47 protein-coding genes and 1 tRNA gene (1 of these 48 only partly in view) are annotated in these 53,670 nt (G+C 39.6%); 23 read left to right on the forward strand and 25 right to left on the reverse strand.

Features of this window, described 5'->3' with window-relative positions; genetic code table 11:
* The 3 genes in view from OQ289_RS21850 to OQ289_RS21860 are tightly spaced (at most 22 nt apart) and all read left to right on the forward strand, a layout consistent with a single transcriptional unit that may run on beyond the window.
* Window positions 1-707, forward strand: the 3' portion of a protein-coding gene (locus OQ289_RS21850) for an efflux RND transporter periplasmic adaptor subunit (RefSeq protein ID WP_270088808.1). It extends 376 nt beyond the left edge of the window; 707 of the gene's 1,083 nt are visible here — the last part of the coding sequence; the start codon falls outside the window, past its left edge; it ends in the stop codon at window positions 705-707.
* Window positions 708-729: 22 nt separating this feature from the next.
* Complete coding sequence (locus OQ289_RS21855) at window positions 730-3,921, forward strand: efflux RND transporter permease subunit (RefSeq protein ID WP_270088809.1); 3,192 nt, start codon at window positions 730-732, stop codon at window positions 3,919-3,921.
* On the forward strand, window positions 3,893-5,350 hold the full coding sequence (locus tag OQ289_RS21860; protein WP_270088810.1) for a TolC family protein: 1,458 nt from the start codon (window positions 3,893-3,895) through the stop codon (window positions 5,348-5,350). The genes OQ289_RS21855 and OQ289_RS21860 overlap by 29 nt, the downstream gene beginning before the upstream one ends.
* Window positions 5,351-5,506: 156 nt before the next feature.
* On the opposite strand, the gene OQ289_RS21865 is transcribed toward OQ289_RS21860, so the two are convergent.
* Genes OQ289_RS21865 through OQ289_RS21875 form a run of 3 tightly spaced genes read right to left on the reverse strand, consistent with a single transcriptional unit; the run spans window position 5,507 to window position 8,089 of the window.
* Complete coding sequence (locus OQ289_RS21865) at window positions 5,507-6,217, reverse strand: phosphatidate cytidylyltransferase (RefSeq protein ID WP_270088811.1); 711 nt, start codon at window positions 6,215-6,217, stop codon at window positions 5,507-5,509.
* A 2-nt stretch (window positions 6,218-6,219) separates the two neighbouring features.
* Window positions 6,220-6,801, reverse strand: coding sequence for a CDP-alcohol phosphatidyltransferase family protein (locus OQ289_RS21870; protein WP_270088812.1), 582 nt, complete (start codon window positions 6,799-6,801; stop codon window positions 6,220-6,222).
* A gap of 7 nt (window positions 6,802-6,808) precedes the next feature.
* A complete protein-coding gene (locus OQ289_RS21875; RefSeq protein WP_270088813.1) occupies window positions 6,809-8,089 on the reverse strand; it encodes a hydroxymethylglutaryl-CoA reductase in 1,281 nt (426 codons plus the stop codon).
* A gap of 83 nt (window positions 8,090-8,172) precedes the next feature.
* Here OQ289_RS21875 and OQ289_RS21880 point away from each other — a divergent pair, with 83 nt between their 5' ends.
* Entirely contained in the window at window positions 8,173-9,150 is a 978-nt protein-coding gene (locus OQ289_RS21880) for a hypothetical protein (RefSeq protein ID WP_270088814.1), read from the forward strand.
* A 181-nt stretch (window positions 9,151-9,331) separates the two neighbouring features.
* Here the strand turns inward: OQ289_RS21880 and OQ289_RS21885 are convergent.
* Window positions 9,332-9,403, reverse strand: a tRNA-Arg gene (locus OQ289_RS21885).
* A 209-nt stretch (window positions 9,404-9,612) separates the two neighbouring features.
* On the opposite strand from OQ289_RS21885, the gene OQ289_RS21890 reads away from it, so the two are divergent.
* The 6 genes from OQ289_RS21890 to OQ289_RS21915 all read left to right on the forward strand — a co-directional run bounded on the left by OQ289_RS21890 (window position 9,613) and on the right by OQ289_RS21915 (window position 15,778).
* Complete coding sequence (locus tag OQ289_RS21890) at window positions 9,613-10,248, forward strand: peroxiredoxin (protein ID WP_033563879.1); 636 nt, start codon at window positions 9,613-9,615, stop codon at window positions 10,246-10,248.
* A gap of 91 nt (window positions 10,249-10,339) precedes the next feature.
* Window positions 10,340-10,654, forward strand: coding sequence for a thioredoxin family protein (locus tag OQ289_RS21895; RefSeq protein WP_033563878.1), 315 nt, complete (start codon window positions 10,340-10,342; stop codon window positions 10,652-10,654).
* Window positions 10,635-10,892, forward strand: coding sequence for a DUF6952 family protein (locus OQ289_RS21900; RefSeq protein ID WP_033563877.1), 258 nt, complete (start codon window positions 10,635-10,637; stop codon window positions 10,890-10,892). Before OQ289_RS21895 ends, OQ289_RS21900 begins: the two co-directional genes overlap by 20 nt.
* 418 nt (window positions 10,893-11,310) lie before the next feature.
* Window positions 11,311-13,752: a PIG-L family deacetylase gene (locus tag OQ289_RS21905; protein ID WP_270088815.1), complete on the forward strand. Its 2,442-nt coding sequence runs from the start codon at window positions 11,311-11,313 to the stop codon at window positions 13,750-13,752.
* A 4-nt stretch (window positions 13,753-13,756) separates the two neighbouring features.
* Window positions 13,757-13,960: a hypothetical protein gene (locus OQ289_RS21910; RefSeq protein ID WP_033563875.1), complete on the forward strand. Its 204-nt coding sequence runs from the start codon at window positions 13,757-13,759 to the stop codon at window positions 13,958-13,960.
* Window positions 13,961-14,065: 105 nt separating this feature from the next.
* A complete protein-coding gene (locus OQ289_RS21915; protein ID WP_270088816.1) occupies window positions 14,066-15,778 on the forward strand; it encodes a sodium:solute symporter in 1,713 nt (570 codons plus the stop codon).
* Here the strand turns inward: OQ289_RS21915 and OQ289_RS21920 are convergent.
* The 8 genes from OQ289_RS21920 to OQ289_RS21955 all read right to left on the reverse strand — a co-directional run bounded on the left by OQ289_RS21920 (window position 15,775) and on the right by OQ289_RS21955 (window position 21,893).
* Entirely contained in the window at window positions 15,775-16,614 is an 840-nt protein-coding gene (locus tag OQ289_RS21920) for an N-acetylmuramoyl-L-alanine amidase (protein ID WP_443020445.1), read from the reverse strand. The two genes, OQ289_RS21915 and OQ289_RS21920, sit on opposite strands and share 4 nt — an antisense overlap.
* Window positions 16,615-16,664: 50 nt before the next feature.
* Window positions 16,665-17,717 (reverse strand): DUF3078 domain-containing protein, encoded by a 1,053-nt coding sequence (locus OQ289_RS21925; protein ID WP_270088818.1) that lies wholly within the window; start codon window positions 17,715-17,717, stop codon window positions 16,665-16,667.
* Window positions 17,718-17,739: 22 nt separating this feature from the next.
* Complete coding sequence (locus tag OQ289_RS21930) at window positions 17,740-18,504, reverse strand: hypothetical protein (RefSeq protein WP_270088819.1); 765 nt, start codon at window positions 18,502-18,504, stop codon at window positions 17,740-17,742.
* Between the two features lie 64 nt (window positions 18,505-18,568).
* Window positions 18,569-19,405 (reverse strand): glucosaminidase domain-containing protein, encoded by an 837-nt coding sequence (locus OQ289_RS21935; RefSeq protein ID WP_270088820.1) that lies wholly within the window; start codon window positions 19,403-19,405, stop codon window positions 18,569-18,571.
* Window positions 19,406-19,450: 45 nt separating this feature from the next.
* Window positions 19,451-20,023 (reverse strand): glucosaminidase domain-containing protein, encoded by a 573-nt coding sequence (locus OQ289_RS21940; protein WP_270088821.1) that lies wholly within the window; start codon window positions 20,021-20,023, stop codon window positions 19,451-19,453.
* 22 nt (window positions 20,024-20,045) lie between these two features.
* Window positions 20,046-20,681 carry an O-methyltransferase gene (locus OQ289_RS21945; protein ID WP_033563868.1) on the reverse strand — a complete coding sequence of 212 codons (636 nt, stop codon included), beginning with the start codon at window positions 20,679-20,681 and terminating at the stop codon, window positions 20,046-20,048.
* A 147-nt stretch (window positions 20,682-20,828) separates the two neighbouring features.
* A complete protein-coding gene (gene folE / locus OQ289_RS21950) occupies window positions 20,829-21,461 on the reverse strand; it encodes a GTP cyclohydrolase I FolE (RefSeq protein WP_270088822.1) in 633 nt (210 codons plus the stop codon).
* Window positions 21,462-21,479: 18 nt separating this feature from the next.
* A complete protein-coding gene (locus OQ289_RS21955; RefSeq protein ID WP_270088823.1) occupies window positions 21,480-21,893 on the reverse strand; it encodes a 6-pyruvoyl trahydropterin synthase family protein in 414 nt (137 codons plus the stop codon).
* 85 nt (window positions 21,894-21,978) lie between these two features.
* On the opposite strand from OQ289_RS21955, the gene mqnB reads away from it, so the two are divergent.
* The 3 genes from mqnB to OQ289_RS21970 all read left to right on the forward strand — a co-directional run bounded on the left by mqnB (window position 21,979) and on the right by OQ289_RS21970 (window position 24,559).
* Window positions 21,979-22,599: a futalosine hydrolase gene (gene mqnB / locus OQ289_RS21960; RefSeq protein ID WP_270088824.1), complete on the forward strand. Its 621-nt coding sequence runs from the start codon at window positions 21,979-21,981 to the stop codon at window positions 22,597-22,599.
* A gap of 142 nt (window positions 22,600-22,741) precedes the next feature.
* Window positions 22,742-23,728, forward strand: coding sequence for a pyruvate dehydrogenase complex E1 component subunit beta (locus OQ289_RS21965; RefSeq protein ID WP_033563864.1), 987 nt, complete (start codon window positions 22,742-22,744; stop codon window positions 23,726-23,728).
* A 75-nt stretch (window positions 23,729-23,803) separates the two neighbouring features.
* Complete coding sequence (locus OQ289_RS21970) at window positions 23,804-24,559, forward strand: DUF6263 family protein (protein ID WP_270088825.1); 756 nt, start codon at window positions 23,804-23,806, stop codon at window positions 24,557-24,559.
* Between the two features lie 82 nt (window positions 24,560-24,641).
* On the opposite strand, the gene gcvH is transcribed toward OQ289_RS21970, so the two are convergent.
* Window positions 24,642-25,022, reverse strand: coding sequence for a glycine cleavage system protein GcvH (gene gcvH, locus OQ289_RS21975; protein ID WP_033563862.1), 381 nt, complete (start codon window positions 25,020-25,022; stop codon window positions 24,642-24,644).
* 251 nt (window positions 25,023-25,273) lie between these two features.
* On the opposite strand from gcvH, the gene OQ289_RS21980 reads away from it, so the two are divergent.
* Window positions 25,274-26,470 (forward strand): anhydro-N-acetylmuramic acid kinase, encoded by a 1,197-nt coding sequence (locus OQ289_RS21980; RefSeq protein WP_270088826.1) that lies wholly within the window; start codon window positions 25,274-25,276, stop codon window positions 26,468-26,470.
* Here OQ289_RS21980 and OQ289_RS21985 read toward each other — a convergent pair.
* The 4 genes from OQ289_RS21985 to OQ289_RS22000 are packed head-to-tail and all read right to left on the reverse strand — an operon-like array spanning window position 26,467 to window position 29,056.
* On the reverse strand, window positions 26,467-27,135 hold the full coding sequence (locus OQ289_RS21985; protein WP_270088827.1) for a DUF2461 domain-containing protein: 669 nt from the start codon (window positions 27,133-27,135) through the stop codon (window positions 26,467-26,469). The genes OQ289_RS21980 and OQ289_RS21985 overlap by 4 nt on opposite strands.
* Before the next feature lie 10 nt (window positions 27,136-27,145).
* Window positions 27,146-27,946, reverse strand: coding sequence for a phosphatidate cytidylyltransferase (locus tag OQ289_RS21990; protein WP_270088828.1), 801 nt, complete (start codon window positions 27,944-27,946; stop codon window positions 27,146-27,148).
* Window positions 27,946-28,161, reverse strand: coding sequence for a putative signal transducing protein (locus OQ289_RS21995; RefSeq protein WP_033563858.1), 216 nt, complete (start codon window positions 28,159-28,161; stop codon window positions 27,946-27,948). The genes OQ289_RS21990 and OQ289_RS21995 overlap by 1 nt, the downstream gene beginning before the upstream one ends.
* Window positions 28,136-29,056: a CPBP family glutamic-type intramembrane protease gene (locus OQ289_RS22000; RefSeq protein WP_270088829.1), complete on the reverse strand. Its 921-nt coding sequence runs from the start codon at window positions 29,054-29,056 to the stop codon at window positions 28,136-28,138. The genes OQ289_RS21995 and OQ289_RS22000 overlap by 26 nt, the downstream gene beginning before the upstream one ends.
* Before the next feature lie 129 nt (window positions 29,057-29,185).
* On the opposite strand from OQ289_RS22000, the gene OQ289_RS22005 reads away from it, so the two are divergent.
* The gene (locus tag OQ289_RS22005; RefSeq protein WP_270088830.1) at window positions 29,186-31,690 is read left to right on the forward strand and encodes a phosphocholine-specific phospholipase C; all 2,505 of its coding nucleotides are present in this window, start codon (window positions 29,186-29,188) and stop codon (window positions 31,688-31,690) included.
* A gap of 62 nt (window positions 31,691-31,752) precedes the next feature.
* Here the strand turns inward: OQ289_RS22005 and OQ289_RS22010 are convergent, their stop codons facing one another.
* From OQ289_RS22010 to OQ289_RS22030, 5 genes are all read right to left on the reverse strand, one after another.
* Window positions 31,753-35,007, reverse strand: a complete 3,255-nt coding sequence (locus tag OQ289_RS22010; RefSeq protein WP_270088831.1) for a S41 family peptidase — start codon at window positions 35,005-35,007, stop codon at window positions 31,753-31,755.
* Between the two features lie 128 nt (window positions 35,008-35,135).
* Window positions 35,136-35,885 (reverse strand): zinc ribbon domain-containing protein, encoded by a 750-nt coding sequence (locus OQ289_RS22015; RefSeq protein ID WP_270088832.1) that lies wholly within the window; start codon window positions 35,883-35,885, stop codon window positions 35,136-35,138.
* Complete coding sequence (locus OQ289_RS22020; protein WP_270088833.1) at window positions 35,885-36,982, reverse strand: Nif3-like dinuclear metal center hexameric protein; 1,098 nt, start codon at window positions 36,980-36,982, stop codon at window positions 35,885-35,887. The genes OQ289_RS22015 and OQ289_RS22020 overlap by 1 nt, the downstream gene beginning before the upstream one ends.
* Before the next feature lie 48 nt (window positions 36,983-37,030).
* Window positions 37,031-37,501: a hypothetical protein gene (locus OQ289_RS22025; protein WP_033563853.1), complete on the reverse strand. Its 471-nt coding sequence runs from the start codon at window positions 37,499-37,501 to the stop codon at window positions 37,031-37,033.
* A 256-nt stretch (window positions 37,502-37,757) separates the two neighbouring features.
* The gene (locus OQ289_RS22030) at window positions 37,758-38,468 is read right to left on the reverse strand and encodes an SAM-dependent methyltransferase (RefSeq protein WP_270088834.1); all 711 of its coding nucleotides are present in this window, start codon (window positions 38,466-38,468) and stop codon (window positions 37,758-37,760) included.
* Window positions 38,469-38,917: 449 nt separating this feature from the next.
* Here OQ289_RS22030 and apaG point away from each other — a divergent pair, with 449 nt between their 5' ends.
* From apaG to OQ289_RS22055, 5 genes are all read left to right on the forward strand, one after another.
* A complete protein-coding gene (gene apaG / locus OQ289_RS22035; protein ID WP_033563851.1) occupies window positions 38,918-39,304 on the forward strand; it encodes a Co2+/Mg2+ efflux protein ApaG in 387 nt (128 codons plus the stop codon).
* 98 nt (window positions 39,305-39,402) lie between these two features.
* Complete coding sequence (locus tag OQ289_RS22040) at window positions 39,403-40,068, forward strand: nucleoside-diphosphate sugar epimerase (protein ID WP_270088835.1); 666 nt, start codon at window positions 39,403-39,405, stop codon at window positions 40,066-40,068.
* Window positions 40,065-41,927, forward strand: coding sequence for an ABC-F family ATP-binding cassette domain-containing protein (locus OQ289_RS22045; protein WP_270088836.1), 1,863 nt, complete (start codon window positions 40,065-40,067; stop codon window positions 41,925-41,927). The genes OQ289_RS22040 and OQ289_RS22045 overlap by 4 nt, the downstream gene beginning before the upstream one ends.
* 78 nt (window positions 41,928-42,005) lie before the next feature.
* Window positions 42,006-43,865 (forward strand): tRNA uridine-5-carboxymethylaminomethyl(34) synthesis enzyme MnmG, encoded by a 1,860-nt coding sequence (mnmG, locus tag OQ289_RS22050; protein ID WP_270088837.1) that lies wholly within the window; start codon window positions 42,006-42,008, stop codon window positions 43,863-43,865.
* 199 nt (window positions 43,866-44,064) lie between these two features.
* The gene (locus OQ289_RS22055; protein ID WP_270088838.1) at window positions 44,065-45,618 is read left to right on the forward strand and encodes an Ig-like domain-containing protein; all 1,554 of its coding nucleotides are present in this window, start codon (window positions 44,065-44,067) and stop codon (window positions 45,616-45,618) included.
* Here OQ289_RS22055 and OQ289_RS22060 read toward each other — a convergent pair.
* A complete protein-coding gene (locus OQ289_RS22060; protein WP_270088839.1) occupies window positions 45,615-46,130 on the reverse strand; it encodes a gamma carbonic anhydrase family protein in 516 nt (171 codons plus the stop codon). The genes OQ289_RS22055 and OQ289_RS22060 overlap by 4 nt on opposite strands.
* A gap of 7 nt (window positions 46,131-46,137) precedes the next feature.
* The gene (nadB, locus tag OQ289_RS22065) at window positions 46,138-47,730 is read right to left on the reverse strand and encodes an L-aspartate oxidase (protein ID WP_270088840.1); all 1,593 of its coding nucleotides are present in this window, start codon (window positions 47,728-47,730) and stop codon (window positions 46,138-46,140) included.
* A gap of 492 nt (window positions 47,731-48,222) precedes the next feature.
* On the opposite strand from nadB, the gene nadA reads away from it, so the two are divergent.
* Both nadA and thiL read left to right on the forward strand, forming a co-directional pair.
* Window positions 48,223-49,221 carry a quinolinate synthase NadA gene (nadA, locus tag OQ289_RS22070; RefSeq protein ID WP_270088841.1) on the forward strand — a complete coding sequence of 333 codons (999 nt, stop codon included), beginning with the start codon at window positions 48,223-48,225 and terminating at the stop codon, window positions 49,219-49,221.
* Between the two features lie 64 nt (window positions 49,222-49,285).
* The gene (gene thiL, locus OQ289_RS22075; RefSeq protein ID WP_270088842.1) at window positions 49,286-50,326 is read left to right on the forward strand and encodes a thiamine-phosphate kinase; all 1,041 of its coding nucleotides are present in this window, start codon (window positions 49,286-49,288) and stop codon (window positions 50,324-50,326) included.
* An 85-nt stretch (window positions 50,327-50,411) separates the two neighbouring features.
* Here thiL and OQ289_RS22080 read toward each other — a convergent pair whose 3' ends face one another.
* The gene (locus OQ289_RS22080; protein WP_270088843.1) at window positions 50,412-51,200 is read right to left on the reverse strand and encodes a segregation and condensation protein A; all 789 of its coding nucleotides are present in this window, start codon (window positions 51,198-51,200) and stop codon (window positions 50,412-50,414) included.
* A gap of 149 nt (window positions 51,201-51,349) precedes the next feature.
* Here OQ289_RS22080 and dxs point away from each other — a divergent pair, with 149 nt between their 5' ends.
* Window positions 51,350-53,281 (forward strand): 1-deoxy-D-xylulose-5-phosphate synthase, encoded by a 1,932-nt coding sequence (dxs, locus tag OQ289_RS22085; RefSeq protein WP_270088844.1) that lies wholly within the window; start codon window positions 51,350-51,352, stop codon window positions 53,279-53,281.
* Window positions 53,282-53,670 lie beyond the last annotated feature (389 nt).

The raw sequence follows: 53,670 nt of genomic DNA on the forward strand, positions 1-53,670 counted from the left end.
ATGAGCAGGCTCTGGCACAAGCAAGGCTAGATCATGCCAACGCCGAGAAAGCTCTAGCTAAGCTACACCTTTCTTTCACCGAGATAAGAGCACCTTTTAACGGCACCATAGACCGCATACCCAAAAAATTAGGAAGCCTGATAGACGAAGGGGAGCTCCTGACCAATTTGTCTGACAATCGACAAGTATTTGCCTATTTCAATGTTTCAGAACCCGAATATCTAGACTATCAAACCAATACTAAAAATAGAGGAAGCAATACTGTCAATCTATTATTAGCGAACAATCAGCTCCTTCCCAATAAAGGTCTTATCGAGACAATAGAAAGCGAGTTCGATAGCGAGACAGGCAATATTGCCTTTCGTGCAAAGTTTCCCAATCCAGATAAATTACTACGAAACGGAGAAACAGGTAAAGTACTTATGACATTGCCCCTCACAAATGCTTTGGTCATTCCTCAGAAAGCAACTTATGAAACCCAAGATCAAAAATATGTGTTCATCATCGATAAAGAAGGTGTGGCAAGGTCCAAAAACATCCAAGTTGCCTATGAACTTCCAGACCTATATGTCATAAGTGCAGGTCTCTCTCAGGGGGATAAGATCCTCTTAGAAGGTGTTCAAAAGGTAAAGGACGATCAAAAAATTCAAACCAAGTTTGAAGATCCTGCAAAAGTTCTTCTATCCCTCAAATTAAACGCAGAGTAAGGCACCTAAAAAAGGAAAAATTATGTTTAAGAAATTCATTCGTCGACCGGTCCTCTCTATTGTAATCTCATTGATTATCATATTTGTAGGGCTTTTATCACTGGCCAAACTGCCAGTAACACAATTTCCCTCCATTTCACCCCCCAAAGTAAACATTACGGCTGCTTATCCAGGGGCAAACAACGAGTTATTGATTAAATCTGTGGTCATACCATTAGAAAGAGGCCTAAATGGGATTCCTGGGATGAAATACATGACCTCCGACGCTGGAAATGATGGAGAGGCATCCATTCAGATTGTATTTGACTTGGGGACAGATCCCAACGTCGCTGCAGTAAATGTTCAAAACCGAGTCTCATCTGTTGTCAACAAATTACCTCCGCTAGTGGTTCGCGAAGGCGTTAAAATCACACGAGAAGAACCCAACATGCTCATGTATATCAACTTATACAGCGACGACCCAAAAGCCGATCAAAAATTCCTCTTTAACTATGCCGACATCAACGTCATGTCCGAATTGAGACGGGTTAGTGGTGTTGGTTTTGCTGAAATATTAGGCACTCGTGAATATGCCATGCGCATCTGGTTGAAGCCAGATAGGCTAACTGCTTATAATATTTCTGCTGATGAAATCATGGAAGCTTTAAGTCAGCAAAGTTTAGAAGCTTCACCCGGTAAAACAGGAGAAAGCTCTGGTAAACGATCCCAATCTTTTGAATATATCTTGAAATATCCCGGCCGTTTTAACAATGAAAAAGACTATGGAAATATCATTCTCAAAGCCAAGTCAGGTGGTGAGTTTGTCAGATTAAAAGATGTTGCTGATATTGAATTTGGTTCGTCAATGTATGATATATACTCCACACTAAATGGGAAACCATCCGCAGCAATTACCGTAAAACAGTCTTATGGTTCAAATGCCAGTGAAGTAATCAAAAATGTGAAAACATTGATGGCCGATCTTCAGAAGAACAATCTACCTAAGGGGATGCACTACGACATCAGTTATGATGTTTCTCGTTTTTTGGACGCTTCCATAGAAAAAGTTGTCCACACCCTATTCGAAGCCTTTATATTAGTTGCCATTGTTGTATTTATGTTTCTCGGTGACTGGCGCTCCACAATTATCCCTGCCTTAGCCGTTCCCGTCTCACTAGTTGGCACATTTGCGATTATGTCAGCCTTTGGCATTACCCTCAACATGATTTCCCTTTTTGCCCTCGTAATGGCAATTGGAGTAGTCGTTGATGATGCAATCGTCGTCATCGAGGCTGTGCATGCCAAAATGGAAGAGAAAAATCTATCCCCTCTAAAGGCCACAGAAGAAGCTATGCATGAGATTAGTGGTGCCATTATCGCCATTACGTTGGTCATGGCCTCTGTATTTATCCCCGTCGCCTTTATGTCGGGCCCCGTTGGAGTCTTCTACCGACAATTTTCTATAACCATGGCCTCAGCTATAATCCTATCTGGTGTAGCCGCATTAACCTTGACACCCGCACTCTGTGCCCTGATTCTGAAAAACAATCATGGAAAACCCAGAAAGAAAAGTCTCATTACCCTCCTTTTAGATAAATTCAATAATTTATTTACAAAGGGAGCACGACGGTACGAGGCTCTTTTAAATAAAACCGTTACCAAAAAAGCTATTACTTTACCCTTACTACTAGCATTTTGCGTCTGTACATTTTTGCTAAGCAACACCCTTCCTTCGGGATTTATTCCTGGAGAAGACCAAGGCATGATTTACGCCATTATCCAGACTCCGCCTGGCTCTACTTTGGAAAGGACCAATCAAATCGCGAAAGAACTTTTAAGAGAATCGGAGGACATCGAAGGTGTACAGTCCGTTTCCTCATTGGCAGGTTATGAAATTCTGACAGAAGGAACCGGTTCCAATTCTGGGACCTGCCTCATTAATCTCAAAAGTTGGGAAGAACGCAAAGAGTCTGCTGCACAGATTATTGAAGAGTTGGAAGAAAAAGCAAAAAATATACCGGGAGCCAATATTGAGTTTTTTCAACCACCCTCCATTCCCGGTTACGGTGCCGCAGGTGGTTTTGAACTTCGCTTGCTAGACAAAGCCGGAAGTGGAGACTATCAGAAAATGGAGCACGTAAGCACTGATTTTGTAAGAGAGCTAAAAAAACGTCCTGAATTGGGATCCGCTTTCACCTTTTATTCTGCAAGTTTCCCACAATATATGTTGAGGATTGACAATGATCTTGCCGAACAAAAAGGAATCACCATAGAAAAAGCAATGGACAATCTTTCGACACTAATCGGCTCTAATTACGAGACCAGCTTTATTCGTTTCGACAGGCCATACAAAGTTATTGTTCAGGCCAGCCCACAATACCGAGCCCTTCCCACAGATCTATTGAAGTTATATGTTAAGAACGATAAAGATCAGATGGTACCATATGCCGCCTTTATGCGATTAGAAAAGGTATATGGCCTGTCCGAGATCACTCGCCACAATATGTATAACTCCGCCGAGGTCAGTGGATCCCCAGCCCCAGCATACAGTAGTGGACAGGCTATTAAAGCCATCCAAGAAGTCGCAGACAAAAAGTTACCCCGGGGGTTTGGTATCGATTGGGCTGGAATCTCGAAAGACGAAGTAAGCCGAGGCAATGAAGCTATTTATATATTTCTGATTTGCTTAGGATTTGTATACTTGATTCTCTCTGCACAATATGAAAGTTTCATTCTTCCACTCCCCGTTATCCTTTCCTTACCTACAGGTATATTTGGAGCATTTCTCTGTCTCAAGTTACTCGGACTAGAAAACAATATTTATGCGCAAGTTGCGATGGTTATGTTGATTGGACTACTGGGTAAAAATGCGGTATTAATAGTAGAATTCGCTGTACAGAAAAAAGCAGAAGAAGGTATTTCCGTCCTAAAAGCCGCTATTGAAGGTGCCACTATTCGCTTCCGTCCGATCTTGATGACATCGTTTGCATTCATTGCCGGATTGATTCCTTTGGTACTAGCCACCGGTCCTGGCGCGCTGGGCAACCGGACTATCGGAACTGCCGCCGCCGGAGGCATGTTTATCGGAACGATTTTCGGGTTGATGATTATTCCAGGACTATATTACATTTTCGGAACCCTTGCTGAAAAGTCCAGATTGGCAAAATATGAAGAAGAAAATCCATTAACAGAAAAAACTGAACCCTATGAACACGATGGAAAATTTGAAGACTAAGCGCTTAATTCCAGCAATTGCGCTATCGATTGCCTTAGTGGGATGCAGTGCTCCCAAAGCCACTGTCATAAGAGACCAGATAAAAGAAAATATCCCTCAAAATTTTCAACCTTCCACACCCCAAGACACCAGCCACAATAGTGGCGCAACCCCTTGGAGGCAATTTTTCACCGACCCCAATTTGGTAAGTCTTATCGAGACGGCCATAACAAACAATCAAGAATTGTTAATTACACTTCAGCAGATAGAAATTGCCAAAAGCAATGTCGGCTATAAAAAAGGAAAACTAAGTCCTTTCGTTGCAGCCAAACTTGGTACTAGCTTAACTAAAGCAGGTCGATATACCAGTGAAGGCGCAGGTGATGCCACGACCGAGATTGAGCCAGGAAAAGAAATACCCGACCCCCTTGGGAATTTTGAGGGTGGCTTAATGGCCAATTGGGAAATTGATATTTGGAAAAAACTCCGAACAGAAAAGGCAGCAGCGGTAGCACACTACCTTTCAACAGTTGAAGGCAAAAACTTTGTTCTTTCCAATTTAATTGAAGAAGTCGCTAACAATTATTATGAATTATTAGCCTTAGACAATCAGTTGGATATCCTACGGCAATATATCGGTCTACAACAAAAAGCGCTGGACATTTCTCGAATTCAAAAACAGGCAGCCGCGACAACAGAGTTAGCCGTGAAAAAATTTGAGGCCGAACTCGCCAAATCCAAAGCAACCGAATATACTATTCACCAGCAGATCACCGAAAAAGAAAACCAAATCAATACGCTCCTTGGGCGCTATCCCCAAGAAATCGTAAGAACAAAGGATAGCTTTATGTCCACCATACCACCCCCTGTATATACCGGAATTCCATCACAGCTTCTCGCCAACAGACCCGATATCAAACAGGCGGAATGGGAACTAAAATCTGCAAAACTCGATGTAGAAGCTGCTCGGAAGGAATTCTATCCTTCACTCGAAATCTCAGCGACACTCGGGTTAGAGGCCTTTAAGCCATCTTATTTAGTAAAAATGCCTGAATCTATAGCTGCCGGTCTAGTGGGTGAGTTGGCCGGTCCATTGATTAATAAAAGTGCAATAAAAGCCAACTTTCAATCGGCGGATGCCCGGCAGATACAGGCTTTATATGAATATGACAAGACAATCTTGAATGCCTATCTCGATATTGCCAACCTCATGTCAAAAGTCAAAAACATCGCACAATATTATCAGTTGAAATCAGAAGAAACACTAGCTTTAGATCAATCCATTGACATCGCCAATCAATTATTTTCAAACGCTAGGGCGGACTATCTCGAAGTTTTGCTTAACCAAAGAGATGCTTTAGACGCGAAACTGGAATTAATAGAGGCAAAGCAAAAGCAATTAAGCACCGTCGTTGATATCTATAAAGGCTTAGGAGGAGGCTGGAAGTAACAGCTTGCAATCCCTTCGAAATCGTCACGGTATTTCTGAAACTAAGCTCCGAAATATCGTGATGATTTTCTAGATTATTTCCAGTGTCACCCCCGTCCCTGACAACCTATTTCAACTAGAGCACTTATTTATAAATTTCCTCTTATTCACCTTCCTTTAGGAATAAAGCAACCCAAATACTATCCCTGCAAAAATAAAGCTGTCATAGCGATCCAATATTCCACCGTGTTCAGGAATAAGCTTACTATAATCTTTTATCAAACACATCCGCTTATACCAAGAAGCCAATATATCCCCAACAAAAGCACTCGCGCAAATCACCAATGGCGATACCCAAATCGCGTTTCCAGAAATCTCCAACCACCGTGTCATATATATACCGGTAGCGCTTCCCATCACGGTTCCTCCGATTACACCCGCGATTGTCTTATTCGGACTGATATTTGGTAGAATTTTCCGCTTACCGAAAAGCTGCCCGGTCAATTGTGCAAACCCATCAAAGGTAAAGACAATCATATACACATATAGTATAAATACCGACGACATCTTAACGGAAAATCCATAGAAGAAAAAGGATAAAACGAGGAAAAAAATGATAGAAACCCCCAGAAATACTCCCCCTCGCTTTGAAGACCGCCAACCTTTACAAATTTCATACGTCCCTATAAACAATAAACCTATCGCTAGATTCTGCATATAACCCTTATATATACACCAAATTGTTCCTGCCACAATTATGAGATAGAAAAGATACTTTATCCAGCGCCCTTTAGCTTTATCAATATCTTCATTCATATTCAAAATAGCCAAAGCAATTGCTCCTACCGCGAAAAATGTAATTACGATATACAATGACGACCAGAGCATACTTACTTAGTTCTACTACGTAAGACAAAGAAAATGCTCCTTAGATTGGAGTTAAGACTCGGCAATAAAATAACCAACATTAATTCCTCTATATACGCAAAACAGCTGATAACGAGCATAAAATAGAAATAACCCTCGTGAAACTCGAATACAAAAAAGGTAAAAATAAAGATGCCCTGCACATAACCCGTTACCTTATAGGACCACAAATGAAAACTTGGAAACCGTCCAAAACGAATCACGGATAATAGTTGTGGAAGCATCCACATGACCATCAATATCGCAAACTCAGCACGATACTCCATCACGAATGCCCGCTCCAGCATAACCATTCCCATAAATGCCATTACATAGGTTCCGATGTCTGCCAGTGAATCCAACTTCGCTCCCAATTCCGTTTCTAGATGAAACACTCTAGCAATCAGACCATCCAATATATCGGTTATCAAATTAATCGACAACAATATAATAAACAGCGAATTATTCCCAACCACGATTGCTTGTACGATAAAAGGTACCGCCAAGAGACGGTATGCTGATAGTACATTCGGTACGTTCCACAATTTTTCTTTCTTTGATTCCATCGTTAAACTATTTTTTTCTGCCGAATTTCTGATGTGCCTGCGCAAATTGACCAGTAGATAATGCCGCCGCAATAGAAAGCTCTCCTGCCAACACGAGAGCTGCGCATATTTCAGCAAATTTTCGCGCTTTACCAGCTCCATAGCACGCTATCATTTCTAAACATTCACGTTGAGTGGGAAGGTCCGTTCCACCACCTACAGTACCCACTATCAAATTTGGCAAAGTAACACTTGCATATAAGGAACCGTCCGTATTGCTCTCCATACGCGTGATACCCGTCGCTGCTTCCGCCACACAAGCGACATCCTGACCTGTGGCCAAAAATAAAGCTGTAAGTCCATTCGCATAATGCCCATGAGCCCCAATAGCTCCACTTTGGATAATCCCCATTGTAGACGAACGCCAGTACTCAGCCATGAGCTCAGGGGTCGCTTTCAGCACATCTTGAACGATTTCTTTGGACAATACGATTTCAGCAGTAACTTTCTTTCCACGAACGTTGCCAAACGACATTGCTGTAGCCTTTTTGTCGCCAGAGTGATTCCCTTCTATAAACCAAAACTTAGGTTTTGTAGGACAGCACTCAACGATATATTGACAAATAGCATCCGTGCATATAGTGACCATGTTCTGCCCCGCAGCATCTCCTGTATGATATTCGAAGATAACAAGGAGATGATTGCCTTCGATCTGTATCTTGGTATCCACCAACTTGGCGAATCGGCTTGTTCGCCCCACAATCTCATCAAACTTCTCAGACTGGGGAAGTAGCCAAGAGACAAATAAACCTAAGTCAGCAATACTCTCAAATTTGAAAATTGGACTCCGCTGTACACCTTCTGTCAGACAGACGGAGGTCACACCACCAGCAGTGAAGCAGGCTCGAGCCCCCCGATGATAGGAAGCCACCAATGCTCCCTCGCTTGTAGCCAACGGAACATAGAAATCTCCGCTTCCAAATGAACCTATTACCCTCAACGGTCCAATCACACCAGTTGGAACGCGACACATACCAATATAGTTTTCTATATTTCCATGAAGATCATCCAACGTATAGAAACCTTTATTATTAACTAAATAAGGGAATTGCTTCCCGGTTTTATTTTCTAAAAAGGACGTGCGCGCTTGAATACTTTCGGTATTTAAACTTCCAGAGATCGGTATTAGATTCTGCTCATCTAACATAGCCGGTTTACGATCATGTATATTCATGACAATCTGTTCCAATTTTAATGCAATATTCAGGGTATGCAAGGCTGTGCTTGCCCTTGTAATAGACGAGGCCATTTTGTATGGTTTTTGTTTAAACAAATCTATTGCGATTCTTGCATGATCATTTGCAACAAACAATAATGTTATTTTATATTTTTGTGAAAATCACAAACTCAGCCATGCATCAGGAAAAACTAATCAGTCTCATTCAAAAGGTTATTGGCAAGCATCAATCACTCATTGGGGAAGTCTCCAATGCACTGGACATCAGCTATGATGCAGCCCATCGAAGGGTTTCAATGAAAAGTAAATTTTCCATAGAAGAAGCTGTCCAACTAGCGGACCACTTCGGCTTTTCTATGGATAGTGCTTTTCAAAGGAAAGAACACATCATTGTCAAAAGAACCAAGGAAATCCAAACATTTAATGACCTAACCGACTACTTGGAAAGCTCTTTAAAATCTCTTTCTGAATACCCTCCTAACACGGATACCTCCCTGTACTACTCCGCCAAGGACATCCCTCTCTTTTATACTATAAATACCGAATTCCTCTCAACTTTCAAACGCTACGTTTGGCTAAACTTACTCCACCCAGAAGGTTTGGATACAAGCTTTGAGAAGTATCTGACCCATACTCCAATTGTCAGTCTCGGACAAAAACTCGAAAATTTTTATACATCTACCAGGACACATGAGATATGGAACGACACGACGATAAACAGCACCTTACAGCAAATCATGTATTTTTACCACGCAGGTCTACTAACTGCCGAAAACGGGAAAATGCTTTGTGAAAGTTTAAAGGAACTAGTGTTTTCATTAGAAAAAAAGTGTACTCCCCAGAATGAGCAGTACAGGTTGTATTACCACGATTTACTCATCTTAAATAATAATGTGCTCATACAAGATGCTCATCGCAAATCCTTATTTGTCCCGTACACCATGCTGGGATACTTCATTACCACTGACACCGACACATGTAAGCACGTCGCCAATTTCTTTCAACATCAACTAAAAAACTCCAAACTCTTAAATACGGCTGGCACCCGCGATAAAAAAATGTTTTTCAATAGAGCATATCAAAAAATAGATATGTACAAAAATCAGATTATCTCGCTCTACGATATCGGATAGTCAATGTCGACCGAGCCGTGAGGCCTGATGTCGTACAATCGATAGGGGGATAAATTAAATTGCAATAAAATAGGGCTTTCATGATTCCTTTGGATTACCAACAGACATGACCGTTCTTGATGTCCATTGAATACGGATATTTTCAGAAAAAAAGCGACATCAAATTGGATATCGCTTTTAGTAGCCCCGAGCAGAATCGAACTGCTATCTAATGTTTAGGAAACATCTATTCTATCCGTTGAACTACGGGGCCATTATATCGGAAGCAAATGTAATGTTTAGATTCATCTTGTACAAGCCCAATTTAGAAATATACCCAACTCTTGCTATAGTAAAAATCTATATCAACACCTGAGGATGTATAGATTTCAACAATAGCTTATTGACATTTGCAATACTATTGTCTTGTTATAAATCGTATCTTTGTAACACAGAAAAAAAGTAAAATATATAATAAGAACTATGAGCTTTACAGGTAAAAATTTTCCAAGTATTGCAGTTGATGCAATCGATTCATTAGGCGACAACTTAAGCATTAACATTTTTGAAAAAGCAACTCAAGAAGGTAAGAAAGTGTTATTATTTTGGTATCCAAAAGACTTTACTTTTGTATGCCCAACAGAGCTTCATGCTTTTCAAGAAGCATTACCTGAGTTTGAAAAACGTAACACCATCCTTATTGGAGCTTCTTGCGATTCAAATGAAGTTCACTTTGCTTGGTTGAATACAGCAAAAGACAATGGCGGTATTGAAGGTGTTACATATCCCATCTTAGCGGATACCAACCGTAATCTTTCGAGCATCTTGGGTATCTTAGATGTTAAAGAAGTAGAGCATCCTGAGTACGGAACCCTTGCTGAAGGTTCTGCCGTAACATTTCGTGCAACGTATCTTATCGATGAAACAGGTAAGGTATTCCACGAGTCCGTAAACGATATGCCTTTAGGCCGTAACGTTAAAGAATACATTCGTTTGATTGACGCATATGCACACGTACAGCAGCACGGCGAAGTATGTCCGGCAAACTGGGAAGAAGGTAAAGAAGCTATGAACGCGACACGTACTGGTGTAGCAGAATACTTGTCCAACCTTAATTAATCCCATCTCGCTTACCTAAAGCGTGTACAATACTAAAGTGGGGGAGTATCCGTATTCCCCTTACTTTTCAAACACTTAAAAACACAAAATCATGTTACAAGAATTAGAAAACGATACCCTACAAGAAATTGTGGACAATAACGATATTGTCATGGTACAATATTCCGCGTCATGGTGTGGTAACTGCCGTATCATGAAGCCAAAATTCAAAAAACTAGCTGGCGAGAATGAATCAGTTGCATTTGTAATCGTCGATGCAGAAAAAAACCCAGCTTCCAGGAAATTAGCAGATGTTAGTAATTTACCGACTTTCGCCGCCTTCAAAAATGGCAAATTGGTAAATCAAGTACAAACAAACAAATTTGATGGATTAATAGATTTATTCAATGAAACTACCAGTAATTAAACACCTGACAGAGTTTATCGAGCAGAATGATGCCGATTACGTGTTAGAGACAATTGAGACCCTCGAATCCCTTACCGAAATACCTTCCCTAAAAGATGAAGAACTGGACGTCATTGGTGAGTTAATCTCCAATATGTATGGCGCGATAGAAGTAGACAAATTGATAAAAGAAGGAACTCCAAAAAAAGAGGCTCTTAATCAGTTTATGAAACGTGTACTAGGATCGATCGATAAATAATTAATTTATATCCAACAATAAAATAGGGCTTTTAGCTGTCCTACACTATTTTCCACTTAATGTTTGTTTATAACTCCGTTTTTGTGGAAAATTTTATTTTTCAACAGCGTGCACCTTTAGAAATAAAAAATGCTACATTTACTATATAAAGGTTACTAAAACTTAAGACTGCAAGCTATTGATGTATGTTTAGAACTCATTATAGTCTCGCTAATGATCCGTTTTAAGTCAAAAAAGATTTTTTAATTGTTGTTAAAAGGGATTGGCATTCATGCCGATCCCTTTTGCTTTGTTGCCTCTCCAAATGGCCTTCAGAATTACCTAATAAATCAGGATTCGTCATGATATCGAGTGAATTAGCGAATTTTCTTGTGACATGTGAAGCCAATTCGTCAAGGTTTTTCTATCTTTAGTCGTTATGAATATCAAAACTATCTTCATTACCCTATGTGTCATCACTTTGGGTAAATCCATATACGCACAGCCTGCATCGCCAGCTCCCTCTTCCGAAATAAAACTTAAACTTCAAAAGTTAAATGTATTGGGGTCTGTACTCTACTTTGCAGCTCATCCTGATGATGAAAACACCCGTCTTATTGCTTGGTTGGCACAGGAGAAGAAATACCGTACAGGATATTTATCCCTTACTCGAGGCGATGGTGGTCAAAATCTTATTGGGACTGAAATAGGAAAGGAATTAGGCTTAATTCGCACACAAGAATTGCTCAGAGCACGTTCCATAGATAAGGGCGAACAATTCTTCAGCACTGCTTTCGATTTTGGATTTTCCAAGACCCATGAGGAGACATTCAATTTTTGGGAAAAAGAAGATGTGCTAAAAGACGCGGTATGGATTATTCGAAAATTTCAACCCGACGTCATCATTACTCGATTTCCTCCTGACGAAAGGGGGGGGCATGGACACCACCAAGCCTCAGCCATATTAGCGATAGAAGCATTCAAAATTGCAGGCGATCCCACTAAATACCCAGAGCAACTCGCTTACGTCCAACCTTGGCAACCCAAAAGATTACTCTGGAATACCTTTAACTTTGGTGGCCTCAAGACCACTGCAGATGACCAATTCAACATAGAAATAGGAGAGTACAATCCTTTGATCGGCAAATCTTATGGCGAAATAGCCTCTGAAAGCCGCTCATCACACAAAAGTCAAGGTTTTGGTGCTGCCAAACAGCGAGGCACCTCAAAAGAATATTTTGAGGTATTGGCAGGAGACAAGCCAACTACCGATTTATTGAGCGGAATTGAAACCTCTTGGAAAAGAACCTCCAACGGACTAGAAATCCAATCCCGAGTCGAAGATTTAATCCGTAAATTTGACATTGTCCATCCCGAGAAATCCATCCCTGGATTGACGAGTCTTCTCCGTGAGGTCGAAAAGATAGACAACCTGTACTGGAAACAACAGAAAACAAAAGAGATTAAGGAGCTCATCCTTGACTGTGCTGGCATTTGGATGGAAAGTTACGCCCCCCAATCTCAATACACACTAGGCTCATCCATCAATGTCAGCAATGATATTATTGTTAGAAGTCCCCAAACTACGGTAGAGCTAGTCCGTATTAATCATCAGAAGGTAGAGAAAACATTGCCCCACAATGAAATAATATCCCAAGGTCTCACACTCAATGCCGCACCAATTTCTCAGCCATATTGGCTGGAAACCGACGGTTCACTTGGTAAATTCGATGTTTCCGACCCTACACTGATTGGCAACCCACAAAATCCCAATATCCCCCAGACTGAATTTATCATTCGCATTGAGGGAGTGCAGATATCTTATACTAGACCTGTGCTCTATAAATATACCGATCCCGTCAGGGGCGAAATATACGAGCCACTGACAATTACGCCTCCAATTACCGTCAATATAGGGTCCAATGCCATTGTATCAAAAATAAATACCCCCCGGACTATTGAGCTGCAATTCAAATCACATCAAGAAAAGCCTCAAACAGGCAAAGTCGAGTTCCTAGTACCAAATAACTGGAGCATAAGTCCCCAAAGCATAGAAATAAATTTCGATACCCAACAAGAATTACTTCGTCAGGTTACACTTACACCGCTATCATCAGACACGAATCTCGACTCTCTAAAAATATTAATTGATGGAACACTCGCTCATTCTTATCAGGCCATCTCCTATGACCATATCCCACAGATTACTTGGTTTCCTCCTGCCAAATCTAGGTTGACCGGTATCGAAGCTACGATTCCTCAGCTCAAAATCGGCTATTTAGAAGGAGCTGGAGATCTCGTTTCATCAAGCTTGGCAAACATTGGACTACAGATAACACCCCTTAAAGAATCAGAAATACTAAGCGATCACCTTTCGACGTATGACGCTATTATCGTTGGCATTCGTGCATTCAATATCAATCCACGAATAGGCAACCTAATCCCTCACCTCTTTAAATATGTGGAGAATGGCGGCACATTAATCGAACAATATAATGTAAATAGTGGCCTCAAAACAAATCAACTCGGGCCTTATCCGTTTACCATTAGTCGCGATCGCGTGACCGACGAATTGGCGACCGTCACCTTAGACATCCACAACCCAATCCTCAATCACCCCAACAAAATAACAGCGAAAGATTTTGAAGGATGGGTGCAAGAACGCGGACTCTATTTCGCAGGTCAAATTGCTGAACAGTATGCCACCCCACTATCCATGCATGACAAAAATGAACAACCCAATAAAGGTTCACTTTTGGTTGTTAACAAAGGAAAAGGTAAATTTGTCTACACTTCCCTGTCTTTTTTTAGACAATTACCCGCAGGTGTGCCCGGAGCTTATAGATTATTTGTAAATTTGTTATCAAAACAACCGCAATAAAAAAATGGAAAACAATATCGAAAACACAGAAGAGAATACTTTGAATGTAAACAGTCTGATTATCCTTATCGGAACAATCTTTGGCGCATTGACAGTACTCGCTTGGAATGTATCCATATTGGGTGCTATCGGTGGTGCTATTGGAGGATTTATTTTTGCTATCTTCTTTATCAGCGTACTACTAAAACGCCCGCAGCATGATAGATAAGGGACTTCCTCCCTTCGTTCGTAGCTGGAGACAATTTTATATCCTTGTTGTCCTCTGGCTAGCGATTTTTATTATCATTCTTTACGGATTTACCGTTTACTTCTCATGAGTGGGTACGATTGGGCCGTACTCTTTGCTACTATTGCACTCATTATATGCTACGGCATCTATAAGAGCAAAGGCATCAAAAACATTGACGGTTACCTACTTGGTAACCGTTCCTTACCATGGTACAATGTCGGTCTATCCGTCATGGCGACTCAAGCAAGTGCCATCACCTTTCTTTCTGCCCCAGGATTAGCATACTCCTCAGGGATGAGTTTTGTTCAGTTCTACTTTGGCCTACCTTTGGCTATGATTGTACTCTGCATTACCTTTGTCCCTATATTTCATCGGCTACGGGTATTTACCGCATACGAATTTCTGGAAAAGCGATTTGATATCAAAACCCGTGCGCTCACCGCAATCCTATTCCTTATTCAAAGAGGAATTTCTACGGGAATTACCATATTCGCCCCCTCGATTATTCTTTCCACAATACTGCACATTGACGTCACCTATACGACATTATTCATTGGAAGTCTAGTCGTCCTTTATACCGTATATGGTGGCACGAAGGCTGTTTCTTACACACAGGTACTACAGATGAGCATTATCTTCGGTGGTCTCCTTGTCGCAGGAATCATGGTTGTCCATCTCCTTCCTCAGGAAGTGGGCCTTGTAGAAGCGTTGCATATTGCAGGAAAATCAGGCAAGACAAATGCGATAGACCTAACCTTCGACCTGGACAATCAATATACCCTTTGGACAGGTCTCATCGGTGGCTTTTTCTTACAGCTATCTTATTTCGGGACCGACCAAAGTCAAGTAGGTCGTTACCTCACCAGCTCCTCTATTCGCGACAGTCGGCAAGGACTCCTTATGAACGGTTTACTTAAGGTACCCATGCAATTTGCTATCCTACTTATTGGAGTGTTGGTCTTCGCATACTATCAATACAATACTCCCCCAATATTTTTCAACCAACAAGAAGTTGCCAAACTGAAGACTAGCAGTCACCATCATGAACTTCAAAAGCTTGAAAAGCAACATACTGCAGTATATCAAGAAAAACAGGCTGTATTAGACGAACTTGTACACGCGGTTAAAACCGATGATGATGCAGCAATAGCGCGCACCAGAGGCCGACTACAAGAAACTGACCGCAAGTCTCAGGAGGTGCGTCAGCAAGTCATTGATCTCATGAAAAAAAACGACTCCAATGCAGAGACCAACGACAATAACTATGTTTTTCTCAGCTTCGTCACCAGTACTTTCCCCAAAGGCTTGATTGGCCTATTGGTCGCAATTATATTCCTTGCCTCAATGGGCGCCACCTCAAGCGCTATCAACTCCTTAGCATCTACGACTATCGTCGATATATACAAACGCTTTGTCAATAAGAATGACTCAGACCGAGGATATCTAAATGCTTCTCGCGTGATCACTTTCATTTGGGGAATATTTACCATACTAATTGCCTTGTATGCTAGCCAACTCGGCAATCTACTCGAAGCCGTTAACATCCTAGGCTCACTCTTCTATGGAACCATTCTAGGTATATTTATTGTTGCTTTCTACGTAAAGAGAGTGGGGGGGATGGCCGTTTTTTGGGCTGCGGTCATCACAGAGGCTATCATTGTCATTATTTGGAACATGGACATCGTGGCTTTTCTTTGGCTCAACCTCATTGGTTGCGCACTTGTTGTCATCATCGGACTCATCTTACAACAATTCGTTTCTAATAACAAAGACAAACGATTTCCAATCCAGTCTTAATATTTTAGGTACAAATTATATAAGACACTTTTATCATACAACGTCAATTCCGGGCGCAAATCATTGATGATAAATTTTCTTTTGAATGCGACGATTGCCGCACCCAAATTCCGAGTGTCATAACCAATAATCTTCAAGGCATCAACGGCGTTAAAATCAGTTGGAGGTGTCATCAACATACGTTCATCGTACCAAATCCCGAATCCCCTTTCCGCCAATCGCTTCCAGGGAAACAGTGCACTCGGATCATTCTTACGCGTAGGTGCAATATCCGCATGTCCAATAAAATTAGCAGTAGGGATATCATAATTCGTCTTCAACGTGTCCAACAATGTCATTAGCGCATTGATTTGAATATCAGAAAACGGCTCCTTTCCGTTATTATCGAGCTCAATACCCAGTGATACCGAATTCATGTCCGTAATAGAACCCCACTTACTTACCCCCGCATGCCAACCCCTTAAATAATCATTCAGCAATTGATACACTTCCCCTTTCTTTCCAATCAGGTAATGTGCGCTTACTTTTGTGTGGTCTAATGTAAATGTTCGAAGCGTCTGTTTGATACTATCTTGGGCTGTGTGATGGATAACAATATAATTCGGCTTCCGGATGTCAAAATGTATTGCACCTACCCAATCTAGGTCCTTCCGCAGTCCTCGATTCTGCAAGCTCGTTACTTTATCTACGACAACAGGCTCTGGAATAAGACGCGCACTATCCTCAAGGACCTTAGGTTCGGGTAATGTTGTCGTCAGTGTAGACGCTATTTCTTTGACCTGTGCAGTATATTGCTTGTTCGTCTTCGAGTATTGATTGCTCTTACAGCAGACCATACCTAAACACGAGACGATGGCACCTATAAAAACATAGGAACTTCTATTCACTATTTCGGCAAATTAAATGTTAAGCCTAAAGCCAAAGACTCAGAAAATTGAATTTCTGCTTTTGTCTTACCTTTGGCGATGTCATCACTATCATACAACACAATACCATTCAAATTTACATTGACGACTCTCGAAACTTTAGCCGTTAACCATACATCCAAACGATGGCTAGGATCGGTAATCTTCTCATAGTTTGCAAATAGATTATAACGGCTTTTGAGATTGATATTTTTAGACAAATTCTTATCTAAATTAGCTGTAATCTGAAAAGCGAGGTCATTTTTAAAGGTATTACCCGCTTTAACACCAAACTTATCCGCTTGATCCTTTTCAATCGTTTGGCCTGGATATTTTTCAGCATATTGCTGAACGGTGAGTGGCTTTATACGATCGTCCAGAATAAAGGTTTGTCGCGCAGTACCTGTACCAAAACGTACCGACAAAGAATTGTCGGGCTTGTATTCCAAACCGAAAGACTCCGTCAAATACCCTGGTGCCATAAAAGCCGAAATTACCCCTGTAATACTATCTCTTCCTGAAACTTTGCTTGTACCATAACTATTACCAACATCAAATTGAGATTCAAATGTTAGTGATGTAAATAAAGACCAACTTTTTGATAGCTTATAGGCCAGTTTATTGTCCCAAAAAATACGGTCATTATTCTTCTTGGCCATCTGATCCTTGTTTTTCACCTTACCGTATTTCAAGTCAACTTCTGTTACGAAATTAAAATCATTTCTATTAAACTCTGACTTATGCCATGTATTTATTCCTAAGGCCAAAGAGTTGACCCCACCACCACTCCAACTATCGCTAAATGCCGCTTGATTAGCATTGATACCAAATCGGGTCCAATGCTTCCAATAATCCACCTCCAAAGAGAGTTTCGGAATCGGCACATCAATCGGCTTGATATTTAACTTCTGTTGCTTGTTGTTATTGGTGATAGAATCAGGCTTAGCTCTAAGTTCCTTCAGGTTCACCTGAGCGTCTGCCTTTTGAGCCAGAAAGCCCATAAATAGAAGAAAACCGTAGAATTTTATTTTCATAATAGCTGTTTTGTTAAATCAATTATTTATAGGGTTCTATATCTAATTTTATTTCCGGAAGCAAAGGTAAGCGTTTTAAAGCAGGATTAGATGTAAACTGTTCGTAACTTGATCGAATATATGCAGTCATCTGGTATTCCGATGCAGAAATAACGAAATAATAAGATGGTCTATATTGAACCATAAAGTCTTTTAAATACTCGTCCTGCAATCCTGTTATCTTACTAACCAGCGCTTGGGTAAATTTATAATCGATTATATTCTCCTTATGATCGTTCTCAATAATACGCGTCAATCGTTTTGCATTCTTTACTTCTCGACTAAACAGGCTATAAATAGCATTAATGCTAACCCCGGCTCCAGTAGGTCCTACTGAAAATACACTCCCTGGGTCTGCCAGTCGATATGCTTTGTTAAAGCTTTCCCGTTCCTCCTTAAAGACTTGCTCTGGAGTCTTACGTCCCATTACAGACACCTCGTCTAGATATATTGTCGCGCGTCTCAGATAAAAGAGTAATACTGGCCTATCGTCCATCGTAAGGGTGTCCGAATGAAACCCTTTCGAACTCGCGATCAGAACATCGCCCTTCTTAGCCCGTATACTGAATTCTCCTCTCGTGTTGTTATAAACCTCTTCTTCGCTATTTATATTGGTAATGTTTACCTTGGCAATACGTTGCTTTGTATCGCTATCAAAAACTATTCCTTCAACCTGCTTCTGCGCAAAAAGAGTTTCGTTTTTACCAACAAAAATTAACAGAAATAGGATATAAAGGCTTGATCTCACAACCGTAAAACTACATTTTCAGATGTTAATTTTGAAATATTTAACAACTTTTCACGATTACTGCCTATCTGGAGATGACGAGCAGTTGCCCTACAGATAAATCATCGGCAATTAAGCCATTAAGCTGCTTGATTTCTTCGATAGAGACATTATAGCGCTTACTGACGGCATAGAGGGTGTCTTTAAGCTGTACTTCATGTATCCGCATCGCTACAGGACTCTTGATTTTTTCTGATTGTACGGCTGGCTCCTGAACGATTTTCTCTTCAATAACATGGTCGACAACCTCCTCTCTTCTCTCTTTTTCGACAAAACTCTCCGCCCGGTCGTATTTATAAAGTTCGTATCGATCAATCATATCAATCAACAACTCAGCATAGCGTGGATTAGTAGCATAACCGGCAGATTTCAATCCCTTTGCCCAGCCTTTATAGTCGTCTTTATCAAGTGTAAAAAGCTTCTCATACCGCTTTCTCAACAAAAACTGTGAGTGGTCTTTAAACGATTGCTCTGGATTGTCATACACACGAAAACAATCATTTTCATGGTCATCAGGTCTGGTTACGCTCTTTCCGTTCCACACCCCACCACATTTTATACCAAAGTGATTATTAGCTTCTTTAGCCAAATAGCTATTTCCATTTCCAGATTCTAAAAGCGCTTGCGCCAATTTAATGCTTGCAGGAATTCCATACTGATTCATTTCAGAAATAGCAACCCCCTTGTACCGCTCAATATAAGTTAGGCCAGACATACTTGTCCCGCCTGTGCTTTTAGAGGCTCCAGAAGACGTCGTCTTACTGGTTTCTCCATTTTTGCCCACCAACACGGTGCTTCTCTTACTTGAACATGACGAAACGATAAGCATCACCACGACGGACAAATAGACGAGTTTATTCATTTTTAGATTGACAGCTAATATCTCTTATTGGGGTTTGATTGGAATCTACCTTAAATTACTTGATGTTCCCTGTGAAACTTCCTGTTCTGTACGGTTAGCTACCAAAGATTTGCTTGTGGCATTCGGTCGATCCAGATTATCCAATTCATACCTACGAATCATTGAAAGTACTTGGGTTTTCCAGCTTTTGCTGTGCGAATACCCCGACCTTGCGATTCCATTAATCCACGCTTGGTAATCCAAGGCATCGTACTTATCAAAAAGTTTCTGGGTAGCGCTTCTCCGTTTTAATAATCCAACGAAATCGTGGTAGGAGTCTAGGATAGAGGAATATCCTTTATAGGATGACCGAATGGCCTTACTATTGTTTTTGCCCTTTATCCCAAAATGGTTGTTGAGATGTTTGGCAACCTTGCTATTTCCATTGGCACTCTCGTGCATAGCAATCGCTAAGATTACTGAGGCAGGAACACCATGTTCACGGCTCAGCTGTTGTGCGATCTGCTTGTGCTCTTCGACGTATGAAGTCGGAGAAAATTTTTGAGCAAAAGTGTATGTTACACTAGCTAAACTCAAAAACAGCACAAGAAGATACTTTCTAATGTTTCTTTCTTGCATAATAAATCATTTAGTCCACAACTTACTTTTTGCGCAAAACAAAAAGTCCATCTCGAATAGGTAAGATTAATTTATCAACCCGTTGATCGCTTTTTAACTGTTCGTTCAACTCGAGAATTTGCTTCGTTTGATTGTCCGGATTCCCTTGCAGCACTTTTCCCTTCCATAAAACATTGTCGATCATAATAAGCCCTCCGGACGGAACTCGATCGACCAGTAAATCATAATATTGAAGATTTCTCTTCTTATCTGCATCAATAAATACCAAATCAAACTGTCCCGGTATGTTATCGATGACCTGTATTGCATCACCTATATGATAACGAATTCGATTGTCAAACAATGACTCTTTAAAATAACCTCGAACTCGTTCTTCCAATTCTGCATTAATATCAATTGTATGGATTTCTCCATCCGTTTGCAGCCCCTCTGCCAAACATAATGTTGCGTAGCCTGTGAAGGTACCAATCTCCAAAATGCGATTGGGTCTTGTCATCTTACTCAAAAAAGATAAAACCCTTCCTTGATAATGTCCCGACAACATGTGGGGCATCGTTTCTTTCAGATAGGTCTCCCGATTGATTCTTTTTAGTAACGCAGATTCTTCGTCACAAGTATGTTCTAAGTACGTATTTAACAGTTCTTCGGACTGATGCATGGATGCAAATGTAAGTAAGCCAATCCAAAATACAAAAACAAAAAATCACATAAAACTAAAAGTCAGGCATTTACATTATTTTGCTCGTCACAAAACATGTAAATACCTGACTTTCTAAATGAAGCAATAATTGCTGTATTTACGGGATTAAATCAAATTAGCCGTGATTAATCTTAAAAATTCAGACCTAGTCACATCATTCTGAAAAGCTCCAGTAAATGCAGACGTTGTCGTCACCGAATTTTGCTTTTGTACACCACGCATAGCCATACACATATGCTTACACTCCATCACAACAGCCACCCCCTTTGCTCCCAAAGTCTCTTGTATACAATCTCGGATTTCGTTTGTAAGACGCTCTTGTACCTGCAATCTTCGCGCAAAAATATCCACTACTCTTGGGATTTTACTGAGTCCGACGATATGGCCGTTTGGAATATAAGCGATATGGGCCTTTCCGAAGAATGGGAGCATGTGGTGCTCACATAAAGAGTAAACTTCTATATCCTTTACAACCACCATTTGGCTATAGTCCTCTTCAAACATAGCCGCTTGCAACACCGCTGCAGCATCCTGTTCATATCCTTGGGTTAAGAACTTCAACGCCTTAGCTACACGCTCAGGTGTTTTGAGTAGCCCCTCTCTTGTGGGGTCTTCACCCAACGCCTGAAGAATATCCGTGTAATGTGTTGATATCCTATCCACATGTACTTGGTTGTACTGATCTATCTTGGTGTATCCATCCATCTCTTCATGGTCCAAGCTTGAAGAATCATTCATGAGTAAACTATTAAAGATTTATTCGCCGAAGTATTCGACATAATTATTTTCTGTTTCTACTAATTTCACGCAATGCAACAGTACGTTTCGCTCTGCAAATAATGGCCTTAAGACGTCAAATATCGCTATGGCAATATATTCGGTTGAGGCTAGCTTACCTGCCATAAAATCAACATCCAAATTAACGTTGCGATGATCTAGTTTTTCTATGACATGTTGCAATATGACCCGCTTCATTTCTTTCAAGTCGATCAGAAATCCGGTTTCTGGATTCACCTCTCCTTTTACCGTTACAAAAAGCTCGTAATTATGCCCATGCCAGTTCGGATTACTGCATTTACCAAAAACATTTTCGTTCTCTTCCAACGACCAATCTGCCCGATAAAGTTTGTGAGCGGCACTGAAGCGCTCGCGCCGTGTAATAAAAATCATAATGCCACAAAGATAAGGCTTTGCGTTCAGAATTATGTAAATATTAGTATTATTGTGGTCTAGGAATGGTCTTATAATTATGCTAATGAAAATACTTATTGTCGCAGCAACATCGTTCGAAATACAACCCCTCTTAAACGCCCAAATCCTACCATATCCGATAGATACGTTGATCACTGGGGTCGGGATGACCCAAACGGCCTACACATTAGGAAAGCACTTGGCATTAAACTCCTATGACTTAATTATTAATCTAGGTATTGCAGGTTCTTTCGATCGTAATCTGAAAATAGGAGAGGTCGTTGAGGTAACCGAAGATCGATTTGCAGAGTTAGGCGCCGAAGATGGAGAGTCTTTCCTTTCGATAGAAGACCTCGGATTCGGAGTCTCAGTCTTTCGCCCTATTCCTTTTGACAACCCTCCTTTTTATCCCCCTCTTTTGAAAAAAGTAAATGCCATTACCGTCAACAAGGTGCACGGACATGAGCCCAACATTGCGAAATTAAAAAATCAACATCCCGATGTTGATTTGGAATCAATGGAAGGTGCAGCAGTATTCCTCGCTGCCAATGGGCAACAGATTCCTAGTATACAGATTCGCGCTATATCCAATTATGTTGAACAGCGCAATCGCGAAAGCTGGGACATCCCGTTAGCTATTAAGAATTTAAACACGGTCGTCCTGGAGTGGCTATCCCCTTTATAGATTCTACAATAACCGAACCCTTTGCTAGCTCATATTTTGGTAAAAAGGATCTCAAGTCATATAAATTTGACAGCTCAAACCTTCAAAATATCAATAAATAATAGTAGTTTTGCGTATTAGAATTTGACACTATTTACAACTGATGAGAGAAATACAATTCAGAGAAGCACTTCGCGAAGCCTTGAGCGAAGAAATGCGTAAAGACGAAAAAATATTTTTAATGGGCGAGGAAGTAGCTGAATACAACGGCGCCTATAAAGTAAGTCAAGGGATGCTTGACGAATTCGGACCAAAACGCGTTATCGATACACCCATTGCAGAGCTTGGTTTTGCTGGTATTGGTGTAGGATCAGCGATGAACGGTCTTAGACCCATTATTGAGTTCATGACCTTCAACTTTTCGTTGGTAGCAATTGATCAAATAATCAACGCAGCCGCTAAAATACACTCCATGAGTGGCGGTCAGTTTTCTTGTCCGATAGTATTCCGCGGCCCCACAGGTAACGCGGGACAACTAGGAGCACAGCACTCCCAAAATTTTGAGAACTGGTTTGCCAATACTCCTGGTCTGAAAGTCGTCGTTCCGTCCAATCCATACGACGCTAAAGGGCTATTGAAATCCGCCATCATTGATCCAGATCCAGTTATTTTCATGGAATCAGAGGTCATGTATGGTGATAAAGGTCATGTCCCGGAAGAAGAATATTATCTAGAAATCGGAAAAGCAAATGTGGTAAAAGAAGGTACAGACGTAACTGTTGTATCCTTTGGAAAAATGGTGCCACGTGTAGTCATTCCTGCGATTGAAGAGTTAGCAAAAGAAGGTGTAAGTGTAGAATTGATTGACTTACGTTCTGTACGTCCGATTGACTACGCAACCATCATTGAGTCTGTTAAAAAGACCAATCGCCTTGTAATCGTTGAAGAAGCTTGGCCATTAGCTTCCATCTCTTCTGAGATTACGTACAAAGTACAACGTGATGCTTTTGATTACTTAGATGCCCCTGTAACCCGTGTGACATCTGCAGATGTTCCACTTGCTTATGCTGCAACATTGGTTGAGGCCTCACTGCCAAGTATTACCAAAGTAGTTAAAGCCGTTAAAGAGGTCGCATACCTAAAAAAATAAGGAAAATTATAATACATTGGGAAAGCCCTTCAGCACATGAGGGGCTTTCTTTTTGACTACTTAAATTATAGACCAATGAAAAAATCTCTATTACTCCTTTTAACCGGCTCATTTTTAACACTATCCGCATTTGCCCAAAAGCCTGTAACCCTGAGAGCCAATCCCCCGATCGGAAAGATTATCCAAATGGATATGGGCCTCAAGACCGATGTCGATGGTCCACAAAGCATTATTATGGATATGAAGATGAAAATGGAGGTAAACCCAAAGGAATTAGCCGAGGAGCAAATTACGCTAGAAACCACCGCCCGTTCAATAAAAGCACAAATTAATGCCGGCATGATGACGCTGGACTATGATTCGGAAAAAGAGCAGACGGACGAAATGGGTAAAATGTTAGCACAACAATTCGCCTCCATCTTAAATAAGACCATCATATCAACCATGACCACACGAGGAAAAGTTATCGATGTGGTGCTGCCAGATAATATTGGCCAACAGATAGATAAAAATTCCTTTACGAATATTTCGACTACCTTTCCAGAGACACCTGTAAAGATTGGGGACTCTTGGGAGAGCGAGGTTGAGTCAGGGGAATTATTCGCAAAGATTATCACGACTTCTACCTTTAAAGAAGAAACCTCCGAAGGTTATAAAATTGATATTTCAGCCAAAGTGTTAAATGAAGCCAGTGAGCAAATTGGATCTACTTTGGGTTATTATTTGATAGACAAGGAGTCCAACATGACTAAAAAAGCACAGCTCACAACAGCCGTTCAGGTAGAAGACAACAAGGTCATCACCGAAATCAACATCACCAATACACTGTAAAATCCTTACAGACAAAATACGCACACTAAAAAAGGCTCACCATGGTGAGCCTTTTTTTCTTAATACTTGTACACTAAAAAATTTAAGCGTTAATTTCTTCTTTATACTGATCAGCAGACAATAAAGCATCCACTTCAGCAGGATTAGATAACTTTACACGAATAATCCAACCTTCGCCGTAAGAATCAGAATTAACCAACTCCGGTGATGCATCAATTGCTTCGTTAACAGCCAAAACTGTTGCCGTCACTGGCATAAACAAATCTGAGACTGTCTTTACAGCTTCTACCGTGCCGAAAACCTCGTTTGCAGCCACTTCATCTCCTACCGTATTGATATCTACAAATACGATATCGCCCAATTCACGTTGCGCAAAGTCCGTGATACCAATTACGGCTTCATCTCCTTCAACACGAACCCATTCGTGATCTTTCGTGTATTTTAATTCTGCTGGAAAATTCATAATCTTTATTTTTCTCCAAAAATAGAATTATAAGATGAGAATACAAAATAATAAGCCAACCCGTTATGAGGGCTAAACCTTCTTCCGCTATCCTTGTCCTACCGAATTTCGACAAGTCTCGACAGAGAACAACCCCATGCTATACCTGTGATAATTCTTCGGTTTTCTGTCCGGCATTCGCAAATGCAAACCATTTTAATTATGTTTAGCCTAAGATATTTTCTTATAGTAGAAACAGCAATTAAACACAGATGAATACACAGGTTGAAAAGCTATACCGAATTGCTCAAAAGGAGGAAAGATATATTATTGGGTTAATGTCTGGCACTTCTTTAGATGGTCTTGATGTTGCACTATGCAAACTTTCCGGGTCTGGAAAAGAAACGAAACTTGAACTAGTAGCCTTTGATACATTAGTCTATCAAGCAGCATTCCGAACCTATATACGGCTTGTATTCTCAAAACGAGATATAGACTTACAAATCCTGTGTGGGCTCAATGCCTATATAGGCCACGTCCATGGTCAACTCATCAATGATGCGCTAGCCAAATGGGGTGTATCTGCAGATCATGTAGACCTTATTGCCAGCCATGGGCAAACCGTTTATCACGCCCCTCAAAGCTTAACTCACGACCACGAACTTCCCAATAGTACACTCCAAATTGGCGATGGAGATCACATTGCTCATCATACAGGACTTATCACCATTTCTGATTTTAGACAAAAGCACATCGCTGCGGGTGGAGAAGGAGCTCCGTTAGCAGCATATGGTGATTATTTACTTTTTTCCGACCAACTCGAAAATCGGATTCTGCTCAACATCGGAGGAATATCCAATTTCACCTTTCTTCCCAATGGAAGCAGTGCCCTACAAGCTTATGCCACCGACTTAGGTCCAGGCAATACGATGATGAATCAATATATGAAGCAACATTATAATCAGGAGATGGATAGCGATGCCGCCATTGCACAGACAGGTAAGCCACATCCTCGACTATTAGCGGCTTTAGAAGAAAGCGAATTCCTCAATTTAGGGTTTCCAAAAACTACGGGACCAGAATTATTCAACTTAGCATACCTCACCCAAAAACAGCAACAATCCGGCACTGAAGATCTTTCCAAAGCAGATATAATGGCTACACTCTGTCATTTCTCAGCACAGACCATTGTCAAAGGTATACGCAGACAAACCCAAGGAATGGATAATGTTGCTGTATACATCAGCGGTGGAGGCTTACACAACCCTCTACTTATTAAGCTTATTAAGCAAGGGTTGCCTCATTATAAAATAACCTCTTTTGATGCCCTCGGGCTTAATCCCGATGCTAAAGAGGCTTGTCTTTTTGCCGTACTAGCCAATGAAACCTTGGTTGGACAACCAGACAATGTAAGTACAATCAAGAATTCTCCAGCAATCTGCATGGGAAAAATCAGCTTTCCCTACTAATCGTTATCAATCGCTTGATGTATAAAATTTTTAAAGGGAAGCATTGTTATCGCCGCAGCGATGACTTGTTCTAATGCATTTTTAGAACACATTTCAACATCTGTGAATTTCTTATATAGAATGAAGCTCTTTAGCTTCAATATTTCAATTTCCGAATGAGATGCATCGTATCCTGCAGGTGGACGCATCAACTTATCCTCTGCCGATAAGTCTCCCGTCTCCCAGCCCGAACTTGCTAATGCCTTATGCAACCCTTCCGCGTTATAGTCTATCTCTTGTCTGATAGCATCTAAATGCTCTTTATTGGGGCGCCAATATCCAACACCTAAGAAAGATTTGTCGTGCTCAATATGCAAATAGTATTCTGGGCCATCAAGTTTCCGACCATCTACTGATATGCCTGCACTAAACCAGGTCTTATACGGAGTCTTATCTTTTGCAAACCGGGTGTCTCGATAAATTCTAAATAAACATTTATTCTCGGAGATATCGGTATGTATATGTGGATCTATCTTTGATAATTCATCTATCACCGCGCGGATAAAAGCGCGTACATCGGTCAGCGCTGCCTCGTACATGTCCCTATTCTCCTGAAACCATTCCCGATTATTGTGCTCACGCAATAATTCCAAAAAAGAAAAAGTACCCTTGTTTATCTTTGCCATAATCGACTATTTACAATACTAACATTAAAAATACATATACCAACGGCGCAGCAATAAGCACCCCATCGAATCGATCTAAAAACCCGCCATGTCCCGGAAGTATTTTGCCCGAGTCTTTCACATCTAAGCTTCTCTTTAGCATCGATTCGACAAGGTCTCCTAACGTACCGAAAACGCCTATTGTCAACCCCATGACCACCCAATGCCATTTCTCTAAAGAACCAAAATAATAAGAAAGATTTAATGCCACGACCACAGCCAATAATACTCCTCCGATAAAGCCCTCCCATGTCTTATTTGGTGAAATCCGCTCAAACAACTTGCGCTTACCAAAACTACGTCCAGCAAGATATGCTCCCGTATCATTAGACCATTGTAAAATAAGGTACCCTAAGGGGATAAGATAGTTAAACGAACCCTGCACAAAAGCTAGACCCACTAAAGCCAAAAAAGGAAATACGGTATAGACCAACCCCAGAAGAGTAAATCCAATCCCTTGAAAAGGGAGCTTCTCCTCCTGATAGAGGGCTGCAATATATACCCATAAAACAAAAGGAACGGCTAACAACATCATTTTAAAACCCCAGTAATCTAAATAGGCACCACCTGCGCCAATCATCAACGCGACCCCAGCAAGTATCCCCAATGGCATATTCGGTTTACTCTCTTCCGACCCGATCAACTTATAAAACTCCGCAAGACTAGCCAACCCGAGTAAAGAGAAAAAGGCAACAAAGACCTCCCTTCCGAGTAAGTGTGCTCCTACTAAAATGATTATAAAAAATACGCCTGTAATTGCTCTGGTCTTCATTAATTTCCTTCTTCTGGATTAAATTCTATTATCAATTCATTGGCCCGAGGTTCATCTCCTTTAACAACATACAATTCCAACTTACCAAAAAGGTAAGACGAATCTTGCTTGTTTAAAATCACGGCATTAATTGCGTGCTCCGCTAACATTTGTTTGACGATCTCGGCCTGTATTGCATTCATAAACGTTTTAATCTTCACCCAATCTTTTTCCATTCGTAATTTTTTTTGAATAATTATAAAATATAAATATAAGTGTCGCAGTAATTATCAAACTGCCAACATAAACAATTGCTGGATAACTTTCAAATGTATGAAAATCTTCATATGACTTCCCGTGACGGGCATAATAAAATGCCACAAGCGTAGCCGTAGCGTTGTTGACAAAATGTGCAAAGATAGGCACCCAAATATTTTGACTCCACAACAATGCATAACCAAAAAGCACGCCCAATATCATTCTTGGAAAAAAACCATAGAACTGCACATGGATGGCGCTGAATACTATTGCCGTCAACCATATCGCTAAATGAGGGTTGCCAAATTGTTCCTCCAAATTCTTCTGTATTCCCCCTCTAAAAAACAACTCTTCACAAATACCGGGCAAAACCGCTAAAATCAGTAAATTCAAACACAATCCACCCCAACTAGTTTCCATCACGATATTGGATATCATATCACCTTTACTATTTTCGCTTTCACGCATCCACCGTTCGATGCTGCTTAAGGATTCAGGTAATGTCAATTTTGCATTCCAATCACCGATTAGATTCATCATTGGCATGAAAGCAAATAAAACTGCAAACATTACAACAAAATAAAATATGCGAAAGGGCTTCTTCTGAGGAAAATATGCGACACTTTTCTTTTCAATATGATAGAGTAAATAAGCTGGCAAGCCAAACGTCGCAACACTACTCACCCCCAACAAGAGCTTCCCGAAATAAGGGTCCGACATGATTGAATCCACAGCGGTTTCGGTATCCTTATTTATTAGCCCAAACCAAATCATTACAATACCCTGCATCACTATGCTAATCCCCAAACCCAAGATAATGAGCAATATAATCGACATCATCGGTTTGTGCGGTCGTTGTGGTATAAATTCCATTTTCCGTAATGTAAAAATAATAGCGATGTAACAGAAGCTATCGTCCAAAAATTTGTTAAATATAGGCAATATCCGTAGTTTGCCTTCTCAAATTTTCAAATACCGTATTATTTCAAATACCTAAATACAATGGAAAATCGAAGAGATTTTATAAAAAAGGCTGCGCTATTGACTGGTTCCTTTGGTCTATTTAGCGCCCTTCCTGATTCTATTGCCGCAGCCTTAGCCATAGAACCTGCCCCAGGTTCGACATTTTATGATGCCGAACATATCGTCCTTTTGATGCAGGAAAACAGGTCCTTTGACCATAGCTTCGGTACGCTAAAAGGAGTTAGAGGATTTAATGATCCTAGAGCTATCCGTTTGCCCAATAATAACCTGGTTTGGTTGCAACGCAACAAAGAGGGACAAACCTATGCCCCGTTCCGTCTAGACATTGACAATTCCAATGCTGCATGGACCAGAGATCTTCCACACTCGTGGGAAAATCAAACTAGTGCCAGAAATGGCGGAAAGCATGACAACTGGCTGAACGCTAAACGTTCTGGAGTCAAGGGTCAACAAGATATTCCATTGACCTTGGGCTATTATACCCGCACTGACATTCCTTTCTATTATGCCCTAGCCGACGCTTTCACGATTTGCGATCAACACTTCTGCTCTTCCATAACGGGCACTACCACCAATAGACATTTCTTTTGGACAGGTAAATGCGTGCCTGCAAAAGGAGAAAAACCCCTCGTCCGCAATTCAGATGTATACTTCAACAAATATGCTTCTTGGAAAACATTTCCCGAACGTCTAGAAGACAACAACATTTCTTGGAAAGTCTATCAAAATGAGGTTAGCATACAAAATGAGCTTGGAGGTGATCGGGAGCCTTGGTTGGGTAATTTCACCGACAATAATTTGGAATGGTTTGATCAATATCAGATACGCTACAAGACCAGCCATATCAATTTCTTAAACCAAAGAATTGCAGAACTACCCCAAGAAATCAAATCCTTAGAAACCGAAATCAGTAAATCGAAAGCCGCAGAAGTACAAAAACTACAGAACACCCTCGCTAACAAACGGCAGCAGTTAGATAGCTACCGCAATGAGGTGCAAAAGTATAGTACAGAAAAGTTCAATACCCTCCCTCAAAATCAACAATCCTTACATCTTCGCGCATTCCAAACCAATGAAAAAGATCCTCATTATCATCAAGTTGAAGAGGTCATAATGGAAGAAAATGGACAAAAATATCCCATTACAGTTCCAAAAGGAGATGTTCTTTTCCAATTTAGGGAGGATGTCAAAAATGGAAACCTTCCTACCGTATCTTGGCTTGTCGCCCCGCAAAACTTCTCAGACCATCCCAGCGCTCCAATGTACGGTGCATGGTATGCATCCGAAATACTCAACATCCTTACCCAATCACCAGAAGTATGGAAAAAAACAATCTTCATTCTCAATTATGACGAGAATGACGGATATTTTGATCATATTCCTCCTTTTGTTGCCCCCAATCCCAATGACCCCTCCTCAGGCAAGACATCAGCCGACCTAGACTATAGGGATGAATATGTAAGCAAGCAACAAGAGATCGCATCTGGTGTATCCGAACAAAACGCAACAGAAGGACCGGTAGGGCTTGGCTACCGAGTTCCACTCATTGTAGCATCCCCGTGGTCAAAAGGAGGGTGGGTCAACTCCGAAATATGTGATATTACCTCTACTATCCAATTTCTGGAAGTATTCCTCAGTAAAAAATTCAACCGTTCAATTACCGAGGACAACATTAGTACATGGCGAAGGGCAATCACAGGTGATCTCACCTCGGTATTTAGAAAAGCATCTTCTGATACGCTTTCCAATCCATCATTTTTGGATCGCAATGATCAAGTGTTCAAGATTAATAAAACCAAACAATTACAATCACCCAACAATTATCATCTATTCACAAATTCGGAAATTGAAAGCGCCAATCAACAACCTAGAAAAAGCACTTTCCTTCCACAGCAAGAATCTGGAATAAAAAATTCCAACGCTCTTACGTACGAACTTTACATAGATGGTCAAGTCACATCAGATACTTTCAGACTGGATTTTAAAGCCGCCAACAATCTCTTTGGTGTCAAAGCCTTAGGAGCACCTTTCAATGTATATGCAGGTTCTGATTACAGAGATGGGGTAGCCTTTTGGCCGTTTGCAACCTCTGCTGGAAATTCTGTAGATTTCGCTTGGAAACTCGCTGATTTCAAAAATGGTCAATACGATCTCAAAGCTTACGGCCCGAATGGGTTTCTAAGATCATTCCGAGGAAGCGCTGTTGATCCTGCGATAACAGCATCGTGTATATATGAGCTAGACAAGACTGGCAGACCATCGGGCAATATCGTCATCAAAATATCAAATACAGACAGGAAACAAGCGTACAACATCCGTATCAATAGCGATGTATACGATAAAATAGATATCCGGGTGTCGCTCAAACCGGGGCAAGAAAGACAAGTCACAATAGATAACAAAAAACACCATAATTGGTACGAATTCAGGCTTACTATTGATCGCTTCCCTCATTTCTTACGCGAATATGCTGGTCGTGTAGAGACCGACTCGCCTGCTATGACAGACCCTCAAATGGGTTAAAACAAATACCAGTAAAAAGAATGGTCCGAATAGAAAATATTCGGACCATTCTTTTTCTCTTACTAATTGACCCTTACTGGGTCGGCTGGCTTTTTCAACTCTTTGTATGGATATGTTTTCATCTCCTCCATTAAGATTTGTATGGTCTTTTCCAACTGCGGATCCCGCCCCTCTAACAAATCCTTGGGTGTCTGTTCTACAAAAACATCTGGAGCGACGCCTTCGTTTTCGATAATATATTGTCCATTCAAATCGAAGACACCAAAGTTGGGCGCAGTTATTCGACCTCCATCCAACAAAGGAGGATAACCACTTATTCCCACCAAGATTCCCATCGTCGTACGCCCTACTAATTTGCCGAGCCCCTTATGTCTAAACATATAAGGCATCATATCTCCACCAGACCCTGCATTTTCGTTTATAATCATCGCCTTTGGTCCATAAATACCATTTCCTGGTGTCGTAAAACTCCTGCCATCACGAATAGCCCAACCCGCGATTAAATCTCTCGACAACAGATCAATAACATAGTCCGCGACCGATCCTCCACCATTGTTACGTTCATCCAACAGCAATGCCTTTTTATCCATTTGCGAAAAGTAATAACGATTGAAGGATGTATACCCTTCACTACCAGTATTGGGCATATATACGTACGCTATTTGTCCCTTACTCAACTCATCCGTACGCTTCCTGTTACGCTCTACCCATTCGGTTCTTCTCAAATTGATTTCATCACTAAATGCTATTGGCTTGACCACCACTTCTCGAGCGCCAACCATAGAAGGTTGACTATTGATAGTCAATACGACTTGTCGCCCGACTGTTTGTTCAAATAAACTGTAAATATTGCGATCGGCCGTTAACTCGACACCATTGACGCCAACAATAAACATCCCGGGTTCTATATTCAATCCCGGCTCCGATAGAGGAGCTTTCAAATCCGGGTTCCAATCCAATCTCGAAAATATTTTTTCCAAACGATAGCGATTATCCACGACCTTGTAATCCGCGCCCAACATGCCCACACCCACCGATGGAGTAGAGGGTTGGTCTCCTGGGTAGATATAATTATGCCCTACAACCATCTCGCCCATCATTTCGTTCAACAAATAGGACAAATCCGACCGATGATTCACAAAAGGAAGAAAGCGTTGATATTTGGTTTTAACAGCATTCCAGTTGGCCCCATGCATATTTTCGACATAGAAAAATTCCTTTTCCAATGCCCAGACTTCATTGAAAACCTGTTTCCACTCAGCAATAGGATCTACCAATTGCTTCACCCCAGTTAGTTTAAGCTTTCCATTGTCAGGAATGGGTTTCTGATTAGCATTAACAATAAAATAAGCATCTCCCAAACCGTACATCATTTTTTTACCATCAGCACTTACCGTAAATCCATTTGCCCCTTCTATTAACACCTTGTCCTCCAGTTTTTTTAGATCGAACATCCCAATAGTACGGCCTCTTTGATAAAGCAAGAAATCAGAAACTTGACCATTCAATCGATAATATCCCGGGGCCAAAGGCAAACTTATTATACGATTGGAGATGCCATCAAAGTCCACTTTTATCGTCTTAGGTTTCGGTTCCTCCTTTTTATCCTCTTTATCTTCTTTTTTCGCTTCCTCTTCCTTTTCCTTACCTATTGGCTCCTCGTCACTTTCCAATTTGAAAAGGGTAGGAGTATCCTTAGACAGCATAAATGCATATACCGAATAGTTGACAGGTCTATCGTATGCTGACATGTGAAGACCCGAATTGGTAAGACCCGTATTTGTACTGGCCGAGAAAAACAAATATTTACCATCTCTACTGAATACCGGCTGTCTTACTGCAGACATGCCATCCGTCACTTGGTTACTTTGTCTGCTTTCCAAGTTATACATAAAAATTGCTGTCACCGCATTCGGTAAGGTCTTGATATACGAAATCCATTTTGAATCAGGAGACCACGAAGGTTGGAAATGATTACCTGTACGTCCAGTATGGGACCCCAATTTGTCATCATCTACCTTGACTACCTTTTTACTTTCTATATCTACATAATACAAATTAAGATGTGCATCGTTAAAAAACAGCTTCTTACTATCTGGCGACCAAGTTGGGTCGAAGTAGAAATAGTTATCACCCAAAGTAATATATAAGGGGTCATTTTTTGCCTTTTGGTCCCGAAGGACGAGTTCGTACTTCCCTCTAGCATCCGATAGATAGGAAATCCATTTACCATTAGGTGACCAGTCTGGAAATTTCTCGTGCGATCCAGGCGCATTCGATATATTTCGTGCATCGCCCTTCTCTTTAGGGATGGTTACTATTTCGCCCCTAGACTCAAAAATAGCGCGTTGACCTGTTGGAGACAAGTTCCAATTCCGGATATCTTTGCTGATGTCGACATAATGGGTTCGCTTATAAAGATTATCTGCCGAGATATAAATTGGTACAGCACTATACCTGCTACTTTTAACATTCAATATGTATATTTTGCCCTCCGCTTCAAATATTAGCTCATCCCCAAATCCGCCCAGCGTACGGACATCGTAGTCCTTAAAGTTGGTCAGCTTCTCCACTTTTTTAGACTTGACATCATAGCTGTATACATTAACGATCTTATCCCTGTCCGAAAGAAAATACACTTTTTCGCCTAACCAAATCGGTTTTACGTCGTTACTTCGTTCACCCGGCACGATTTGGATATTTGCAGTTTTGTTATCAAATATCCAAATGGACGGCATACCACCTCCTCGATATCGTTTAAATGCAACCCGATCGCGCTCTGTGGGGTCTCCGTTTTTGATATAGGCCCAAGAGTTTCCATCTGCCGATGGAGAGCCTTGGTAAGCTTCTGGCATGGGTAGTGCCTGACTCTTACCCGTATGGATATCTATCTTAAATAATCGTGATCCTAGTGAATATTCAAAGTCTTGGGTACTGGTAAAATAGATTTCATCGTTATCAATCCATCCGCGTACTACATCTGCAGACGGATGATAGGTAACGCGACGAGGCTCTCCGCCAGAAATAGGTATTACATACACGTCGGTATTGCCGTCATAATTACCAGTAAAGGCTATTTGCTTACCATCTGGAGAGAAAATAGGATTCTGTTCAATGTCAGGATTTATAGTCAATCGATGTGGATTACTTCCATCTTTTGAAGCAATCCAAATATCACCACCATATACAAAAGAAATATGATGTTGACTAATACTCGGACTTCTCAATAAGAGCGTTTCTTGCTCCTGAGCATTAGCCGCAACTGCGATAACAGACGTTAAAACAAGGCCACAATAAAGCTTTAATCTTTTATTCATAAATAAGCGAAAATATGGGATAAACATACCGCTATTTTTAAATTATTGGGACACCTATATCAAATAAGTTGCAAAAAAAAAGCGCTGATTTTCATCAGCGCTTATAAATATTGTAATTCAATAAATTGTTATGCGATTTCGCCTTCTACTTCTAATACAATCCCTTCATCTACAATCACACGTCCGCAATGTTCACAGATAATGATTTTCTTACGTTGACGAATTTCGGACTGCATTTGTGCAGGAATCTTATTGTGGCAACCAGAACAGCTATCACGATCGATAGAAACAACAGCAAGACCATTTTTGAAGGAGTTACGAAGTCTGTTGTAGACATTCATAAGACGTTCCTCAATGTTCTTTTCTGCGCCTTCAGAACTTTTCAACAATGCATCTTCCTCTTTTTGAGTTTCTGAAGTGATTGTATCCAGTTCATTTTTCTTACCATCTAGTTCTCCTCTGCTATAATCCATGCTCTTAACTGTGCTTTCATACTGCTCAGTTTTATTACGAATCTCGAATTCATATTCTTTAATTCGTTTTTCACAAACTTGAATCTCTAAGCCTTGAATCTCGATTTCTTTAGAAATAGCGTCGTACTCACGGTTATTTTTGACCTCATTAAGTTGACCCTCATATTTTTTGATGGCACTTTGAGCATCTTTGATCATGTTCTTACGTTTCACGATTGAATCCTCCAAATCGTCCAAATCAGTTCTGATTTTTTCGATACGAGTCTCCAGTCCTGCTATTTCATCTTCAAGATCAGCTACTTCAATAGGCAATTCCCCTCTTATTTGGCGAATTCTATCGACTTTAGTATGTATGGTTTGTAAAGACCATAATGCTTTCAATTTTTGTTCTACGGTTTGTTCCATTAACTGTAGTATTTTATTGGATTTGTATCTATTTCCGTTATTAGGACTGCAAAGTTAGCAAATTTTTTCCGAATAATTTCTAACAATAATTCTTGCGTAAATTGTTCACTTTCAAAATGTCCCGTGTCTGCAATGACAATATCTTCTTCCGCATCGAAAAACTCATGGTACTTATAGTCTGCCGTCACAAAGAAATCTGCACCTGAGCGCTTGGCATCTGACAGCAAAAATCCCCCAGCACCACCGCATACTGCCACTCTTGAGACCTCTTTACCTCTTAATGCAGTATGTCGTATTACTGTCAGATTAAGCTTGTCTTTCAAGTGTCGTAAGAAATCCTCTTCGGCCATCGGAACACTCAAATTACCGATAATTCCCGACCCAACCTCTTGAAAACTATTTTCCAATGTCACAATATTATAGGCGATTTCCTCGTATGGATGGCTTGAATACATAGCTACAAGTATATTACGCTCCTTGGATTTAGGAAATATCACTTCGATTTTAGTCTCCTCTACGCGCTCTTGTTGGCCAATATTTCCTATACTTGGTTCGGCGCCCTCAAGAGGTCTAAATGTTCCATAGCCTGCCGTATTATAACTACATTGATCATAACGACCAATACTTCCAGCCCCTGCTTCGAATAATGCTTCGCGAACACTCTCCACATGCGATCGGGGTACATATACAATTAGTTTTAGCAACAGGTTTTTCTTCTGCTGAAGAATCGCTGTATGGGTTAAACCGATTTTTTCGCCAATCTTAGAGCTAACCCCGCCAAAGATATTGTCGAGATTTGTATGGATAGCATACAGTGCAATGTTATTTTGAATTGCTTTGATAATCACACGCTCGACGTAATTGGCCCCTGTAAACTTCTTGAGCCCTTTAAAAACAATGGGGTGATGTGAAATGATAAGATTACACCCCTTGGCAATTGCCTCATCGACAACAGACTCTGTGCAATCCAAAGATATCAAGACACTGGTCAGCTCCTCTTGTGGATTACCCACCAAAAGACCGGAGTTGTCATATGATTCCTGATAGGAAAGCGGAGCAATCTCTTCCAAATATGTCGTAAGTTCTTGTATTTTCATTCTTCAATATTGATTATCCCAACTGTATCTCTTGATTAAGAGCAAACATTATACCTCATTAATCGCTTTCTCCTTAAATTTATTGTGTTCCTTTAACAAATTACGATATTGGTTGATTTTTACCCAATACGTAATAAAATAGATCAGATTGAGCACTCCGGCAATTACCAAAATAAATGGTGGGAATGGTATATTGATAGACAAATATGTCCAAGCGTAGAGTCTGCCCTCTTTTTGTGTCGGATTCTCTTCCACAGCAATTTTACGATCATAGAACTCGTTGTTCAATGAATCACACAATCTTCTTGCCACCTCAAAATGCCAATAAATATTAAACAAAGGCACCGCGACGAACCAAGCTTGATTTGGAAGGATATTTCTATTTTCTTTCGAAACCAAATTTAAGGTTTGGCGTATGGTATTTGCAAACAAAATCCAAAAAGTAAGACGTACTAGCGACACAGCCAAAAGAACATATAGCATCTCTGTGGTCAATTTATCAGGGGCAAACTCTAACATTTTTATTTGAATTTCTTTTTTCTAAACTTAGATAATTTTGCTTTTATATACAATAGAATCTGTATTCTATACCAATAGCACTTTTATCCCTTTTTATAAATATGGAGTTATATAGGCTCCTTAAGTGTCCTCAATACCAACTAATCCGATAAGAGCAAAAGAATATACGCAGCACATACTATAATGTGATTTATTCTATTTTGTTTAACGTGTATTGACAGTACCAAATTATAACGTACAATAGTTACATACCAATCTAAAAGTACAATAAAAAAATTGCTGGCTTTTTATGAAAGTCATCTTTACGTTTTTTCCACTGCGCTACCGACAACGTAGCGATAAATTCCTCTTCGGCTGTCAGACTACTAGCTACACAAATCTTCGTCTGATCTTTACAAACCTTCAACAACTCTGCAAACAGTTGATTATTACGAAAAGGTGTCTCGATAAAGATTTGAGTTTGCTTTTCTTTATACGCTTGATTTTCCAGCTCCTTTATTTTCTTACTACGATCAGCCTTATCTATTGGCAGATATCCTTGAAAAGCAAATTTTTGGCCGCTGAAACCGGAGGCCATCAAGGCCAATAATATAGAGCTTGGCCCTACTAAAGGGACGACCTTGACTCCCAATCGATGAGCCTCGGCCACAATATCGGCGCCTGGATCAGCGATTCCAGGACATCCAGCCTCTGACATCAACCCGACATCCTTTCCAGAAAGCAACCCCGCAAAAAACTCTCCTAGATTCCGTTTGTCTCGTTTATGTTTTCCATAATCATGAACGATTAATTGACTTTGGGGAGTCGTTAATCCGGCTTGTTTTAGAAATTTGCGCGCAGTCTTTTCATTTTCGACTATATACTCTGTAATAAGATTAATAGTCTCCTGAAGATAGGGGGTGTAGGATGCCCGAGCCGCGTCATCACTAAGCGGCACAGGGAGTAAATAAAGTGTTCCTTTCGACATATACAAACCTAATCAATTCTATCCAATTGTGTAAACATATATGTATGTTAATGAGGATTCGGATCAGTTCTAGCCTCCGTTCTTAGCCAAATTTTTATAAATTCCCCGTTTCCTGTGTAAGGACAGAGACCACGTGAGTATCAAGTCCAATAATTAGGTAGCGTTTAGATAGTCTTAACGTAGGGTTAACATAGCCTTAGCTTAGCCATTTGTTATGTTAACCGTATGTATACTCTAATTAAAACCCGTCTTAATATATAAGTTGGTATACCGTTGAATTCTAGCAAACGTAAGGTCGCCGGCCGTGTTATAGAAACCATTGCATATCCCTCTAAAAAGTACTATCCCTAGTTATTTTACACAGAAGTATTAGACCTAAGTCAGTAACATTGTACTCCATACTAAAAAAGCACTTGTAATAAAATACTATTTTTTCTAGTTTTGTATAAATGGTATCTCAAATAACAGAAGGGGTTAAGATTTCGGTAGAATTTATTTATCAGCCAGAATACTCCAATCCGGAAAAGGAACATTTTATGTTTGCCTACAGGATATCTATTGAAAATATTGGAGATAGTACTTTTCAGCTTATGAGACGTCATTGGCATATTTTCGATGCTATTGGTGAGCACAGAGAGGTTGATGGAGACGGGGTAGTGGGCGAGCAACCCATCATCGAGCCAGGTGACACTCATCAGTATGTATCCGGATGCAATCTCAAAAGTGAAATGGGATTTATGGAAGGTACCTATCAAATGCGCCGTACTTTAGACGACGAACTTTTTGATGTTGAAATTCCGCGATTCAATCTCATCGCCAACCATAGATTGAACTAGCCTTCGTTTGATAACTGTCAACACCCTATCCTCATTAAGATTCATTAACATTATTCCTACCGTAAAAACTATTTTATTCTGTACTTTTGTATCCTATTATGGATAAAACTGTCTATACGGCATTGATTTTAGGTTCTACAGGCCTGATAGGGGACATACTGATGCACAATCTATTGGCAAGCGACTGCTACTCAAAGATATATGCAATATCAAGGCGTCCGCTTGGCTTTGAACATCCCAAAATGGTCAATATCGTGGCTGACTATTATTCAATAGACGATTACATTAAAGATTTAAAAGTAGATCATTTCTATTCCTGTATAGGGAGTACAAAAAGCAAGACCCCTGAGCGAGATATATATTATCAAATCGATCATGATTACCCATATAAAGTATCTAAATACTTAATAAACAATAAGTTAACAAACATCTGTATTGTTTCAAGTATAGGTGCAAACAGCAAATCAAAGAACTTCTACCTTAAGATGAAAGGGGACTTGGAACGAGATATTATCAAGCTTGCCATTCCGAACACCTTTATTTTAAGGCCTTCCTTGCTTCTGGGAAAAAGAGGAGAGAAGAGGTTACTTGAATCCATATCATCATTTGTGATGAGTGTATTGAACGTGTTCCTATTAGGAAGGTTGAAAGATTACAGAAGTATAAAAGCAGAAGATGTGGCTAGTACGATGCAAAAAATCACCACATCTCAAAGAAAAGGATTACATATTATTCAAACAGAAAAAATAAAAGAATTAGCGTGAGTATATTATCTACAGAACAAGTCAGCCACTCTTTCAATGACAGATGGCTATTCAAAGATCTCCATTTTGGACTACAAAAAGGAGATAGAATAGCGCTTGTCGGAATTAACGGTACCGGAAAATCAACCCTTTTATCCATATTAGCAGAAAAGCAGGCGCCCACTTCTGGAAAAGTAGTGAAAGAAAAGGGAATAAAAGTGGGCTTCCTTCCGCAAAATCCAGATTTTTCAGGATTGAATTCCATAAACGATTTCATCTATAGCGCCGACAATGAGCAACAATCGCTCATCAGAGCATATGAAGAACTCTTGTCTCAAGATAATCCCGACCAGCAAGAATTGGAAGATCTTACTGAAAAGCTTTCGTTACTAGAAGCCTGGGAGTACGAGTACAATATTAAAACTATTCTTAACAGGTTAAATATAACCGATTTCTCACAACAGATAGAGAAGCTTTCAGGAGGTCAACGCAAACGTTTGTCACTAGCCAAATTACTGATAGACGAGCCAGACGTATATATCTTAGACGAACCTACCAATCATTTGGACATTGAAACAATAGAATGGTTGGAAAAACTATTGACCACGGGAAATAAGACCGTATTACTCGTCACGCACGACCGCTATTTTCTAGATGGCGTCTGTACAGAAATTAGAGAATTGGATAGGGGTAGTTTACTTACCTTCAAAGGTAACTATAGCTATTACTTAGAAAAAAAGGCTGAGCGTGAAACTAACGATGCGCTCCTAGTAGAAAAAAGTCGCAACCTGTTGCGGAAAGAGTTGGAATGGATGCGTCGCCAACCACAAGCTCGCGGCACAAAATCCAAATCAAGGATAGAAGCATACTATGACCTAGAAGAAAAATCTAAGGCCGCAAAGAAAAATGAATCAGTACAACTCAGTGTAAAGATAAGTCGTCAAGGTTCAAAAATACTTGAATTAGAAAATGTATCGAAATCTTTTGGATCAAAAAAGGTCATCGAAAATTTTTCATATACGTTTAAAAAGGGTGACCGCATTGGCCTTTCTGGTAAAAATGGATCTGGTAAATCTACCTTTCTGAACTTGATAACCAATTTAGAGACCCCAACGTCAGGAACCGTATCAATAGGGGAAACAACAGTTTATGGATATTACAAACAAGGGGGATTGGAATTCCAACCCAATGAAAGAGTAATAGATGTTGTTAAAAATGTTGCTGAGTATATTGAAATGGCAAAGGGTGAAGTTATCACAGCATCTCAACTATTGACTCATTTTCTATTTCCTCCTGAAAAACAATTCGGTCTGGTTGAAAAATTAAGTGGTGGTGAACGCAAAAGACTTCAACTAATGCGGGTACTTATGCGCAACCCCAACTTCTTAATTCTGGATGAACCTTCGAATGATCTTGATATAGATACGCTAAACGTACTTGAAGATTTTCTAGATAAATACACCGGAGTTCTTTTACTTGTCTCTCATGATAGATACTTAGTGGATAAAATGACAGACCAATTATTCATCTTTGATGGAACGGGAAGTATCAACATCTATAATGGTAACTACGCTGATTTTAAAATAGAACAAGAAGCTGCAGCTAAAGCTAGTAAAAATACAAAAGAAATAGACAAACCCATTACAAAGGAAACAGTAGCGGATAAAAAGAAACTATCTTACAAGGAAGAAATTGAATACAAAAAACTAGAAGAAGATATAACAAGATTAGAAGAGGATATTCAAAATAAAAACAATAAACTTCTTGAATTAACAGACCATATCACATTAAGCGACACTGCATCCGAAATAACTAAACTTCAAGAAACACTAGAGACAAAAACTAATAGATGGATGCAATTAGCGGAATTAATGGGATAACACGTGTGTTCCACGTGAAACTAGAATAAAAACAACATACGCGGAACACATATCGTTCCACGTGAAACAATACACAAAATGTTTAATAAATACAATGTAATAGTAGTAGGGGCAGGACACGCAGGATGTGAAGCAGCAGCAGCAGCAGCCAATTTAGGTTCCTCGGTACTTCTGATAACTATGAATATGGGGGTAATCGCACAAATGAGTTGTAACCCAGCGATTGGAGGTGTAGCGAAAGGTCAAATTGTAAGAGAGATAGATGCTATGGGCGGATATACTGGTGTTATTGCAGATAAATCTACTCTACAATTTAGAATGCTAAATCTTTCTAAAGGACCTGCGATGTGGAGTCCCCGTTCTCAAAATGACAGGATGCGCTTCGCCGAAGAATGGAGATTACAGCTTGAGTCCCTTCCAAATCTAGATATATGGCAAGACACCGTTAAAGAGGTTATCGTTGAGCAGGGGAGAGCTAAAGGCGTCATAACCTCATTGGGAATCCACATAGAAAGCGATGCAGTAGTACTCACCAACGGCACCTTTCTAAATGGTATCATACATATAGGAGATAAAAAATTTGGTGGCGGCCGTACAGGAGAAAAAGCTGCAACAGGACTGACAGAACAGCTAGTCAGCCTTGGGTTTGAATCGGGTAGAATGAAAACTGGAACTCCACCACGTGTAGATGGTCGATCATTGAACTATGCTTTGATGGAGGAACAATGGGGTGACGAACCCAAAGGCCGATTTTCCTATACAGATGTTCAAATGCCCACCGAACAAAGATGTTGTTGGATTACCTATACAAATGACAAAGTGCATGAGATGCTCAAAACAGGGTTTGAAAAATCACCCATGTTTACCGGTAGAATAAAGGGACTTGGTCCACGCTATTGTCCATCTATAGAAGATAAAATAAACAGATTTGCAGAACGTGAAAGACACCAAATATTTGTAGAGCCAGAAGGATTCCAAACTGTAGAAATCTATGTAAATGGATTTTCTACTTCTTTGCCCGAAGATGTACAACAAAAAGCACTACGACTCATACCGGGGTTCGAAAATGCAAAAATGTATAGACCAGGATATGCCATAGAATATGACTTCTTCCCACCAATGCAATTAGATCTCACACTTGAAACATTAAAGGTCAAACATCTTTTCTTTGCAGGACAAATAAATGGAACTACTGGATATGAAGAAGCTGCCGCTCAAGGATTCGTAGCAGGCATCAATGCTCACCAAAGAATAAATGACCTACATGAACTTATCATGAAACGTTCGGAATCCTATATAGGCGTCCTTATCGATGATCTCGTTACAAAAGGGACAGAAGAACCTTATAGAATGTTCACTTCTAGGGCCGAACATAGGCTTCTTTTAAGACAAGATAATGCAGATATACGTCTAACACCAATAGCACATAAACTAGGCTTGGTAGGGGATGATCGACTTAATAAGGTCAACGACAAAATAAACAATTCAGACGCTATCGTTAACTATCTACGCCAACAAAGTGTTACACCAGACGTTATCAATCCATCACTGGTTACCCTCAACTCATCAGCGATAAATCAGAAAACGAAATTATTCAATATATTAAGTAGACCACAGTTAAATATATACGACTTAGCAAATGCGGATACTGCATTTAAAGACTATCTTTCAAGCTTCGACAACGAAACTATTGAACAAGCCGAAATTAAAGTTAAATACGATAGTTACTTTGAAAAGGAAATGGACATTGTCAATAAAATGAAAAAAATGGAAGACAAAGAAATTAATCCAGACTTTGACTATGATTCACTAACTTCACTGTCAATTGAAGCACGCCAAAAACTACTAAAAGTAAAACCCAGAACATTAGGGCAAGCATCCAGGATTTCAGGAGTTTCACCTGCCGATATAAGCGTATTAATGGTACATATGAATTAACACACTCATTATCAATAAGTTACATAAAAATAAAAGAACTTGATATAAAGCGATTTAAGACGATATTTTAAATAAAATGATACAGGTATCCAAAATATACAAAAATAGCTCAAAACACCTAAAATACAGCTTAATTCAAAGGCTACTGTTTTTGGCAGTGATTTGCCTCTTAATCTTAAGTTCTGTTCAATGTGCCAATATGCAACACCCTACTGGGGGGCCAAAAGATTCGCTACCACCTACAATTCTCAATGAGTTTCCTAAAAATCTTACGCGAAATTTCAAAGAGAAAAAAATCATATTGGAATTTGATGAATATGTAAAACTAAGTAATCAATTCAAAGAATTTAGCATTTCTCCAGACGTTGACACTCAACCAGAATACAAAGTAAAAAAGAAAAACTTCGAAATAACTCTTCCAGATTCATTGGAAGACAACACGACATATACTATCCATTTTGGTAAAGGGTTGGTGGATTACAATGAGGGGAATCCCTTACCTAATTATTCTTACGTATTTGCTACAGGTGACGAGTTGGACTCCCTATCGGTATCTGGTTCCGTATTGAATGGCTATACCCAAAGTCTTGACATCAAAAATCAGGATAAAGATATCATTGTTATGCTAATTCCGATCAGACAGGATAGTATTTTTGGAAAGAAAAAAGCCAATATATTCACAGCTGTAGATACTTCTGGAAATTTCAAATTCAACAATTTAAGAGAGGATACCTATCGAATATATGCGCTTAAACAAAAGGCGCCCAATCGTATATACAATGAAAATGATGATTGGATTGGATTTCTAAAAGACAGTATTGTACTAACGAAAGACACTGGAAATATAAAACTGGAGCTAACCAAACCATATCCACAGAAATTTAGAACTACAGAACGAAAACTAGAAAAAGATGGTGGTATTCAACTCGTATTCAATATTGGCTTACTAGATCCTCGTATAAAGATATTATCTCCTGAAGATATTGATGCTGACAAGTATATCAAATATGGGGTTAATAGAGATAGTGCGCTAATATACACGTCTAACACAGATTTTGACTCTATAAAATTAGAAATTACCAATTACAATAAAGTATTAGATACGGTATTAATCAAGAAACCTACTAATCTAAAATTTGAAAAAGAACTCCTACCACTCCTAAATATCAACAACAAAGTAGATAAAATCAACCATATAGTAGTTACGGCAAAATCTCCCATATCTCAAATAGAAAAAGGTAAGCTCAAACTTTTGGAAGACAGCCTATCACGAACGAACTTCCAGCTCCAAAAAGATAGTTTAAACACGCAATTATATCATATCAGATACAATTGGAGACCTAACAAAAACTATACGCTCATAATTGAAGAAAATGCGGTTAAAGGGCTGTTTGGTGCCAGCAATAAAGAGCTAAAAACCACTTTTACATTGGATGAAAGCGAAAACTATGGTGATATCAATTTTACCTTTACTGGAAGAGACAGCACCATGCAATACATCGTCGAAATCATAGATGAAAAGAAAGAAAAAGTATTCGATAAAAAAATACTGGAAAAAGCTGCTACATTGTCTTACAAAAAATTTCCAGGTGGAAAATACTCACTTCGTATCATATATGACGCAAATAGAAACGGTGTCTGGGATCCTGCAAACTTAAAGACAAAAGAACAAGCCGAAAAGATATGGTACCTGGGAAAAACCTTTACAATACGTGCAAACTGGGAACAGAATGAAACTATAAATATCCCCTAATCATCCATTAGCCAAGAACTATACGTTACATAATTATGCGGTAACTGTTGCAACATATCTCTTTGTTCATCGGTTATCGCCTTTATCTTTTTAGCTGGTACACCAGCATACAAATAACCAGATTCACATACCGTACCTTCCAATACTACGGAACCTGCGGCTATAATAACATAAGATTGCACTATAGCTCGGTCCATCACAATGGCTCCCATACCTATCAATACATGATCATGGACGTCACAGCCATGTACCATGGCCTGATGCCCTATGCTCACATAGCTTCCAATATCGGTACCGTTCTTTAGATATGTACAATGGATGACAACCCCATCTTGTATATTGGTATATTCGCCAATACGTATATAATTAACATCCCCTCTGACGACAGCATTGAACCAAACTGAGCAATGCTGCCCCATAGTTACGTCACCTACTAAGGTTGCATTTGGGGCTATATAGCAACTATCCGGTATCTCCGGAAGCTTTCCTTTAATTGGTAATATAACAGGCATAATAAACTTAAAATATAGTATCTCTCAACACATCAGCATGATTGGGATAATCGGTAGAATAATGTAGTCCTCTACTTTCTTTCCTACTTTGAGCAGATTTAATAACAAGAAAAGCAACCTGGATTACATTCCTCAACTCGCACAGTTGGACAGATAATTTGGTATGTTTATAAAAATCCTCGGTCTCATCATATAAAAAACCCAATCGACGCAAAGCCCTATCTAATCTAAAATCAGACCGTACAATACCGACATAATCAGACATGACTTTTTGTGTTTCCCTTAAATTGTGCGATACAAGTATATCCTCATTTGAAAGACTAGTATTAGAATCGTCCCACTCTGGTATACCTATTTGATAATCCAATGTATCTAGACGACCCACGGCATCAAGGGCAATACGATGTGCGTAAACAGCTGCTTCCAAAAGTGAATTAGAAGCCAATCTATTGGCTCCATGCAGTCCTGTGGAAGAACATTCGCCACAAGCGTACAAATTATCTATTGTACTTCTACCATACTCGTCAACTAATATTCCGCCGCACAGATAATGCGCAGCAGGAGAAACGGGAATATAATCCTTGGACATATCTAAACCAATACTCATGCACTTTTCATAGATATTCGGGAAATGAGTCAGTATATCAGTTTTGGATTTCATTGTAATATCTAGATAAACATAATCTATTCCTGATTTCTTCATCTCAGCATCTATAGCCCTTGCCACAATATCTCTTGGCGCCAGTGAGCCACGTTCGTCGTACTCCTCCATAAAAGACTCGCCATTAACACGTCGCAATATACCTCCAAAACCTCTCACAGCTTCTGACACTAGAAACGCTGGATATTGACTCGGGTTATACAGTGCTGTAGGGTGAAACTGTATGAACTCCATATTACGTACTTTACCTTTTGCACGGTATACCATTGCTATTCCATCACCTGTAGCGATAGTTGGATTTGTAGTACTAGAGTAAACATGACCAGCTCCACCTGAAGCCATAAGTGTAATTTTACTCAATATTTTCTCAATTTTATTACTATGGGAATTCAAGGCATAAACACCGAAACATTTAATATCCTCAGATTTCTTATCCACAAATTCACCTAAATGATGCTGTGTAATCAAATCAATAGCAAAATAGTGAGTAAGTATCTCTATATTAGGATTTTGATGAACTTTCTCTAACAAAGCACGCTCTATCTCATAGCCCGTAATATCCTTATAATGTAATATACGATGTTTAGAATGTCCCCCTTCTTTTGCCAAATCGTAACTTCCTTCCTCCACCTTATCAAAGTTAGTACCGTAAGCTATCAATTCAGCAATACGCTCCGGACCTTCTTTAACAACGTTTTCCACAATATTAACATGACATAATCCGTCCCCAGCAACTTGAGTATCAACGATATGCTTATCAAAGCTATCAGACTTATCCACAACAGCGGCTACCCCCCCCTGTGCGTACTTGGTATTCGACTCATCTTCATTAGACTTAGTGACTATCAGCACTTTACCCTTACTTGCTGCTTTTAAAGCAAAGCTTAGGCCAGCTATTCCCGACCCAATTATTAAAAAATCAACCTGACGACCCTGCATATATGCCTGTGGTATTTACAAAAACTTGTTAATAAGACAACAAATTAACAAAATATGTGGATAACATGTAGATAAATGGTGAATTAAAAATGAAAACTATTTTTTATTCCACATTTCCACAGGATTCACGTGATTTATGAACAAATTATAACCCTAATCTTACCCAATTACTAACAAATTGTAAACAACAATCAATTCACATTAAAATATGGAAAAGAAAAAAAGAGAAATTTTATTTAGCTGAATATCAGCTCTATTTATAAACATAGAGAGGTTAAAAATGTGGATAACTCTATCAAAACTCACAATCACAACTCAAACATGCTTAAAGTTTCGACATTTTCCACACACTAATAAACAATAGCTTCTCTTTTATATAAAAGAATTATTAATTATTGAAAAAAGGGATTGTGGATTTCGTTTGAATTTCTTTCGCTACTTTTGTGTTGTGATAAAGTCGGGATTAGGATTATAAATTTTGACACTTGGAAAATGAATACAACTTACGAAAGAGACTTAGAAGCAAAAGGATACATAGATGAGCCTGTAAATCCGCAATTGGATTTGGTAGAAGAGATTAATCGATTAAAAAAGGAAAAAAATGCAGTTATTTTAGCGCACTACTATCAAGATGCTGAAATTCAGGATATTGCAGATTATATAGGTGATAGTTTGGGATTATCTCAAGAAGCAGCGAAAACAGAAGCTGATGTGATAGTTTTCGCTGGTGTGCACTTTATGGCAGAGACAGCTAAAATTTTATCACCCCAAAAACGTGTCCTTTTACCTGATTTGAAAGCTGGGTGCTCATTATCAGATAGTTGCCCACCACATTTGTTCGCAAAATTTAAGGAACAGTATCCTGATCATTTGGTGATTACTTACGTAAACTGTACCGCTGAGCTTAAGGCCTTATCGGATATAGTATGTACTTCCAGTAATGCTGTTCAAATCGTAGAAAGTCTGCCGTTGACTCAAAAAATCATCTTCGGACCAGATCGAAATTTGGGTGCTTATGTAAAGAAAAAAACGGGTCGAGACTTGGTGCTATGGAATGGCGCTTGTATGGTACATGAGATTTTCTCGCAGGAAAAGATTGATGATTTAAGGGAGATGTATCCAGATGCTAAATTTATAGCGCACCCAGAGTGCGAAGATCATATTTTGGCTACAGCTGATTATGTGGGCTCTACATCTGGAATGTTGAAGTATACTATAAATGATTCTTCTTCAACATATATTGTTGCTACTGAATCAGGTATTATTCATCAAATGCAGAAGGCTAGTCCGCATAAGAAATTTATTCCTGCTCCGCCAAATAATGCATGTGCATGTAATGATTGTCCCCATATGAAGCTCAATACCTTAGAGAAATTGTATAACTGTCTTAAGTACGAAGCTCCAGAGGTAACACTTCCTGAAGAAGTAATAGTACGTGCGCAAAAGCCCATTGAACGTATGCTGGAGATTTCAGCTAGATTAGGACTTTAAGAATACTGCTGTGCATATGCTCTTATAGAGACGTGTTTTTTAAAATTTAAAATTTACTTGATAAATGTTTGAGAATACAGATAGAACAGAACTTGGTCATCTTGGTGAATTTGGCTTGATAGAACATCTAACAAAGCACGTGGAACTTTCCGAGAAATCGACGATAAAAGGCATTGGTGATGACGCGGCTGTATTGGATTTTTCTAACTATAAGACGCTTATTTCTACAGATTTGTTATTAGAAGGGATACATTTCGATCTGCGGTATGTACCTCTTAAACATTTGGGTTACAAAGCTGTACAGGTCAATCTAAGCGATATATATGCCATGAATGGAATTGCTTCGCAAATTACTATAGCTATTGGTTTATCTTCTAAATTTCCCCTTGAAGCTGTAGAAGAGATTTACGAGGGAGCTTTAATAGCTTGTAAAAAATATAATGTGGACTTGGTAGGAGGGGATACTTCGGCATCGGCGCAAGGTTTGGTTATTTCGGTTACAAGTATTGGTTATGCTGAGGAGGGAAGAATTTCCTATCGATCGGGTGCACAGGAAGGTGATTTGCTGTGTGTATCTGGTGACCTAGGTGCTGCCTACATGGGACTGCAGTTATTAGAGCGTGAAAAGTCTGTATTTTTAGAACATCCTAATATACAACCTGATTTGGAGGGGAAAGACTATATCGTAGAAAGACAACTTAAACCTGAAGCTCGTAAGGATATTGTCCAGTTACTCGATAGCTTATCCATTGTGCCTAATTCGATGATCGATATATCGGATGGCTTGGCATCAGAGATTATCCATATTTGTAAAGCTTCGGACAAAGGGTGTAAATTGTATGAAGATAAGATTCCTTTGGACCAAATGACTTATGATACTGCTCGTGAGTTTGGATTAGATCCCACGGTATGTGCTTTAAATGGGGGAGAGGATTATGAACTCTTATTTACTGTTCCGCAGAGTGAATACGATAAGTTGAAAAATCTTCCTGATATCAGTATTATTGGCCATATTACCGAGGCAAGCGCGGGTTGTCAAATGGTTTCTAAATCGGGTAATGTGCACCCTATTACTGCACAAGGTTGGAATGCCTTTAAAAAATAAGCTTCGAATATAAAATAGTTTGTTAAATGCGAACTTGGTCCATAAATGAATAAAAAAATCCTGTTTCACATGAAACAGGATTTTTTTATTCATTCTCAAATGCTGGCTCTTCTTCTTCTACAGCATTTGGATCGTGTTTGCCGACGCTGAAGTTATTATAGCCTAAGCCAATTTCTATTGCTAGTAATCGCTGTTGGAGCATTTCGAGTATAGCAAGAAAATTATATACGAAGTGAACTTTATTTTCTGAGTTTTGACGTAATTGACTAAAATCAAGTCTTTCATTGAGCTCGATAAGTTCCTTTATTGCTTTTTTCTGCTGTTCGATGGTGTAAGGATATTTGACTACTGTGTGGGTGACTTCTTGGGCTCTGTTCCTGAATTGAAACATCATACGTTCAAAGACCATCATCAATTTGTACAGATCAAATGAAGCCAGCTCTTCTCCCTCTTGAGTAGGTCTCTCTGTATTTTTTAAATCATGTAGTAAGTTACCTCTAGTGTGGTAATGTGTTCTACTCTCTTCCAATATCCTAAGGTCGTCACATATACTTTTAAATTGTTTATAAAGTATAAGCTTTTGAACCAAATCTCTTTTTAAGTCTATTTCATTTTCGTTTTCATCTAAGTCGGGCCTTGGTAGTAACATCTTGGCTTTTATTCGCATCAATGTGGAGGCAACAAAGATAAACTCACTTGCTAATTCTATATTGAGGGCATGCATGCGCTTAATAAAATCAAGAAAATCATCTGTGATTTTGGAGATGGGGATATCGTGTATATTTAATTCATCGCGTTCGATAAAAAAGAGTAATAAATCGAATGGTCCCTCAAACTGATCTAATTTGATTTCGTAGCCTTCACTGATATTCATAGATTCAAAAGTACGGAATTATAAAAAATTATTGATATTTTAGTTGTATAAGAACGACCTTATGTAAACCATAACAATTCCGAATTGTTGTAAGACTTATATAAAATAAAAATTGTTACTTTGTATCTCATTTTGAAATAGCGAGAACTATGCAAGTAGAGGCTGGAGAATTATTGCAAAAAATAAACCTTCCTTCAGATCTTAAAAAGTTGAGGGAAGAAGAGTTATTGCAGGTCTGTAAAGAGTTGAGACAGTATATTATCGATATAGTATCTGTCAATGGAGGACACTTTGCTGCGAGTCTAGGGGTGGTAGAGCTGACGGTAGCCCTTCATTATGTCATGAATACCCCTTACGATCAGTTGATTTGGGATGTAGGTCACCAAGCCTATGGTCATAAAATATTAACGGGAAGACGTGAGGTATTTCATACCAATCGAATTTTAAACGGTATTTCGGGATTTCCAAATCGCGGAGAGAGTGAGTATGATACTTTTGGTGTTGGTCACTCTTCCACTTCTATATCTGCTGCCCTTGGTATGGCTGTCGCTTCCCATTATAAAGGAGAGAGCGATAGACAACATGTTGCTGTGATTGGTGATGGTGCATTGACTGCAGGTCTAGCTTTTGAAGCATTGAACCATGCAGGCATTGAAAAGTCTAATTTATTGGTCATACTAAATGATAACTGCATGTCCATCGATCCGAATGTGGGTGCAATGAAGGAGTATCTAACGAGTATTACCACTTCTAGACAATATAATAGATTCAGAGATGATATTGCTGCTGTACTATCTAAGATATCAGAAGTGGGACCGGATGCATTTGGGATTGCTAAAAAATTAGAGCGCGGCATAAAGGGTTCTTTGTTAAAAAACTCGAATCTGTTTGAATCGCTTAACTTTAGATATTTTGGTCCTGTTGATGGACATGATGTAAAGAAGCTTGTTAAGACTTTAGAAGATCTTAAGCATATACCAGGTCCTAAATTACTGCACTGTGTTACGGTGAAAGGTAAGGGCTATGCACTTGCTGAAAAGGATCAAACTTTATGGCATGCTCCTGGATTGTTCGACAAGATAACAGGCGAGATAAAGAAATCGGTAACCGACAAACCAGTAGCACCTAAATACCAAGATGTATTTGGACATACTTTGGTTGAATTAGCTGAAACGAATAAGCATATTATGGGCATAACACCAGCTATGCCTTCGGGATCTTCCATGAATATCATGATGAAGGCTATGCCTGATCGTGCTTTCGACGTAGGAATAGCCGAGCAACATGCTGTTACCTTCAGTGCTGGACTTGCTACACAGGGCATGCTTCCTTTCTGTAATATTTATTCATCTTTTATGCAACGTGCTTATGATCAAGTAATACATGACGTTGCGTTACAAAAGCTAAATGTAGTATTTTGCCTGGATAGAGCAGGTATAGCGGGGGCTGATGGCCCTACACATCATGGGGCTTATGACATAGCATTCATGCGTTGCATTCCAAATATGACGGTATCAGCTCCTATGAACGAAGAGGAGTTACGCAACTTGATGTATACAGCACAATTGGAAAACAAAGGTCCGTTTGTGATTCGGTATCCACGAGGAGCAGGAGTGATGCCTGACTGGAAAAGACCTTTTAAAGAAATACCTATAGGAAAGGGAAGAAAGATATGTGATGGTGAAGAGGTTGCTATCCTGACAATTGGTAGTGTGGGCAACGAGGCTGTAAAAGCTGTACAGCTGTTAAATGAAGAAGGAATCCATCCAGCGCATTATGATCTACGTTTTGTAAAGCCCCTCGATCAAGAAATTTTGCATGAAGTGTTCCAAAAATTTAAAAAAGTCATCACGGTAGAAGATGGATGTTTGCAAGGTGGAATGGGATCGGCCGTATTGGAATTTATGATGGATCACCGTTATCATCTGTCTGAAGTCGTGCGATTAGGAATACCTGATGAGATTGTTGAACATGGTGAACAAAAGGAATTGTGGAGTTTGTGTCACTATGATGCCAATGCTATTGTTGAAGAATGTAGAAAGCTTGCAAAAGGTAGAAAAACTAACTCATTGGTGGGATAGGAAATAGGAAAAAGGATACATATAAAATAAGAACGGAGCCAATTTAAATTGGCTCCGTTTTTGTTTACAAACTAACTTCCTATCGTATTGTTTTAAGTCCGATTTTTTAAGCTGTAGTTTTCCACATTTTTTCTTGTTGTTTCAAAAAAAATAGTAAATTGGGGTAAGTAAGCTAATCGGTTTATGTCGTGTTGAAAACTTAAATTTTGCTATTAAAATTTAGTAAAAATACATTAAAAACACTTATATCAATATGATAATTAAGTTGTTATGTGTTTTTTTACTTTTTAATTTTTTAGCTGATTTTTTTTCACCATCTTCGTTTTAAGAGAAAGTTATGAACAATTTTTTGGTCACATATTGTAAATCAAGTTATTAACAATTTTAGA

It is taken from the genome of Sphingobacterium sp. SYP-B4668 (assembly GCF_027627455.1).
In the GTDB taxonomy this organism is placed as follows: domain Bacteria; phylum Bacteroidota; class Bacteroidia; order Sphingobacteriales; family Sphingobacteriaceae; genus Sphingobacterium.

Bases quoted from the DNA above. Each gene is read 5' to 3' on its own strand.
- folE (WP_270088822.1), bottom strand. From the start codon at position 21,461: ATGAATGATTCTTCAAGCTTGGACCATGAAGAGATGGATGGATACACC.
- OQ289_RS22030 (WP_270088834.1), bottom strand. From the start codon at position 38,468: ATGTCGAAAGGAACACTTTATTTACTCCCTGTGCCGCTTAGTGATGAC.
- OQ289_RS21995 (WP_033563858.1), bottom strand. From the start codon at position 28,161: ATGGAAAAAGATTGGGTGAAGATTAAAACGTTTATGAATGCAATACAG.
- OQ289_RS22015 (WP_270088832.1), bottom strand. From the start codon at position 35,885: ATGGAACAAACCGTAGAACAAAAATTGAAAGCATTATGGTCTTTACAA.
- OQ289_RS21905 (WP_270088815.1), top strand. From the start codon at position 11,311: ATGAATATCAAAACTATCTTCATTACCCTATGTGTCATCACTTTGGGT.
- OQ289_RS22005 (WP_270088830.1), top strand. From the start codon at position 29,186: ATGGAAAATCGAAGAGATTTTATAAAAAAGGCTGCGCTATTGACTGGT.
- OQ289_RS22025 (WP_033563853.1), bottom strand. From the start codon at position 37,501: ATGTTAGAGTTTGCCCCTGATAAATTGACCACAGAGATGCTATATGTT.
- OQ289_RS21875 (WP_270088813.1), bottom strand. From the start codon at position 8,089: ATGGCCTCGTCTATTACAAGGGCAAGCACAGCCTTGCATACCCTGAAT.
- OQ289_RS22055 (WP_270088838.1), top strand. From the start codon at position 44,065: ATGCAACACCCTACTGGGGGGCCAAAAGATTCGCTACCACCTACAATT.
- OQ289_RS21965 (WP_033563864.1), top strand. From the start codon at position 22,742: ATGAGAGAAATACAATTCAGAGAAGCACTTCGCGAAGCCTTGAGCGAA.
- dxs (WP_270088844.1), top strand. From the start codon at position 51,350: ATGCAAGTAGAGGCTGGAGAATTATTGCAAAAAATAAACCTTCCTTCA.
- nadB (WP_270088840.1), bottom strand. From the start codon at position 47,730: ATGCAGGGTCGTCAGGTTGATTTTTTAATAATTGGGTCGGGAATAGCT.
- OQ289_RS21915 (WP_270088816.1), top strand. From the start codon at position 14,066: ATGAGTGGGTACGATTGGGCCGTACTCTTTGCTACTATTGCACTCATT.
- OQ289_RS21920 (WP_443020445.1), bottom strand. From the start codon at position 16,614: ATGGTCTGCTGTAAGAGCAATCAATACTCGAAGACGAACAAGCAATAT.
- OQ289_RS22080 (WP_270088843.1), bottom strand. From the start codon at position 51,200: ATGAATATCAGTGAAGGCTACGAAATCAAATTAGATCAGTTTGAGGGA.
- OQ289_RS21865 (WP_270088811.1), bottom strand. From the start codon at position 6,217: ATGCTCTGGTCGTCATTGTATATCGTAATTACATTTTTCGCGGTAGGA.
- OQ289_RS22060 (WP_270088839.1), bottom strand. From the start codon at position 46,130: ATGCCTGTTATATTACCAATTAAAGGAAAGCTTCCGGAGATACCGGAT.
- OQ289_RS21895 (WP_033563878.1), top strand. From the start codon at position 10,340: ATGTTACAAGAATTAGAAAACGATACCCTACAAGAAATTGTGGACAAT.
- OQ289_RS21890 (WP_033563879.1), top strand. From the start codon at position 9,613: ATGAGCTTTACAGGTAAAAATTTTCCAAGTATTGCAGTTGATGCAATC.
- OQ289_RS21970 (WP_270088825.1), top strand. From the start codon at position 23,804: ATGAAAAAATCTCTATTACTCCTTTTAACCGGCTCATTTTTAACACTA.
- apaG (WP_033563851.1), top strand. From the start codon at position 38,918: ATGGTATCTCAAATAACAGAAGGGGTTAAGATTTCGGTAGAATTTATT.
- nadA (WP_270088841.1), top strand. From the start codon at position 48,223: ATGAATACAACTTACGAAAGAGACTTAGAAGCAAAAGGATACATAGAT.
- OQ289_RS21855 (WP_270088809.1), top strand. From the start codon at position 730: ATGTTTAAGAAATTCATTCGTCGACCGGTCCTCTCTATTGTAATCTCA.
- OQ289_RS21910 (WP_033563875.1), top strand. From the start codon at position 13,757: ATGGAAAACAATATCGAAAACACAGAAGAGAATACTTTGAATGTAAAC.
- OQ289_RS21935 (WP_270088820.1), bottom strand. From the start codon at position 19,405: ATGAATAAACTCGTCTATTTGTCCGTCGTGGTGATGCTTATCGTTTCG.
- mqnB (WP_270088824.1), top strand. From the start codon at position 21,979: ATGAAAATACTTATTGTCGCAGCAACATCGTTCGAAATACAACCCCTC.
- mnmG (WP_270088837.1), top strand. From the start codon at position 42,006: ATGTTTAATAAATACAATGTAATAGTAGTAGGGGCAGGACACGCAGGA.
- OQ289_RS21925 (WP_270088818.1), bottom strand. From the start codon at position 17,717: ATGAAAATAAAATTCTACGGTTTTCTTCTATTTATGGGCTTTCTGGCT.
- OQ289_RS21860 (WP_270088810.1), top strand. From the start codon at position 3,893: ATGAACACGATGGAAAATTTGAAGACTAAGCGCTTAATTCCAGCAATT.
- OQ289_RS22010 (WP_270088831.1), bottom strand. From the start codon at position 35,007: ATGAATAAAAGATTAAAGCTTTATTGTGGCCTTGTTTTAACGTCTGTT.
- OQ289_RS21870 (WP_270088812.1), bottom strand. From the start codon at position 6,801: ATGGAATCAAAGAAAGAAAAATTGTGGAACGTACCGAATGTACTATCA.
- gcvH (WP_033563862.1), bottom strand. From the start codon at position 25,022: ATGAATTTTCCAGCAGAATTAAAATACACGAAAGATCACGAATGGGTT.
- OQ289_RS21900 (WP_033563877.1), top strand. From the start codon at position 10,635: ATGAAACTACCAGTAATTAAACACCTGACAGAGTTTATCGAGCAGAAT.
- thiL (WP_270088842.1), top strand. From the start codon at position 49,286: ATGTTTGAGAATACAGATAGAACAGAACTTGGTCATCTTGGTGAATTT.
- OQ289_RS21985 (WP_270088827.1), bottom strand. From the start codon at position 27,135: ATGGCAAAGATAAACAAGGGTACTTTTTCTTTTTTGGAATTATTGCGT.
- OQ289_RS21945 (WP_033563868.1), bottom strand. From the start codon at position 20,681: ATGCATCAGTCCGAAGAACTGTTAAATACGTACTTAGAACATACTTGT.
- OQ289_RS21955 (WP_270088823.1), bottom strand. From the start codon at position 21,893: ATGATTTTTATTACACGGCGCGAGCGCTTCAGTGCCGCTCACAAACTT.
- OQ289_RS21990 (WP_270088828.1), bottom strand. From the start codon at position 27,946: ATGAAGACCAGAGCAATTACAGGCGTATTTTTTATAATCATTTTAGTA.
- OQ289_RS22000 (WP_270088829.1), bottom strand. From the start codon at position 29,056: ATGGAATTTATACCACAACGACCGCACAAACCGATGATGTCGATTATA.
- OQ289_RS22040 (WP_270088835.1), top strand. From the start codon at position 39,403: ATGGATAAAACTGTCTATACGGCATTGATTTTAGGTTCTACAGGCCTG.
- OQ289_RS22020 (WP_270088833.1), bottom strand. From the start codon at position 36,982: ATGAAAATACAAGAACTTACGACATATTTGGAAGAGATTGCTCCGCTT.
- OQ289_RS21980 (WP_270088826.1), top strand. From the start codon at position 25,274: ATGAATACACAGGTTGAAAAGCTATACCGAATTGCTCAAAAGGAGGAA.
- OQ289_RS21940 (WP_270088821.1), bottom strand. From the start codon at position 20,023: ATGCAAGAAAGAAACATTAGAAAGTATCTTCTTGTGCTGTTTTTGAGT.